The following is a 55,983-nucleotide window of genomic DNA, read 5'->3' as shown; positions in this document are numbered from 1 at the left end:
GCGTAATAGTCAATCAGATCGATACGGCCGGCGAGCAGGGCCATACGTTGCGCACGCTCGCGCAGCGCGTCGCGAAGGCGATAGCGGGACTGCGGGGTTTTGTCGGCATCGACGTGGTTTGGCATCCGTCGCGCGGGCCGGTCGTGATCGAAGTCAATCCGCGCCTGACGGTGGCTTATGCGGGTCTTTCGGCGGCGCCAGGCGTCAATCTCGCGCCCGCCTTGCTGGCGGCGCATGGCGTGCATAGTGAAGCCGGTGGACCCGATGAACCGGATGAACCGAGGGCCGCGGCGGCACGCGCTTTCGACGCGCGTCCCGCTTGCGGAGCGCGGCTATGAACGCGCCGCGTATCGGGCTGGGAAGCGCCGCGCCGGTATTCGGCTGGGACGTCGGCGGCGCGCATGTGAAAGTGTCGATGACCGATGCGGGCGGCGTCGTCCTCGATGTCGCGCAATGGGCGTGTCCTTTGTGGCAGGGGCTGGAACACCTGGAGCGAACCATCGACCTCGCGTTCGAACGCTGGCCGGTTGCGAAGACTTATGCGGCACGACACGCGGTGACGATGACCGGGGAGATGGTCGATCTTTTCGAAGACCGCGCGCAAGGCGTGCGGGCGATTGCCGCCGCGCTCGCGCAGCGGCTCGGAGCGCGCCTGCTTTTCTATGCAGGCGAGGCCGGCTGGCTGACGCCGCGGGCCTGCGCGGCCGGCTGGCGCAGCGTGGCCTCGGCGAACTGGCTTGCGACCGCGCGCTGGGTCGCGACGCGCGTTCCGGATGCGCTGCTGATCGACATCGGCAGCACGACGACCGACATCATTCCGATCGCGGGCGGGCGGGTCGTCGCGCGGGCATCGACAGATGCCGGGCGGCTCGCGACCGGCGAACTCGTCTACCAGGGCGTGGTGCGTACGCCGCTGTGCGGACTCGCGCAGCGTGTCGAATTCGGCGGCGCGGCCGTCAACGTGATGAACGAATGGTTCGCGACCACGGCGGACGTCTACCGGCTCACAGGCGAACTCGGGCCGCAGTACGACCTGTACCCGAGCGCAGACAATGGACCCAAAACCGAAGTGGCAAGCAGACGGCGGCTCGCGCGAATGATCGGCCGCGATGCGCATGAAACGAGTCCCGCCGAATGGCGCGCGTTCGCGATGCGCTGGCGCGAACTGCAGTTGCGCGAGATCGGCGCGAATCTGAGGCGCGTGACGGCGGCGCATCCTGGCCTTGCCGCCGCGCCGCTGGTGGGCGCCGGCTGCGGACGTTTTGTCGTGGCGGCGCTGGCGCGCGAGGAGGCGCGCGGTTACATCGACTTCGGCACGCTGGCGGCAGGCGCGGGCGATAAAGCGGATTGGGCCGCGACGTGCGCGCCGAGTGTGGCGGTGGGGCTGCTCGCGGCGACGCGCCATGCGGAGGCCGGTGAGGGCGGCGATAGTGTCGACACGGCTTCGCGGGCGGCGTGAGCCGGCATCAGAGAAAAAGGAAGCGAAACAGGCAAGCGAAACAGGCAAACACTACAACCGGGGAGGCGAACGCAGAGGCAACCAGGCAGGCAAGCGGACAAGCAAACGAGGTTAATCGCAAACGAGGACAACGATCATGTGGGTGGTCAAGATCGGGGGCAGCCTGAGTCATGAGCCGGCGCTGCGCCAGTGGCTCATGGAGCTATGCGAGGTGGGGGGCGGGCGCATCGTCATCGTGCCGGGTGGCGGCGATTTCGCGGACAAGGTGCGGGAATATCAGGGCGAATGGCGCTTCGACGATCTCGCCGCGCACAATATGTGTCTGCTTGCAATGACGCAATACGCGATTCTCATGCAAGGGATTCTGCCTGAACTCGTGCTTGCCTCGAGCGAGGCGAAGATTCGCCGCGCGCTGCGTGACGGGCATGTCACTGTATGGGTGCCGACCGCGCTGATGCGCGACACGCCCGACGCGATGAGCAACTGGGACACCACCTCCGACAGCCTCGCCGCGTGGCTCTCCACGATGCTCAACGCCGAGCGGCTGATCGTCGTGAAGTCATGTCCGATCTCGGGAAACGAGCGACTGGAGGCGCTTGCCGCCGCGGGCGTGGTCGACCGTCGTTTTGTCGATTACGTCAACGAAGCCAACTATGTCGTCGAGCTTTTCAACAAGGACAACGTGGAATTGATGCGCGACCGGCTGTTGAATATGCCGGTGATCTAGCCGCGCCGCGGCCAGATGCATTGCCTGCCGCCGCATGGATCGCAGCGACATCCCGGGCGATAAATGCGCTCGTTATACGCGGACCGCGCCGCCCGCGACAGCGTCCGCCGCGATACTGGCGGTACCCACATCGCCGGAGCGCCGGTGCAACGCATCCGCCCATTGCGCGACGCGTTGCGGATCCAGCCGCGAGCGCCTTCCATCGACGCATAACGCGGTGCGAAAGCCCGCCACATCCGGCGCAAGCGCGCGAATCTGTTCGAACTGCGCCCAGCCGAGCGAGCCGGCAACGCCGCACATCGCGCCTCGTTCGCGGGTGAGCCGCAGCCATCTTGCGAGCGAGTCGCTGTCCACATGATCGAATAGCGTGCTGCCGTCCTTGCCCGCAGTGTCGAACATCAGGCCGACAAAGCCGAGCGCCGCCGCGTGAGAGACCAGCTCGCTGTCCATGCCGCCGTCGCACAGCAGCACCGGCACCACGACCGCGGGCAGATTCGCGAGTTGTTCGACGCAGCGCCGTGCCGCCGGTCCGGGCGTCACGCCCACTTTCACATAATCGACGCCCGTGTCGCTCACTTCGATCACGCGCGCAGTGATTTCATCGAGCTCGTCCGCCGGCAGATCGCCGATCGTTGCGCTGATCGGCTTCACCGGATAGCGGGCGCGAAGCTCGCGAACGATCCGTGCGATATCGCCGGTCGACAAACCGCCCAACGCGCCTGCGTTCGGCTCCTTGAGATCGATAAGGTCCGCGCCGGCGCGGGCGGCGTCCAACGCTTCATCGTTCGAGCGGACGCTCGCGAGCAATGCGGTCATCGGTGTTCTCCGGAAAAGACGGAAAGACTGAGGGCTACGGACTACGCGGCCTGACCGCCAGGCGATGCGAGACGTTCGCGGTGCTGCGCGATTGCCGCGGTGATCCATCCCCACGCGGTGCGTTCGGCGTCCCCCGCGGTTTTGTCGATGGCGATCTGCAAGTAAGCCATTTCGCGATCCACCTTGTCGGCCGGCAGCATGAAGAGCCGGCTCACGAGAATCGCGCCTTCGACCACCGCCGCCTGCGCGCGATTAAATCCCGCGAACGGCGCATGCGTTTCGCGATGCACGCACTTCATGCGCAGCACGGGGCGCTCATTGTCGTCGCGCAATTCGTCGAGTTCGAGTTCGGCATGCGCAAGCGACTCAGCGAGCCTCACGCCCGCCACACGGGTTGCCGCGAGCGTCGGCCAATCGGTCGCGCAATGCGTGACGCAGCCCGCGAATACGCGGACGTCGGTAGTGAAATTAAGGACCGCCGCGCGCGAGGCGACGATATTGTCCAGGGTCACGGACGGACGAAAAGGCGAGAGGATGACAAACTCGCCTTCGTAACGGGCTCCCATCGGCGCGATATGAGGACGGCCATCGCACGCTGCCGTAGTGACGATCGTTTCGTGAATCATGGATGGGGAACGCGTGTCCTGGCAGCGCTCAAGGCCGCCCGTTCAGCTAACGATTAACAATTGATCCGCAGAGGGGCCGCATCGCGCGGCCCATGCGGGCTTTAACGCGTGGCGATATACATCGTGATTTCGAAACCAAAACGCATATCGGTGTAGCTCGGAGTCGTCCATTGCATAAGGTGCTTCCTCCATCGGTTGATACAGCGTTGCGCCGTCCGCCCGGCACACTGCCGGACTGCATTGGCGTGATCGACTACGCAAGCTCCGTGCCGGATGGGCAACGAGGGCTCCAGCAGCCTATGCCGCGCCGCAATACAGCGTTCGCCGAATAGCGGCGGCGGGCACTCCTGCGCTCGGCGCGACGGCCGCAGCACGATCGCCGCGGCATGACCGCATCGCGCGGTGCACTGTTCCGATAATGCAGCAAAGTGTTCCATGTTGCGCGAAAGACCCTGCTGCGCGTGTCACTTAGCGCTCAACGGTTTCTCCGCAAGCAATTTGTCGGCAAGCGACCCTGCGAGTTCAGCGCACTTCTTGAAACGGCGCTCCGCGATGTGCGATCGATAACGGATCGATTAAGTCTGCCAAATAAAATCGTGAATTCTCATTGATGACGTCCTTGCATACAGTGCACTCAAGCGCTTCGTTCTTCCGGCAGCGCGCCTGTCCACAATCGAGGATACGTCATGAACGATTTCAGTCAACCGGTGATCGAATCCATCCACAAGCCGCGCGATGCGGGCAATCCTCGCGAGCGCTATGCCGCGGGCGTGATGAAGTATCGCGAGATGGGCTACTGGCAACCGGACTACACGCCGAAAGACACGGACGTGATCGCGCTCTTTCGCATTACGCCGCAACCCGGCGTCGAGCCGGAAGAAGCGGCAGCGGCAGTGGCCGGCGAATCGTCGACTGCCACATGGACCGTGGTGTGGACCGACCGGCTGACCGCATGCGACATGTACCGCGCCAAGGCTTATCGCGTCGATCCGGTGCCTGCGTCCAACGCGGCCGAACCGCAGTACTTCGCGTACATCGCCTATGAACTCGATCTGTTCGAAGAGGGCTCGGTTGCTAACCTGACCGCGTCGATCATCGGCAACGTATTCGGCTTCAAACCGCTGAAAGCGCTGCGTCTCGAAGACATGCGCATACCTGTTGCTTATCTGAAGACCTTCCAGGGACCGCCGACCGGAATCGTCGTCGAACGCGAGCGGCTCGACAAGTATGGCCGCCCTTTGCTGGGCGCGACCGTCAAGCCAAAGCTCGGCCTGTCGGGCAAGAACTACGGCCGCGTCGTGTACGAAGGACTGCGCGGCGGCCTCGATTTTCTGAAGGACGACGAGAACATCAACTCGCAGGCTTTCATGCACTGGCGCGACCGTTTCCTGTTTTCGATGGAAGCGGTGAACCGCGCGCAAGCGGAAACGGGCGAGGTCAAAGGTCATTACCTGAACGTGACGGCCGGCACGATGGAGGACATGTATGAGCGCGCCGAATTCGCGAAGGAACTGGGTTCATGCATCGTGATGATCGACCTCGTGATCGGCTGGACCGCGATTCAGTCGATGGCGCGCTGGGCACGCAAGAACGACATGATTCTTCACCTGCATCGCGCCGGACACAGCACGTACACGCGTCAGCGCAATCACGGCATTTCGTTTCGCGTGATCGCGAAGTGGCTGCGCATGGCGGGCGTCGATCATGCGCATGCGGGCACGGCGGTGGGCAAGCTCGAAGGCGACCCGCTGACCGTGCAGGGCTTTTACAACGTGTGCCGCGAGGCTCACAACGAGGTCGATCTGTCGCGCGGCATTTTCTTCGAGCAGCCCTGGGCCGGTTTGCGCAAGGTGATGCCGGTGGCCTCGGGCGGCATTCATGCGGGGCAGATGCATCAACTGCTCGACCTGTTCGGCGACGACGCGATCCTGCAGTTCGGCGGCGGCACCATTGGCCATCCGGGAGGCATTCAGGCGGGCGCCGTGGCCAACCGCGTCGCACTCGAAGCCATGGTGAAGGCGCGCAACGAGGGCCGCGACATTCTTCACGAAGGGCCGGACATTCTGGAAGCCGCGGCGCGCTGGTGCGGGCCGCTCAAGCAGGCGCTCGACACCTGGCGCGACGTGAGCTTCAACTACGCGTCGACCGACTCGCCGGATTTCGCCGCCACACCGACCGCGGCCTGAACGGCGCATCGAGAGATTCCTGGTGCAGGTTTGCAGCAGTGCCGACGCACTGCGCGGGAGACCGTGTGCGCCGTCTGGACGTTGTAGTCAATCAATCACGAGGTACGTCATGCGTATTACACAAGGCACGTTTTCCTTCTTGCCCGAATTGACCGACGAGGAGATCAGTTTGCAGATCGACTATGCGCTGGGCCAGGGCTGGGCCTGCTCCGTCGAATTCACCGACGACCCGCATCCGCGCAACACCTATTGGGAAATGTGGGGTTTGCCGATGTTCGACCTGCACGATGCGGCCGGCGTGCTGCAGGAAGTGAAGGCGTGCCGCGCGGCACGGCCGCAGCACTACATCAAGGTCAACGCGTTCGACTCGGTGCGCGGCTTCGAGACGATGCGCCTGTCGTTCATCGTCAATTGGCCGGATGAAGAGCCGGGGTTCCGCCTCACGCGGGAGGATGGGCCGGGACGTGTGCAGCGCTATGGGCTGTCCGGTTATGCGAGCGACCGGCCTTCGGGCGAGCGCTACCGTTCCCCGCGCTGAAACGGCACCACGAAAGCGCCACTGAGGCGTAATGATTGGAGGGAGAAAGCATGACCGAAGCTGCCGCCATTGACGCCGATGCACCGTCGTCCGCAGTAAGGGACGATGCACGGAACGATCTACGGGACGACGCCGGCGCGAACCACGACAGCCGCGCACTGTCGCCGCACATCGATCTCGCCGCGCTCTATCGCGATTCCGGTATCGGCGACGTGCTTGGCGAACTCGACCGCGATCTCGTCGGCCTCGTGCCGGTGAAGACGCGCATTCGCGAGATCGCCGCGCATCTGCTCGTGGAGCGCGCGCGCGAATCGCTGGGGCTCGCGGGCGGCGCGCCGACGCTGCATATGTGTTTCTCGGGCAACCCCGGCACCGGCAAGACCACGGTCGCGTTGCGCATGGCCGAGGTGCTGCACCGCCTCGGCTACATTCGCCGCAATCATCTCGTCTCTGTGACGCGCGACGATCTGGTCGGCCAGTACATCGGCCATACCGCGCCGAAAACGCGCGATGTGCTGAAGCGCGCAATGGGCGGCGTGCTGTTCATCGATGAAGCGTATTACCTGTATCGCCCGGAAAACGAGCGCGACTACGGTCAGGAAGCCATAGAAATTCTGCTGCAGACGATGGAAAACCAGCGCGACGATCTGGTCGTGATCCTCGCTGGTTACGCGTCGCGGATGGAAGTGTTCTTTGAGAGCAATCCGGGTTTTCGCTCGCGCATTGCGCATCACATCACGTTTCCCGATTACGGCGACGCGGAACTGCTCGACATCGCCGAGCGCATGCTCGCGACGATGCACTACCGCTTCGACGCCGATTCGCGGCGCGCTTTCGCTGACTACCTCGCACTGCGCACCCGCCAGCCGAACTTTGCCAATGCGCGCTCGGTGCGCAACGCGCTCGACCGCTCGCGGCTGCGCCAGGCCAATCGTCTTTTCGCCGCGGCGATGCAGGGCGGCGCGGCCATCGACGCCACCGCACTAACGCTGATCGCCGCCGAGGACATTCGCGCAAGCCGCGTATTCGCCGAGCCGCTCGCAGCAGGCGCTGAGCCGCCCGCGTCCTCTGATGCGCCGGGCGCCGATATGCCGGACGCCGCCGCGCCGGGCGCCGCCGCGCCGCGCGCCGTGACGCCGCCAGGCTGAAACAGAACAACCTCAGGAGATCGCCATGCAAGACGGACGCACGACCCTTTCGAAGTTTCTGATCGACACCCTCGACCGCCAGCCCTGCGCGGCGGGAACGGCGCAGAACGCAGGCCTCTCGGCGCTGCTGATCGACGTCGCGGCCGCCATCAAGTCGATTTCGGCGATGCTCACCAAGGGCGCGCTCGGCGGCAATTACGGTTCGGCGCAGAGCATCAACACGCATGGCGAGGAACAGAAGAAGCTCGATGTCGCCACCAACGAAATCTTCGTGCAGCAATGCGAGTGGGACGGACTGCTGGCCGCGATGGCATCCGAGGAAATGGAGAACGTCTACACGATCCCGCCGGGCTACCCGCGCGGAGACTATCTGCTTGCGTTCGATCCGCTCGACGGCTCATCGAATATCGACATCAACGGCGTAGTCGGGTCGATCTTCTCGGTGATGCGCAATGTCGATGATCGTTCCGCTGACGCGCATGGACCGGTCGGCGAATCAGCGTTCTTGAGGCCGGGCCGCGAACAGGTCGCGGCCGGCTACGCGGTCTACGGTCCGTCGACAATGCTCGTGCTCTCGGTCGGCAACGGCACGCACGGCTTCACGCTGGAGCGTGACATCGGCAATTTCGTGCTCACGCATTCCAACATCCGGATTCCCGAAGATACGGCTGAGTTTGCGATCAACGCGTCGAACGAACGTTTCTGGGAGCCGCCCGTGCGCCGCTATGTGCAGGAATGCAAGGACGGACGCACGGGCTGCCGTGCCGAAGACTTCAACATGCGCTGGATCGCCTCGATGGTCGCCGAGGTGCATCGCATCCTGATGCGTGGCGGCGTGTTCATGTATCCACGCGATACAAAAACGCCGGTCATGGAAGGACGCCTGCGGCTTCTGTATGAAGCCAATCCGATGAGCTTTCTCATCGAACAGGCGGGCGGTCTGTCGATTACGGGTCGCGAACGCATTCTCGACGTCGTGCCGCGCGCGCTGCACGGTCGTGTACCGGTGATCCTCGGCTCGCGCAACGAAGTGGAGCGCATTGGTCGCTACCACGGCGAATACGACCGTGGCGAAGATCAACCCTTCACGTCGCCGCTCTTTGGCCGACGCTCGCTTTTTCTGCCGGGTTTCACCGCGTAACCGCGCGAAACCCAGGCTCGCGAAAAGCGGCCGAACACAACACTACTATCCGGAGACACGCATGTCAGTCAAACACCCGATCATCGCGGTGACCGGTTCGAGCGGCGCCGGCACCACGACCGTGATGAAGAGCTTCACCCATATTTTCCGGCGCGAGAAGATCAATGCACAGATCGTTGAAGGCGATGCTTTTCATCGTTACGACCGCAACGGCATGCGTGAAGCGATGAAGCAGCACGAGCGCGATGGCGTGCCGAACTTCAGTCACTTCGGACCGGAAGCGAATCTGCTCGAAGAACTGGAGACGCTGTTCGCCAGTTATGGCGAGAGCGGCACTGGCAAATTTCGTCACTATGTTCACGACGAAGGCGAAACGCGGCTCTACCAGCAGGATGCCGGAACCTTCACGCCGTGGGAGGAGGTGACGCCTGACACGGACCTGATGTTCTACGAAGGTCTGCACGGCGCGGCGGTGACCGAACGTATCGACATAGCGCGGCACGCGGATCTGCTGATCGGCGTCGTGCCGACCATCAACCTCGAATGGATTCAGAAACTGCATCGCGATCAGACCATGCGCGGTTATTCGCATGAAGCGGTGGTCGACACGATTCTGCGGCGCATGCCCGATTACGTGAACTACATCTGTCCGCAGTTTTCTCGCACGCATGTGAATTTCCAGCGCGTGCCGACCGTGGATACGTCGAACCCGTTTATCGCACGCGAGATTCCTCAGCCGGACGAGAGCTTCGTGGTGATCCGCTTCGCGCGGCCCAAAGGCATCGACTTCCAGTATCTGCTGACGATGCTGCACGACTCCTTCATGTCGCGCCCGAATGTGATCGTCGTGCCGGGCGGCAAGATGGGGCTCGCCATGCAACTGATCTTTACGCCGATGATTCTGCAACTGATCGACCGGCGCTCGCGAGCCTGAGTGTTTGACGCACAAGGTTGAAGCGAGACACCTGCTTCCAGTTTCGAAGGAGACATTCGATGAGTGCCGTCGCAGAATCGATTGCAATACCTGATACCCGTCTGATGGCCGACGCCCTGCGCATGCTTGCCATCGACGCAGTGGAAGCGGCGAAGTCGGGTCACCCCGGCATGCCGCTCGGCATGGCGGAGATCGCTGTGGCCCTGTGGGACCGGCATCTGAAACACAATCCGCGCAATCCGGCGTGGCCCGACCGCGACCGTTTCGTGCTGTCGAACGGACACGGCTCGATGCTGTTGTACGGGCTGCTGCATCTCACGGGCTATGACCTGCCAATCGACGAATTGAAACGTTTTCGTCAATTGCATAGCAAAACGCCGGGACATCCTGAAGTCGGCGTGACGCCCGGCGTCGAAACCACTACGGGCCCACTCGGCCAGGGGCTCGCCAACGCGGTCGGCATGGCGCTCGCCGAGGCGCTGCTCGCCCGCGAATTCAATCGCCCCGGTCATGTAATCGTCGATCACCGCACGTATGTGTTTGCCGGCGACGGCTGTCTGATGGAAGGCATCTCGCACGAGGCGGCGTCCCTCGCGGGCACGCTGAAGCTCGACAAGCTCACGGTGCTTTACGACGACAACGGCATCTCCATCGACGGCCATGTCGCGCAGTGGTTCAACGACGACACGCCCGCGCGTTTCGCCGCATACGGCTGGCATGTGGTGCGCGCCGTGGACGGCCATGACGCCGACGCGGTCGACAGCGCGCTGCAGGAAGCGCGCACAGCCGGCAGACCGACGCTGATCTGCTGCCGCACGGTGATCGGCAAAGGCTCGCCTGCAAAAGCCGGTACGCACGATGTGCACGGCGCGCCGCTCGGCGCCGACGAAATAGCGAACACGCGGCGCGCGCTCGGCTGGCCGCATCCGCCGTTTGCGATTCCCGCTGACGTCCGCGCGCTGTGGGATGCAAGGGAGCGTGGCGAGATGGCCGAAGCCGACTGGAGCCGCCGGTTCGCGGCCTATCGCAAGCACTATCCACATGAAGCCGCCGAATTCGAGCGCAGGACACAAGGCGTGCTGCCCGCGCATTGGCGCGATACGGTTCGCGCGATGCTGCGCGACGCGGACAGCGCGGCGCAATCCGTCGCGATACGCAAGGCCTCGCAGCAGACCATTGCCGTGCTGGCTCGCGCGTTGCCCGAACTGCTGGGCGGCTCGGCCGATCTGACCGGATCGAACCTCACCAACTGGCAAGCCGCCATCGATATTCACGCGGACGACGCCGGCCTGCAAGGCGGCAACTATCTGCACTACGGCGTGCGCGAGTTCGGCATGAGCGCGGTGATGAACGGCATCGCGCTGCATCGCGGGCATGTTGCGTTCGGCGGCACGTTCCTCACGTTCTCCGACTACTCGCGTAACGCGCTGCGCATGGCCGCGTTGATGAAGACGCGCTCGATCTTCGTGTTCACGCACGACTCGATCGGCCTGGGTGAAGACGGGCCGACGCATCAGTCGGTGGAACATGCGGCGAGCTTGCGGCTGATTCCCGGGCTCGACGTCTGGCGCCCGTGCGACACCGTCGAGACAGCGCGCGCGTGGGCGAGCGCAATTGAACGCGAGGGGCCGTCGTGCCTCCTGTTGAGTCGCCAGAACCTGCCGTTCGTCACGCGCGGCGGAGAGCAGATCGACGCAATCGAGCGGGGCGGTTATGTGCTGCGTGATTGGCCGGATGCTTCCCTGCCCACGCGAACGCAAACGCACTCGCGGGTCGTGCTGATTGCTACGGGTTCCGAAGTGTCTCTCGCGCTCGACGCCGTCGCGCCGCTCGCCGAAGCGGGCATCGCCGCGCGGGTCGTGTCGATGCCGTCCACGAGCGTGTTCGACCGGCAACCGGACGCATGGCGCGATGCGGTGCTGCCGCGAGGCGTGCCGCGCGTCGCCGTCGAAGCGGGTGTGCGCGCGTTGTGGCGTCAGTACGTGGGGCTGGAAGGCGGCGTGGTGGGCATCGACACCTTCGGCGAATCTGCTCCCGCCGGCGCGCTGTTCGAGCATTTCAAGCTGACCGCGCAGGCCGTGGTGGACGAAGCGCGACGCGTCACGCAGCGCGCGGCATGATCTCCTGCCAAAACGAAGCGGCACCGCGGGAGCCGCACTAAGGAAGCGGCACAACGGGAAACGGCACAACGAGATTCGAATTACCTTCGAGGAGTTTGCAATGGCCTTCATAGCACTGCGTCAACTATTGGACCATGCGGCCGAGCACGGTTACGGCGTGCCCGCGTTCAACGTCAACAACATGGAGCAGATCCACGCGATCATGCAAGCCGCGGAAGAGACCGCGAGTCCGGTGATCCTGCAGGCGTCGGCGGGCGCGCGCAAGTATGCGGGCGAACCGTACCTGCGCCATCTGGTGCTCGCGGCCCTCGAAGCGCATCCGGACATTCCGCTCGTGCTGCATCAGGATCACGGCGCGAGTCCGGCGGTCTGTCAGCAGGCTATCCGTTCGGGCTTCACATCGGTGATGATGGACGGCTCGTTGCTGCCCGATCAGAAAACGCCCGCGACCTATGACTACAACGTCGACGTGAGCCGAAGAGTGGTGGACGCGGCGCATGCGGTGGGTGTATCCGTCGAAGGCGAACTCGGTTGTCTCGGTTCGCTCGAAACCGGCACGGCCGGCGAGGAGGACGGCGTCGGCGCCCAGGGGCAACTGACGCGCGACGATCTCCTGACCGATCCGCACGAAGCGCAGATTTTCGTGGAGTCAACCGGCGTCGACGCGTTGGCGATTGCGATCGGCACGTCGCATGGCGCGTATAAATTCAGCCGCCAACCGACCGGCGATATTCTCGCGATCGACCGGATCGTCGAGATTCATGAGCGGATTCCGAACACGCACCTCGTGATGCATGGGTCGTCGTCGGTGCCGCAGGAATGGCTCGCGATAATCCGCGAATACGGCGGCGACATTCCCACCACGTATGGCGTGCCCGTCGCCGAAATTCAGCGCGGCATTGCGCACGGTGTGCGCAAGGTCAATATCGACACCGACATCCGGCTCGCGATGAGCGGCGCAATGCGCAAGTCGATGGCGAATGCGCGCGCCGAGTTCGATCCGCGCGCCGCGTTGAAGGCGGCGACGGCGGCCGCGCGCGCCGTCTGCGTCGAGCGCTTCGAGGCATTCGGCTGCGCGGGGCAGGCGCCGCGCATCAAGCCATTGCCGCTCGAGGCGATGGCACACCGCTATCACTGATTGCAAGGAGATGGCCATGCGTGATTTTCTGATTGCCCCGTCGTTGCTGTCGGCGGATTTTGCGCGCCTTGCCGACGAGATTCGCGACGTCACAGCAGCCGGCGCGGACTGGATTCATCTGGACGTGATGGACAACCATTACGTGCCGAATCTCACGGTCGGGCCGCTGATCTGCTCGGCAATCCGGCCGCATACGGCGGTGCCTATCGACGTGCATCTGATGACCATGCCCGTCGATCCGCTCGTCGTCAGCTTTGCCGAGGCGGGCGCGAATACGATCAGCTTTCATCCGGAGGCGTCGCTGCATGTGCACCGCACCATCGAACTCATCAAGACGCATGGCGCGCGCGCCGGACTCGCACTCAATCCGGCCACGCCGCTCGCGGTGCTCGATCATGTAATCGAGCGGCTCGACGTGGTGCTGGTGATGTCGGTGAATCCGGGTTTCGGCGGGCAGGCGTTCATTCCCGAGACGCTGGAGAAGTTGCGCGTGTTGCGCGAACGCGTCGATGCAACCATGCAGCGCACGGGACGGCAGTTGCTGATCGAAGTGGACGGCGGCGTGAAGGCGTCGAACATCGCGCGGATCGCGGCGGCGGGCGCGGATGTGTTCGTGGCGGGCTCGGCGGTGTTCGGCGCCGACGACTATGCGCAGGCCATCGGCGAGATGCGCGGCGAACTCACAGCGGTGAGCGAAACCGACGAAGCCAACGAAGAGAGCGAAGCGGCTCTCGCCGCGGCACGCTAAGCGAACCGAACTGCGTGCGCGCTCAACGTTTCTTCATCGTCTCACCGGGCGCGCACCACGCGGACAGATCCTGTTCGGGACGGTCGGTCGCGCAACCCCAGTCGAGCGGCTGGTCCTGGTCGAAGCGTTTGCCGAGCCGCCACGCGATTTCCGCGCGAGCGAGTTGCACGCCCATATAGAACGCGTGGCCGCCGTCGGCTTCGAGATGAAGCTGCGGATAAAGCTCGAATGGATCGCCGGCGCGCAGATGGCCGTCGCGGTTGTAGACATGAATGCCGTCGCTGCTGACCTGTACCCGAAAGTTGGGATCGCGCACGTCGTGGGCGAATTCGTCGATTTCAGCGGCACTATAGGGAAACGGGCGCTTGGCATGGACGGTCGCGAGATCGCCGTTGATGCCCTTGGGCAATACCTGCGCCTCGCGGGCGGCGTGCATCACGCGGCGCGCGACATCCGCTTCGCGCACGGCGCGCCGCGCGTGCAGGCTCACGGAGGTGGTGAGCACCGCGCTCACGCGAAGCTCCGCCGCCATGCCGAGCAACACCGCGTTGATGCCGCTCGTGTCCGCTTCGGTCAGTTCAGTGACGTTGCCGATGCCCATCATGATGGCCACGTCCGGATAGCGCTCGCGCAGCCTCACATAACGCGCGATGGACGTCGCGAGACCGAACGGAATCGGATCGAGAATCGGGTCGGCGAGAAACGCGCGGCCGCGCGCGGCGAACTGTTCGATGGCCGTGTCGAGCGAAGCGGGGTCGCGCGGGTCGCGTGCAACGAGGATCGGCGTGGACGGCACCTCGTCGGCGACCCATAGCGTATCGAGGTTCAGGCTCATCAGATAGTCCGCACCCGCCCGGCCGCCGCGCAGCAGTTCGTCGGTTTGCATCGAATCGACACTGACGCGATAACCTTCGGACTTGAGCCGCCGTACCGCATCCTCGAGATGCGGAAACGGCGTTTCCGGCAGACAGCCGATGTCGATCACATCCGCGCCCTGCGCTGCATATTCGCGCGCACGCGCGGCGATGCCGTCGAGATTGAGCCGCGGCGCATCGACGATCTCAGCGAAAATCTCCGTCTCGTAATGCGACAGATCGAACGGCTGCGCCTCGTGGCCAAAGAATTGCGGCAAGTCCTTCACCTCTTCCGGGCCGCGTTCGAACGGCACGCCGAAATGCTCAGTCAACGCCGCCAGATCGCCCCGGCAACGCCCCGGCACGATCACGCGCTGTGCCCCGAGCGGAGCGGGCACGCGGCGGCGGATCATGTCGGCGGTCATCAGCGCGGCGACCTGCAGGCCGATTTCGCGGATCTCCCAACTGAACGGCGCCGGCGCCATGCTCTCCAGCACACGGATCAGGCTCTTTTCGGCGAGCCGGCCAGTCAGGAAGATGATGTGGTCCATGTCAGTACGCGCCGGGCCGCCCCAAGCGTGCTGACGCCTCCTCGGGGGGCAGCGACCGCAGGGAGCGTGGGGGCTGTTTCATAAGTACGCGCCGGGCCGCCCCAAGCGTGCTCCTTGGGGGCAGCAACCGTAGCGAGCATAAGGGCCGTTCATGCAAGATCAAGAGTCGCCACGCGTCGATCGAGCGCCGTCTTCAGTTCATCCAGTGAGCGCACGACCGTCGTGTACTCGAAGCGCGACAGGCGCTCCACATTGTCGAGTTCGATCGCCCGCGGACGCAGTTCGACCCATTCGTTCGGGCTTTGCGTGACCACGGTCGGTTCCGTGTCGCATGCAAAGACAATGCCCGGAATGCACTGCTTGCCGGCCTGCGCGTACATGTTGGTCGGCAGCGTATCGGAGATGCCGAACGCGCATTTGGCCACCGTGTTGCTGGTGGCCGGCGCGATGACGACGGTGTGGTACATGCCGTGGTAGAGCATGCCTACCGGCACGCCGCTCGCGCTCTTGTCGCGAAAGACATTGAAGCGCTCGCGCAGCCTGGGCAACGCCCAGCCATAGAGCGGCAACACTTCCTCGGCAGCGGCGGAGAGAAAGAGGTCCGTGCGCGGCAACGCCAGCGCGAGCTCGATCGACTCTTCGAGCAGATGGCCCGAGCCGGTCACGCACCACGCGAAGCGCGCATCGGGCTTGAAGTCCGCGAGATTGCGAGCGGGCGCCTGGGTCATGCGCTATCGGCGTGCGGCGATTCTTCTGCCGCCGATTCATCCGGCGAGGATTCATCGACCACCGAGCCGTCATGCGACAGTCGGATATGCAGCCGGCGCATCTTCCGGTACAGCGTATTGCGGCTGATGCCGAGCGCCTTCGCCACATTGCTGACGTTCCAGCGGTTCTCGTCGAGCAGCCCGAGAACGGTCTCGCGTTCGTTCAACTGGATCGCGTTGAGCGCGGAAAGATCGGCGTCGTCGTCCGGATGCGGGGCCGGTTGCGTCGCCGATTGCGCCACTGCTTGCGACGCGGCCGGCATTGCGATTTCGGGCATGCGCTGAGTGATTTCGACAGGCAGGTCCTCGCAGCGGATCGGCTGTCCGTCGCATAGCGCAATGGCCATCTGCAATACGTGCCGCAATTGACGGATATTGCCCGGCCATGCATAGCTCAGCAACGCCTGCTGCGCTTCCTTTGTCAGCTCAGGCGGATCGTTATCGGTTTCGGCCTCGAGCAGATGATGAATCAGCGGAAGCTTGTCGACCCGATCGGCCAGCGACGGCAGATTCAGTTCGACGCCCTTGAGCCGGTAGTACAGATCCTCGCGGAACTGCCCGCTGTGCACGAGTTCGAGCAGGTTGCGGTGGCTCGCGCTGATCAACTGGAAATTGACCTTGACGGTCGTTTCCGCGCCGAGCGGCGTCACCTCGTGTTCCTCGATCACGCGCAAAAGCCGCGCCTGCAACGCGAGCGGCATGTCGCCGATTTCATCGAGAAACAGCGTGCCGCCGTTGGCCTGCACGATTTTGCCGCGCCGTCCTTCGCGCTGTGCGCCGGTGAACGCGCCGGCACGATAGCCGAACAGTTCGCTTTCGATCAGGTTCTCCGGCAGCGACGCGCAATTGACCGGCACGAACGGCCCCGACGAATGCGGGCTGATGCTGTGCAGCGCCTGCGCGAAGACTTCCTTGCCGGTTCCCGTTTGTCCTCGGAGGATGATCGGAATCTTGCGCTGAACCACCCGAGCGCCGAGCTGGATCTGCGAAGCCATGCGCGGGTCGCCGAACTCCAGGTGCGCGATCTCGTCGAGCCGTGCCGGCGGCGGCCGCTTTTCGGGCGTGCTGGCGCGAGGGACGGGCGCCGTCACCGCGACCCGCGTGCCGCGTCCCGCGCTGTTTTGCGCCGTCTGCGCGACGAGGAAGAAGCGGTTGGTCGCGTTCGCGCTGTACACGGTGACCGGATGAAACGAGCCGCGAATGCTGCGCGCGATCATGTCTTCGAGCGACGCGTTGAACGCTTCCTCGATGCGCCGCCCGCGCAACTCGCTCAGCGAGCGGAAGCCAAGCTGGAAGAGCGCACTGCGGTTCGCGGCGAGCACCGTGCTGTCGTCGCCCACCGCGAGCTTGCCGCCATGCAGCGTGCCGACGAATTCCGGGCGGCTGTGAAAGTGGATCATGTTCGCGTGCCGGTAGCGCGCATCGAGCAGACGGTTCTCGATCATCTGCCGCGACATGCCGACGAGCACCAGCGAGTGTTGTTGCAGCAGCTTCGAGCGGCTCGTCACATCGAGCACGCCGGCGATCTCGCCGCAGTCGTCGAAGATCGGCGCGGCGGAGCAGGTGAGCGATGTATAGCGCGGATAGAAATGCTCGTGCTGACACACGGCGATGCAGTCGCGCTCGGCCAGACAGGTGCCCATTCCGTTGGTGCCGGCTTCGCGCTCGCTCCACAGGGCGCCGACGCGGAAACCGTCGGAGGCGACCGCTTCCGCAAAAGGCACCGACGAAACCTGATGGACGATCACGCCGCCCGAGTCAACCAGCACCACCGCGAGTTCAGGGTCGGCCAACTGCTGATACAGCGTGGTCATTTCCAGCTTCGAACATGCGATCAGATCACCCATGGCCTCGCGCCGCGAGCTTAGTTCGTACTCCGTCAGGATAGGCGGCGTAACGAAGCGGGAAGGGTCGAGCTGGAATTCGTTCACGCAGCGCGCCCACGATTGAGCGACTGGCTCGCTCGTCGGACGCGTCGCCAATTGATGATTGACGACGTTCAGAATTTCACGGACGTGCATGGAGCTGTCAGCGAGCAACGACATGGGGTTTGTCTCCGTTGCGGCAATTCTCGCGCCGGGCGTTGCGTTGCGCTGTATTGCAATCGCTTTGCTTCGCCATGCGCGTCATGAGTGCCGCTTTATCGATAATGTCTTCCCCTGGCGCCCGGCTTCTGGGTCCGTATGCGCATTGAGTGATCCGCCTGCCTATTTCTGTCTACTGTCAGGCGTTGGCTTAAAACTCTACGCCCGATGTCGCTGCCGTTCAATAAGAAGTCGCATCAATAGTACAGGGTGTGCCCGTTTTTTGCTTTTCTTCTGCCGATGCGGTTTCAGGGTCGTTTGCCCGTCTGTACGCCTGTTTTTCATTGGCCGGCCATGCTGGGCGTGTTGCAGCCGCGGCGCACAGTGCTTCGCGCCCGAGTCATCCTGTACTGCTTTATGTTTACCCGAGTTGCGCCTGCTCACTATTTGCCGCTACGCGGCGGAGTACACCATGGACCGTATCGATACCATTCGCCTCGCCAGTTTCTCCGGTGCCTGCGCCGATGCAGAGGCGCCTCGCCCGAGCGCGCCTTGGGGTGCGCCCTCAGAAGCGCCATTGGCCGGGACGTTGCCCGGGCGCATGGACATCGTGTTCATCGAGAACTTTATAGGTCAGACGATTATAGGCATCGACAGCAGCGAATTGCATGTGCCGCAATCTGTGCGGATGAATCTCGCAATCGGAGTACCCGCGATTCGGGCATGCACGACCGATTGCATCGAGGACACGATCAACTATGCGGCGGTGCGTAGCGCACTGCACGCGCTGCTGGAGTCGCACGGCGTGCGTCTGCTCGAAGCGCTTGCCGAAGCGGTGGCACGCCTGCTGATTACGGACTTCGGCGCGCACTGGGTACGCGTCGCACTGGCAAAGCCGGCCAAATTCGACGACGTGGCGGCCGTCGGCGTACAGATCGAGCGGCAACGCAGCGATATGCGCAAGGCGGTCAACGGACTGGCGGGTTATGCGTCGCTCGGCGAGGGGCTGATTCCGAACTGAGACGGTGGCGGCCGGCACTGACAACGGTGCCCGCGCCGCTTCCCGGCGACGTCTGCTACTTCGACGCCGCCGTTCTATCGTTGCCGAGTCCGCAGCTCCGGTAGGCGTTCGTCTGCAACGCACGGAATTTCTTCGTCTGCGCTTTCGCGTGGTCGACGCGAAACTCCGAGCCGCCTTCGCCGCCCAGCGTCGCATACTTGGCGAAGGTCGACTGATTGACGAACTCGTCGTAAGGCAGCGCGGTCGCCATTTTGTCGATCACGCACGAGCATTTATAGACGTTCGCGAAATCGTGTCCGTTGTCGTCCATGCAGGAGAGCACGTATTCGACGCGTCCCTGGGTCGGGTAGTTGTAGCCTCCCGCCGGGGCCGGCGCCTTGGGCGCGTCGTCGTCCGCCCGGGCGAGCGGCACGGCGAGCGCGATGCAGGCACAGACCGCGAGCGTGCGACATCGTAGGGTCATCTGATGCCTCTATGAGAGCAATTGCACCATGCGAAGACCCGCGCCGGCAGCGCAAACGCTGCGCCGCCGCGCGGGCCGCGCGCCGTCAGTTCGGTGCGAACGGGTGCGCCACGGTGCTCTTCTTCGAAACGACCTCGGCGGCGGTCGGCTCACCCCTGACCGCGCGTTGAATCGCCTCGCGCGTCGCCTTGTAGTTGTACTCCTGGATCTTCTTGTCGTCCTCCGCCTGCCAGTGAATGAAGACGCCGACGCACAGGAACAGATCGTCCGCCTCGTCCTGCGGGATTGTGCCGTCCTCGACGCTGTCGGCGACAGCGAGCGCGACGGCATGCTGCGCAGGCCCGAACATCTGCACGGCCTGCTTTGCGCCCTTGATCGTCACCTTGTTGAAAAGGATCGTGTTGGGTTTGGTGAGCAGGTTCGGTGCGACGACCGCGAGCAGCGATGTGAAGCCGTCCTTATTGTTGGTGAGCGCATTGCAGAATGCGGTTTCCGCAGCGGAACCTCGCGGTCCGATCAGCAAGTCGATGTGTGCGACCTCGTTGCCGTCGCCGACGAGCGACTCTCCTATCAGGACGCGGTTGATCTTGGCCATGCTGTTCCTCCGATGAGTGGAATGGGACTTGCCGACTAACTGAACGCCGCCTGTGACGGTCCTCGTCCGTGATCGCCTGGCGGCGGGTTGATGCACGGTGGGACTAACTAACAGAATCCGTGCCAGTGGGCGGCGCGCCCGCCCCGCAGGGCGCGCGGATCGCGCTGGCTGGCTGTGCGAGGCAGCCCGCTACGAACAGCGTGGCGACCGTCAGGTCCGCGCTGGTGCCGGGATTGATGGCGCCGGCCTTCATTTCGGCGTCCCATGCATCGAGCGACTCGCGCGCAGCGCCGGGGTCCGCTTGCGTGAGCGCGCGGCGCCATTGCGCGTGCTGTTCGCGTGCCGCAAGCGTGACACTCTGCGCCACGGCCGCGCCGTGCTTACGCACAATGTGCGAGTCGGGCCAGGCGCCGAGGAAAGCGAGAAAAACGTTGAGCGTCGCGACGTGCGGCTGATCCGAGGGGACTTCGCGAAACGCTGCGAGCCCGGTCTCGAAGATGTCGCGGAAACCTTCGGCATATTGGCGGGCGATGCTGTCGCGCGCGGCGGCGAGCGTCATCGCGTCGCGCAGGCCGATTGTCGGCGCGTTGTGGACCGATTGCTCGGGCGCGTCGCCGAGGCCGCCTGGATTGGCGAGTGCGATCGCGCGGTAGGCGAGGCGCGCGTCGTCGAGATCGAGCCGCGCGAGCACGCGCCCGGTCGCGGCACACCAATCGGTGGCCGAAAGCGGGCACGCGGTTGCTTCGAGCGCCGCCGCGAGCGGCGCGACGAGCAGCAGGATGCCGAGGTTCGTATTGCAGCCGACCGCCGCGCGCGTGCGCGTGACGGCATCGAACACGCGCTGGCCTACCGGCGCACCGGGCGCGAGAAGCGCATCGGCGGCGACGTCGGCGCTGGCGATGAACTGCGCCGCGCTCATGCCGTGGCCTTCGCTATCGACGCTGACGTTGCCCGGCTTGGGCGTCTCTACATCGAGGCGGCAAGCAGTCAGGAAAGCCGCGCGAATCCGCGCGAGCGAGATCGCGGCTGGATCTTCGTCAGCGAGCCGACCAGGCGGATCGACGCAACCGCGCGGCGGCTCAGCCATGTCGTCCATGCAGCGCCAGGACCGCCGTCGCCGCTGCGTCGCCGCTCTGCGCGAGCGCCTGGCGTTGCGCGGGCAGTTTGCGAAGCAGCAAATCGTCGACGAGTGCCGCTGCGACGTCGATCGACGTCACCGATTGCAGGCCGCGCCATGCCGCCACGCCATTGACTTCGAGCACGAGCGGCGTGGCGGCATCGTGCGGATCGGGAATCAGGTCGACGCCCGCATAGTCGAGCCCGAGCGCCTCGGTGGCGCGCACGGCGGTTTGCGCGAGCGGGGCGTCGAGCTCGGCCGCTTCGCATACGGCGCCCTGCGCGAAGTTGTGAATCCAGTCCTTTCCGCCGACGCGCCGCATCGCCGCGACCGCGCGTCCGCCGATCACCAGCACGCGCCAGTCGAAGCCCGGATGGCCGCCATCGACATAACGCTGGAGATACGCCACTTGGCCGTACGGCTTCAGCGAGGGCAGCGGCGCAAGCGTGCGAGGGGGCGTCTTTCGTGCGCCGAGCCGTTTGAGTCCATGGCCTTGCGAGCCGAACAGCGGTTTGAGCACGACCTGGCGCCCTGCCGCGGCTTCGCGCATCAGCACACGCTGCGCGGACGCGGCCGATTCGCCGGCCCATGTCGCGGGCGTGGGCACGCCGTGGCGATGCAGCAAGAAGCTCGTCATCGATTTATCGACACTGCGTTCGATCGCGCGCGCGTCGTTGTAGACCGGCACGCCCGATTCGCGCAGCGCATGCAGGATGCCGAGGCGCAGCGTGACCTGCTCGAAGGTGCCGCCGGCGATGCCGCGCACGAACACCGCGTCGGGCAGCGTATGGCCGAAGCCAGGCAGCACCAGCCCATGCGGCTCCCACGTCGTATCGAACCGGCAGTCGGCCAGATCGATGCAGCGCGCTTCCGCGCCGCGCGCGCGGAAGGCCTTTTTCAGGCGTCCGGTGTGCCAGCCGGTTTCGTCGGCCATGATCGCGATGCGCAGCGGGCCTTGCGCACCCGACGCAGTGCCGTCTCTGCGGGAGGCGGGGTCGGCGGAAACCAGCGGTAAAGGCAGGCTCATGGCTTGCCGTTCCATTGATCGTGCAGCAAGGCCGCGTCGGTGGCGCCACCGTGATACGTTGCGCCGCTTTCGAGGCTGCTGACCCACACTTCGGCTGGAGCGAACAGCGCAGGATCGATCTGATAGAAGTCGTAGTTGAACGACGTGAAGATGTCCGCGAACGGACGGCCATGGTCGCGCGAGTTCGACGCGGGCAGTTCGGCGGCGAGCCGCCTTGCGACCGCATCGTGCTTCACCGTCAGATGCACGCGGCCGCCGTACAGGATCGCGTCGTTGGTGCGGCCCATCGCCTGAATGCCGTCCGGCGCGGGCGGCGGCAGGGGCGCCGAACCGCCGGCTTCCACGATTTCGTCTAGCGCGACGCCGAGCACGTGCGTCTTGTGCATCGCCACTTCGACCACTCGCGCCACCACCTGCACCGTTCCCGCCACAGACTGTGTCGGCGTCGTCACAAGTGTCAACCGTTCGGGCGCGAGGCCGCAGTCGTGCAGCACCTTGTCGATGACGACCTGCGGCGGCAGCCGGTCCACTTCGAGCACCAGCACGCCGCGCTCGTGATAATCGCGATAGCCGAGTTCTGCAAAAAGCGGCTCCTTGACGGCAAGCGCGCGCGCCGGGCCCGAGCCGAGCGAAAAGAACTTCTTGCCGCCCGTCTGTTCCTTCGTCGCGGCGAGGCTCCATCCCGCGTATTGGCTGGCGAGGCAGGCAAGTACCGGCCACGACGTGCGGACTTCGATTGTGCTCGGCCACAGCGGCTGTGCGTCCAGGCTCTCGCGCACCGTCACGTGGCCAAGGCCGCCCATGCAGATGCGCGCGATCAGCACGCCTGCCGCGACGCTGCCGGGCGCGGCCACGCCTGCATCGACGAGCGCCGTGCCGTTCTCCGTGCGGCTGACGGCGACGCCGAAGCGCGGCGCATCGTCCACGAGGCGCGCAACGAGGCGTTCGCTGAGGGCGTTGACGCTCAGCGCGGCGGCATCCGCGAGCGGCGGCGTGGATTCGTCAGGAGTGGCAGTGGATGAAGGCATAGTCGGGCTCATAACAGGGCTCATGGCCAGGCTCATGGCAGGTTTCGATTCGTTGCAGAACCAGCGCGTGCTGCGCGTCGAGCGCATAGCGCACCGCATCCACCGAAGCCGCGCGCACGAGCAGCGTGCAGACCGGCTGGCCTGCTTCGATCCATGTGCCGGGCATCGGCACGTCGCGGCAGCGCGGGTCGCGCATGCAGGCGTCGCTGAACGCTTGCGAGACCGTGAAGGGGTGCGGCGCGAACAGCACCCGTTGACCGGCGCGCCATGTCGCGCGCGCTGGCTCCGCAGGCAGACGGCCGTGACGGCAGGCGTCGATATGACACGCGAGCAGGCCGCGCGGCCATGCATCTGGCGACGCGCTCTCGTAGAGCGTCATCGTCGATGAAGGGCGCGTGTTGATTTCGAGCAGTTCGAACGAATCGCCGTCGAGCAGAAAATCGCAGCTATTGATGCCGGTAAGGCCGACGCGCGCGCAAAGCGCGGCGATCGCCGCGCGCACACGCACCTCGACATGAGACGGCAGATCGATCGGACCGATCGATCCCGCGTGCACGAAAGGCAGGTTGCCCATTCTGCACGTGAGCTGTTCCGCGAAGCCGATCACGCGCGCGCTGCCGCGAGCGGCGATGAACAGGGCCGACAGCGCGCGGCCGCGGCTTTGCCGCTGGAAATAGGCTTGCGCGGGAACGCGCATATCGGAGGCCGGGGCGAGCGTGGCGAGCGGTTCGACATGCGTCCCGCCGCAACCGTCGGCACGCTTGACCAGCCAGCCTTGCGCAAGCGCGGGCCGCGTGAAGGCGACCGGCGGATGCGGAATATCGAGTTCGCCCAGCAGCGCGAAAAAGCGCCGCGGATCGCGCACCGCGGCGCTTGCGTCGACGGAATTGCCAATGAAGCGCGGCAGGCCAGGCACGCTGCACACTTGTGCGACGAACGGCTCGAGGCCGCTGCCGTCGATCCAGCCGATCATGCCCGGCAGCCGCGCGCTGCGTTCTAGAGCGTCGGTGAGCCGCGCGGCGTCGATCGACAACGGCGCGCCGCCGATGTCGAACCACAGCTCCGATGCATCGAGGGTGTCGCGATCGCCGAACACATCGAGCGCAACGACGCGCAAGCCCGCACGCGCGGCGGATTGCGCGAGCATCCGTGCGGACTGTCCGGCCACCGCGACGAACGGCGTACGCGATGAAGATGGACGCGAATTCATGGTTGCTCCAGCAACGGCGCAATGCCGCCTATGTAATGGGTCATGCAAGGTGTCGGGCAAAATTCCGCACAACCCGCCGCTCAACCGAGACCGGCCGCGACGGCGCGGGCCTCGTCGAACGCTTGGGGAAAACTCAGATAAACGGGCTTCCCGCCCGTGCGCATCCGCGTGAAGAGCCGGTGTTCCACCTGATACTTGACGTTGCCGATCGCCAGCGCGCCGATACCGATTGCGCCGCCGGCAGTCGGCACGCCCTCGATCGGCTTGCCGTCGTTCATCACGTTCACGCCGGCAATGCCTTCGGGCGGCACGGCGTTGACATCGGCGGCGATCAGCAGATGGCGGGCATGTTCGAGATCCTCGCGGCTCACCACCTGCACGCCGGCGACGGCGGTCGCCAGCACGATCTCGGCTTCGCCCAGCACCGTGCGCAGCTCGGCGGGGGTGGCCGTGCTCACACCCTTGGTCACGATGCCGAAGCGCTGATTGAGGTCGTCGCTCACGCGCACCGCACGCGCCTGGTCGGAATGGCTCGCAATCGACACATCTGCGCCGAGCGAGGCCGCCATCGCCGCGGCCACGCGCCCGACAGCGCCCGTGCCGCCGAGAATCAGCACGCGCTTGCCGCCCAGTTCCATCCCGTACGCCTTCGTCAGATGCCGCTCGGCCAGCGCGACGAGCGCGGCCGCGGTCGTGTACGCGCCGCTTGGATCGGCGAACACCGACACTTCGAACGGCGGGACCATGGCCTTGCGCGCAGTGTCGAGCATGTCGGCGGCAAGCATCACATCGCGCCCGCCGATGAAGATGCCGGTGCGCGCCACGCCTTTCGGGCCGCGCGAGAAGATCGCGTCCTGAGTCAGATTGGCGACCATCCCGGCTTCGACGTCGCAATACGGCACGATGATCTGATAGCCGGCGTCGGCGGCCATGTTCACGTCGAACGGACTCATCTGCGGGGTGGCCGTGAACATGTGAAGAATGTAGGGCCTTTCAGCGGGTTTTTCAGTGATGTCGGACATGGCAGGGGGCTCGTTTCAGTGGCGATCTCGTGGTCTGCGCAGCGGAAGGGCTGATAGCTGCCGCGCGCGGGCGCATGGGCAACGTGTGACACATATGGCGCATATCGCGCCGATGCCGTGTATGCCGCATGGTGCTGTGTGCCGTTGCGTCGCCGGCGGGGCGCGCCGGGCGTGCCGCCTGTTCGTGGGCCGCCCAATCGTGGGCCGCCCATTCGTGGGGCGAGCGTTCGTGAACCGCCCGTTCATGGGCCGCCCGGTGCGCGGGCCTCGGCGAGGAGTAAAGGCACTTCATGCTGCGTCGATGCGCTGGTGCTGCCGCGCTTGCGCGGAGCGTACGGTCGCGCCGCGATTCCGTCCGGCGACGAGCGTGCATTCGATATGCGGCATGCCGCGCGTGGCCTCGCGGGCGGCGGCGAGCGCACACTCGGCGTCACGCGCGCTGCCGACGATCGCAAAACCCGTCGGCCCCCACGAGCTCTGGCCGATGCCCGCGGTTCTCTGCGCGGCCACGGCGCGCAGCGCGCGTTCGACGTCGGGACTCGCGAACACGCCGCCTTGCACGGGCGCGAAGTATTCGCCAATGGTCTGCTGCATTTCGGTCAGTCCGTGCGCGAAGGGCACAATGTTGCGCTCGGCGGCGCCCGGCAGAATCTTCATCAGCACGAGGTGGCACAGATGCGCGGCGAGTCTCTGCGGGAACGGCGCGAGCGCGGCGAGACCGCGCCGTTCGTCGGCGCCGTGCAGGCCTTCGCGGGCGTTGTCGCTGACGAGCAGCACCCGCCAGTTCTCGGGAAACGGCTGGCGCGCGAGCAGCGGCGGCACGCCCGGATGCAGATCGCCCGACGGTCCGCCATCCACCAGCAGGCCGCCCGAATCGAAGCCGAGCACACCGATGCCCGAGCGCGCGCCGCGTCCGAGCAGGTTCGCCAGTTCCGCGCTGGTAGCGACGTGGCCCAGCAGACGAACGAACGCCATGCCGACGGCGAGCGCGAGTTGCGTCCCCGATCCGAGGCCGGCGTGGGCGCGCGGCGTCTGGGCAATGTCGATGGCGACGGGCGTCGGGTCATAGGCGGCGTGAAGCCGTTCGAGGCAGACCGCGATGCGCTCGCGCTCCGCATCGCTCACCGCGCCGCCAATGCGATCCCGTTCGGCGAGCCGTGCTTCGACGCGCGTGCCGCCGCCGTCGATCACGAGTCCGAGACTGCCGAACGCGCGTCCAAGCGAAGCGTTCGGGTCGAGGAAGCCCAGATGCAGCCGCGCCGGTGCATCGACCGTCACGGTGGCATCAGGCGGAAGGCGGCGAACGTGAAGCTGCATTGCGAGTGTCCTTGTTCGTGCGTGGCTCGATGTTGCCTGAGCCGGGTGGACCGCAAGAGCCGCCGTGGCGACAGCGTATGCCGTGGCGCGGCGGGCCGGCGGACGACTTCAAGCGAAAGCCGTACCAGGCCCGCGGCGCGACGCCTGGTTCTAGCCGCCCGCGGCGGTTCCCTCGGCCGGTTTCGGCGCGTCGTATTTGATGTAGCGAAAGCGCTGGTCGTCGCTTGGCGTGCCCTCGAGCGGACCGCCTTCGGTGGCCGGCTGCCACTGGATGAACGACTCGATCTTGGTGGCGAGTGCGAAGTCCTTGTCCGTGATGCCTTTCGCCGTATGCGTCTTGAGTTTCACGATTACGAATGCATAGGAGACCGTGAGATCCGGGTGATGCCAGGCGGCTTCCGCGAGATGGCCCACTGCGTTCACCACCATCAAGGTTCCCTTCCAGCCTTCCGTGCGGTATTTGCGCCGCAGCCAGCCGTCTTCGATGTACCAGTGCTGTAGCGGACCGGCGAGACGTTGCCGGATCTCGTCGTCGGAATAGACCTTTTCCGTATTTGCCATGATCGTTGCTCCGCGGATGTTGGATCGGCCGGTAAGACCGATGTTGCACTGCAAATGACGGGCCAATCGCAGGCCGCGTCGGGCGAAGATGTTCGCTCGCTGGATGCCTCGCGACGGACACGCTTCGTATCGGGGAATGACACAGTATGTCCCACATGCCGCGCTTCAGTGGTGTCACCCAGTGACACCGCCGAAGCGCCTCGCACACGATTGCCGTTTCATGTGGACGTCATGCGAACGTCACACGGCTATCGGGCAACGGCGCCGGCGAGGCCCGAGGCGCGGCGCGCGGCTCGATGCGGTGTGCCCGCGCGGCGTTTGCGGACCGCCTTCTGGCGGCGAACGCGGTTCGGTCTCGATGCAATACCGGCATGGAATATGCGTTGGCCGTCATGCGCCGCAAAACCCGACAACGATTGGGGCATGGCGCTGATCGTTACCCTGCATCCGTGAAGGCGCGCCCGGTGCGACGAGGTAGCGTGGGTCATTCGTGAGTTGAACAGCAAGACCATTCTGGAGGAGACATGAACTTACGCACCACGGTTCTTGGGCTCGCGATCCTCGCGTCGGCAGCCATGAGCTCTATCGTTGCACAGGCCGATTCGCAGCTCGATGGGCTCATCAAAAGTCCGTCGAACTGGGCGGCGCAGGCAGGCGATTATGCGAATCACCGCTACAGCCCACTCAAGCAGATCAACGAAAACAACGTCGGAAAACTACAGGTCGCCTGGACCATGTCGACCGGCGTGCTGCGCGGCCATGAAGGCTCGCCGCTCGTGATCGGCGACACGATGTATATCCACTCGCCGTTCCCTAACAAGGTGATTGCGATCAACCTGAAGGATCAAACATTCCTCTGGCAGTATCAGCCGAAGCAGGATGAGTCGGTTGTGTCCGTGATGTGTTGCGATACGGTCAATCGCGGGCTCGCGTATGGCGACGGCAAGATCTTCCTGCAACAGGCCGACACCAAGCTCGTCGCATTGAACGCGAAAACGGGCGAAGTGGTCTGGACCGCGCAGAACGGCAACCCGAAAGCCGGCGAAACCAACACCAATGCGCCGCACGTATTCGGCGACAAGGTGCTGACCGGCATCTCGGGTGGCGAGTTCGGCGTGCGCGGACGTCTGATCGCGTATGACGTGAAAACCGGCAAGCCGGTCTGGACCGCGTACAGCACGGGCCCGGACAAGGACATGCTGATGGACCCCGACAAGACGATGACCTACGCCGACGGCAAGATGGTGCCGGTGGGCGCGGATTCGTCGCTGAAGTCCTGGAAGGGCGATCAGTGGAAGCTGGGCGGCGGCACCACGTGGGGCTGGTATGCGTGGGATCCGAAGCTCAACCTTGTCTACTACGGTACCGGCAATCCGGGCACATGGAACCCGACGCAACGTCCGGGTGACAACAAGTGGTCGATGTCGATCATGGCCCGCGACCTGAATACGGGCATGGCGAAGTGGGTCTATCAGATGACGCCGCACGACGAGTGGGACTACGACGGCGTGAATGAAATGATCCTGTCGGACCTGAACATCGACGGCAAGAAAGTGCCTTCCATCGTTCACTTCGACCGCAATGGTTTCGGCTACACGTTGAATCGCGAAACTGGACAACTGCTCGTCGCGCAGAAGTTCGATCCGGCGGTGAACTGGGCCGACCGTGTCGACATGAAGAGCGGCAAGCCGATTCGCAACGCGGCGTATTCCACGCAGGCAGCGGGCTCGGACCACAACGTGAAGGGCATCTGTCCGGCGGCGCTCGGCTCGAAGGACCAGCAGCCCGCGGCGTATGACCCGAACTCGAGCCTCTTCCTCGTGCCGACCAACCACGTCTGCATGGACTATGAGCCGTTCGATGTCGACTACGTGTCCGGTCAGCCATATGTAGGCGCAACGCTGTCGATGTATCCGGGCCCGAACGAGCAGAACGCGATGGGCAATTTCATTGCGTGGGATGCCTCGAAGGGCAAGATCGTCTGGTCCAAGCCGGAGAAGTTCTCGGTGTGGTCGGGCGCCCTCGCGACTGCGGGCGGCGTGGCCTTCTACGGCACGCTTGAAGGCTACCTGAAGGCAGTCCGCATCAAGGACGGCAAGGAACTGTGGCGCTTCAAGACCCCGTCGGGGATCATCGGCAACGTGTTTACGTACGAGTACCAGGGCAAGCAGTATGTAGGCGTCTACTCGGGCATTGGCGGCTGGGCCGGCATCGGCATGGCGGCGGGTCTCGAGAAGTCGACTGAAGGCCTGGGCGCGGTGGGCGGTTATCGTGAACTCGCGAAGTACACGGCGCTCGGCGGCACGCTCTTTGTCTTCGCCATTCCCGGCGGCAACAGTTAAACGCCGGGCCGTTTGAGTCGTGCGGCCGGTTTGCCCTTGTGAAGTATCGGGCAGCCGGCAGTGCGATTCAGTCCAATCAGTTAAATACAGTTTTGCATACGAGTTATCGGGTCCGCGCGGTTGCACGGATGCGCCGGTGAAACGCATCGAGGCGCGGCCCTAATCAATAAGGAGACGTTTGCATATGAAAGGCCGATCAATCTTGTTGCGGGCGGTGGTGCCCGTCCTTTTCGTCGTGCTGCCTGTCACGTACGCCCAGACCAATCCCGCGATTGCCCAGGTGGCGTACAAGGTGGTCGATGGCAGCAAGGTGGACAGCAACACGTTGCAAGGATGGAAGACCTGGCGCGCGCTTGCCTGTGAACGCTGCCACGGCGCGCAGCAGCAGGGCATGGTGGGACCGTCGCTGGTCGAAGCGTTCAAGACGCTCGACAAGAACGAATTTCACCGCACCGTATTCGGTGGGCGGGTCGAGAAGGGCATGCCCGACTTCAGTTCCAGCCAGATGATGCAGAAGAACTGGGAGAATCTTTACGCCTATCTGAAAGGGCGCTCGGACGGGCAGATCAAGCCCGGCGATCTGCAGGCCATCGACGCGAAATAACGCCGGCGGTTCCACTTCAGGAGGTGATCGATGCGTCATCGCAAACTAATGCACGCGCATGCCGCGCTGATGGCCGCCGCGCTTTGCTATGCAGCGTTGGCCAGTGGCGCGGTGCGCGCCCAGGGCGAGGCGGCGCTGCCGAACAACGACGGCGCCGACGGCGTGCTGCGAGTCTGCGCGGACCCGAACAACATGCCTTTGTCAAACAACAAGGGCGAGGGTTACGAGAATCGCATCGCGAGCCAGATGGCGAGCGATTTCGGCTACAAGCTCGAATACACCTATTTCCCGCAGCGCATGGGCTTCGTGCGCCACACGCTGCGCGAGAAGGTTGCAGACAGCGGGCGCTACAAATGCGATCTGATCATCGGCGTGCCGAAAGGCTACGACATGACCTCGACGACGCAGCCATATCTGCGCTCGACCTATGCGATGGTGTTCAGGAAGCGGCCCGAGCTGGCGGGCATCAATACGCCGGACGATCTGCTGAAACTGCCGCCGGACCAGTTGCACAAGCTGCGCTTCGGCATCTTCTCGCAGACGCCCGCGGTCGACTGGCTGCTCGGTCATAACCTGATCGATCAGGCGGTCTCATATCAGGTGCAAAGCGGCGATCCGCAGGAGTATCCCGGTCAGATGATCGAAAAGGATCTGCAGGCGGGCAATGTCGACGTCGTCTTTCTGTGGGGACCGATTGCGGGTTACTTCGCGAAGCGCTCCGGGGATTCGGTGAAGCTCGTGCCGTTCCCGGCGGCGCCCGGCATCCGCTTCGACTATACGATCTCGATGGGTGTGCGCTACGGCGAAAAAGCGTGGAAGGACAAGGTCGATCAATGGATCGGCGCGAACCACGAGAAGATCGACAGCATTCTGACGAGTTATGAAGTGCCGCTTCTGAAGCCCGTCGATGCGCCGGCCGGCAAGCCTGCGGATGCATCGCCATGAGAGCAGCGCGCGGCGATCTGCGCCGCGAACGGCGGCGCGTGCTCGCGGTGTGCGCCGCGAGCTGCATGACATTCCTTACGTGCGTGACGTGCTTCACGGGCGAGGTGCATGCGGCGGCGCCTGCGCCGGGCAGTGGCGATATTTCCAAGGCCGAACAGCTTATCTTCACGACCGATCATCTTCATGGCATTGCGCAGCAAACCGAGCTCGACTACGCGCTGCTCAGTTCTGACCCGCCCGCGCACGGCACCGACATCGTCAAGGTGCTAGTAGTGAGCCCGGACAACGCGAAGGGTGATGCCCAGGTGTCCGACCACAGCGGCGCGGTGCCGTTGCCAAACGGTGGCTTGCAGTGCAATCCGGTGATCATCTATTTCCTCGAACGCGATATCGCCGAGATGGAGCGGCTGACGGGCGGCCAGCGCCGCTATTTCCAGCAGCGCCTGCGGCTCGCGCTCGCCGCCAACCCGAAGATCGAAACGGTGACGAGCCAGATCGACGGCAAGCCGGTGAAGGCGCAACAGATTGTCGTGCAGCCGTATCTCGGCGATCCCAACGCCGAACGCTTCGCTCAATACATCGGGAAGCGCTACACGTTCCTGATCGCCGATACCGTACCGGGCGAAGTCGCGCTGATTCGTACCGACGTGCCCGGCGCGAACAACGATTTCGTGCATCCGTTGCACAGCCGGACGCTGAGTTTTCAGGCGGTGTTGCGAAAACTGCCGCTGCCGCCGAATGGACCAAATACGCCCAATACGCCCAATACGCCGAACGCACCGCATGCGCCGAATGGGCCGGTAAAACCGTCGAACGCGCCGCGTGCGAGCCGTTAGCAGGCGCGCGGCCGTGAATTTCATCCGCTCGCTGACCTTGCGTCAATTGCAGATTTTCGTCGTGGCGAGCCGCTATACGAGTTTCGCGCGAGCCGCCGAGGAACTGCATCTGACGCAGCCGGCGGTATCGATGCAGATTCATCAACTGGAGGAGGCTGTCGGTCTGCGTCTGTTCGAGCGCATTGCACGCAAGCTGACGTTGACGGAGGCGGGTGAAAAGTTCAGTCACCACGCGAGCCGGATTCTCGGCGAAATCAAGGATGCCGAAGATGCGATGACGTCGCTCAAGCAGGCCGATAGTGGCTCGATTGCGGTGGGCATCGTCAGTTCGGCGACGTATTTCGCGCCGAAGCTGCTCGCCATGTATTCGCATCTGTACCCGAAGGTGGACGTGCATTTCTCGGTCGGCAACCGCGACGCGCTGCTGCGCCTTTTGCAGGACAACGCGATCGACCTTGCGATCATGGGGCGTCCGCCGCCGGAACTCGACACGACGACGGAGCCGCTCGCGTGGCATCCGCAAGTGGTGATCGCGCCGGTGGACCATCCGCTTGTCGACGCGCGGCGCTTCGATTTGCAGGAACTGCGCGGCGACACATTCCTGTTGCGCGAGCCCGGTTCGGGGACCCGCATGGCCGCGGAGGAAATGTTCCGGCAGCATCTTTTCACGCCCGCGAAAGTGGTCACGCTCGGCAGCAACGAGACGATCAAACAGGCGGTGATCGCGGGCATGGGCGTAAGTCTGATTTCGTTGCACACGCTGTTGCTGGAGCTGCGTACGAAGGAGCTTGCGTTGCTCGACGTCAACGGTACGCCGATCGAACGAACGTGGCAGATCGTTCATTTGCGCGCCAAGCAGCTATCGCCGACGTGCATGGTTTTCCGGCAGTTTCTGCTCGAGGAGGCCGCCGCTTATCTGGAGCGCGAGTATGCAGTGTTCGTTCCGTCGCCCGCGAAGTCGAGAGGGCTGATACGCGCAGTGGGCGACGGATCCGCATGAGCCGTTTTTCCGGCGGCGGCGCAGTGTGTGTGCGTGCCTGCCATAGGAGATTGCATCGATGGGTTCCAGCGAACAGCTTCAGGACTGGCGTCTGCATGCGTTGCAAATCGAGGACGAAGTCTCGAGCGTCGTGATCGGCCAGCAGCAGGTGATCCGTCTGATTACGGTGGCCTTGTTCGCGCGCGGTCACGTGCTGCTCGAAGGCGGTGTCGGCGTCGGCAAGACAACGGTGCTGCGCGCGTTCGCGCGTGTCGTGGGCGGCGAGTTCGAGCGTGTCGAAGGCACGATCGATCTGATGCCGGGCGACCTCGTCTATCACACGTACGTCGACGCCGAGGGCCGGCCGCGCATCGATCCGGGTCCGCTTCTTCGGCACGGCGAGGGCCTCACTACGTTCTTCTTCAACGAAATCAATCGCGCGCGTCCGCAGGTTCAGTCGCTGCTGTTGCGTGCGATGGCCGAGCGCTCCGTGTGGGCGTTCGATCGCGAATACCGCTTCCCCCATATGACGGTGTTCGCCGATCGCAACAAGGTCGAGAAGGAAGAGACGTTCGAGCTGGCGTCGGCGGCGCGTGACCGCTTCCTGTTCGAGCTGGGCATGCCGACGCCGGACGACGCCGAGGTGCGCCGCGCACTCGTCTTCGATGACGACTATCACGATGTCGACCGGTTGCTCGCGCGGCTTTCGCCCGCGATCGTGCCGTGGGAGCAGTTGAACCAGGTCGGCGCGGCGATCCAGCATAGTGTGCAATCGAGCGAAACGATCGAGCGCTACGTGCTCGACATCTGGCAGGCAACGGAAACCCCGCAGCGCTTCGGCATCGCGCTCGACGGCGTGGACATGGAGCGGCTGATCCTGGCGGGCGCGAGTCCGCGCGGCATGAGCGCGCTGTTGCGGGCGGCGCGCGTGGTGGCGTGGCTCGCGGGCCGCTCGCATCTGATTCCGGAAGACATTCATGCGGTGCTGTTGCCCGCGCTCGGGCATCGCGTGTTCTTCACGCCGATCTACGAACTGCGCCGTCAGGAACTCTCGGAAGCACTGACCGCACAGATCGTCGACAGGCTCGCCGTGCCCTGAACCATGAACGGGATATCGGAATTTCACTACCGCTTGCCGATGCGCGCGTCCGGGTTTCGTCCCGGCTCGCATCGGGGATCGAGCTTTGGCGCGGGCCAGGAATTTGCAATGCACGGCCGCCTGTTCGATTATCCGGACCCGCGGCGCCTCGATCTGCGAGCGAGCGTGCGCGCGGCGCGCTCCGAGTGGCTGGTGCGGGTGCATTTGCAGCGCGCGGCGGTGCCGGTGCAGGTGCTTGTCGATGTATCCGCGTCGATGCACTTCGGCACGCGTGAGACGAAGTTGCAGGTCGCCGCGGACTTCGTCGAAGCGTTGGGATACAGCGCGTTTCGCGTTGGCGATCCGTTGGGCATGCTGGCCTTCGATACCCACGCACGCGACGATCTCTTCATGCCGGCGCGCTCGGGCCGGGGCATCGGCAACCTGCTCGCGACAATGCTGCGGGAAAGCACGAGCGTGGCCTCCGGCGGCGGCAATATCGAGGCGCTGCAACGCATTGCATCGACACTCGCGGGCCGCCAGGCGCTGGTCTTTCTCGTCTCCGATTTTCACTGGCCGCTCGGCGGCTTGCCGGCCGTGCTCGATCTGCTGGTGCATGCGTACGTGGTGCCCATCGTCGTGTGGGACGCCGCCGAGATTGCGCCGCCCGACGGTGGGCCGCTGCTTGCCGTCAGCGACGCCGAATCCGGCGCGCGGCGCACGCTGTGGCTGCGCGGCAGCGTGCGCGAACGTTGGCGTGAAGGCGTCGTGCGACGTCGTGCGGAACTATCGCGGATCTTCGGCAAGCGCGGAATCGAGCCGTTCTACATGGAGAGCGCTTTCGATCCGGAGGCCATGTCGCGCTACTTTCTGGAGGCGGTCGCATGAACGCTGTCGGTCGACTGCGCCGGATGCGTGCCGCGATGACGCTCATCGTTTTGCTACTGTTCGTCTCGGCGATGCTGACGCCGGCTACGAACATCGCAGCGGCGACCGGCGCGGTCTTTCAGCCGACGGTTCAGCAGCCGCGCGCATTCGGCTATCTGCTCGGCGACGTGCTCACGCAACGCATTCTGCTGCAAGACGGCGATCATGATGTGGACTCCGTCGCGCCGCCCTCGATAGGCCGCACCGATGCATGGCTCGAGCGTCGGCGTGTTCGCCTCGAAACCGATGCCGACGGTCGCAAATGGATGGCGATCGACTACCAGATCGTCAACGTGCCGCCGACGCTCACGCAAATCGCGTTGCCGGCGCTGACGTTGACCGCGTCGTCCGGTGCCACGCTGCAGGTCGCACAGTGGCCCCTCAGTATTGGGCCCGCGACGCCCGTCAACGCCTTCAACGCGGGCGGTCTGCAATCGATGCGGCCCGACCGGCTGGCGCCACCAGTGCCGACCGCACCGCTGCGCCGGCAGGCAGGTTTCGCGCTCGGCTTGCTGTTGCTGAGCTTGCTGTCGTGGGCGCTGTGGTGGCTGTGGCGCAATGCCCGCGAATCGGCGCGGCTGCCATTCGCGCGCGCCTGGCGGCAGTTGCGGCGCATGCAGTGGTCCGCCGAGCCGCGCGCCGATGCATCCGCGGATGCATGGCTTTGCCTGCATCGCGCGCTGAACGAAACGGCGGGCCATGTCGTGCACGCGGGTTCTTTACCTGGGCTTTTCGTTCGAGCGCCGTATCTGCAACCGCAGCGCGCGCAACTCGAACAGTTCTACCGGCAATCGGCCGAGCGCTTCTTCACGCCTGCGTCGACGGCCGACGTTTATCCGCTGCGAGCGTTGTGCGAGGCACTGTATCGCGCGGAACAGCGCCATCAGCGATGACCATGCCATTCGATTTTGCGCATCCATGGTTGCTCGCGCTGCTGCCGCTAGCCATGCTGCCGCTGTTGCCGCGGCGCGGCGATACGCTCGTGTTTCCGTGGATCGCCTGGCTGCCTGACGATCGCGCCGGTCGTTGGATCGGCGCCATCGCTCAGGGCAGCGCGGTGCTGGCGATGTTCGCGATCGTGGTCGGCCTGGCCGGTCCTGGGCGCCCGCATCGGGAGGTGTCGCGCACGGGCAGCGGCGCGCAGATTCTCATTCTGATGGATCGCAGTGCAAGCATGGACGAGCCGATGAACAGCAAAGGTGTCGAAGTGACCGCGGGTGAATCGAAGAACAAGGTGGCGCGCGCTTCGTTGACCGAGTTCGTGGCGCAACGGCCGAACGACCGGCTCGCGTTCATGATGTTCGGCACGAGCCCGCTGCTTGCCATGCCGTTCACCTACGACCATCGCACAATCGACGCGGCTATCGCGGGCACGGCCGTGGGCCGCGGCATGCCGGACACGCAACTCGACCTTGGGCTGCTGACGGCGATCGGCGAGTTCAAAGAGCAACATTCGTCGAGCCGCCGAGCGATTGTGCTCGTCTCCGACGGCGGCGCGAGGCTCGACGCGCGCGTGCGGCAGCTCATCGCAAACGGGTTGCTGCGCGATCAGATCGCGCTTTACTTCATCTACTTGCGCAGCAGCATCTACAGTCCCGATCTGAACGCCGCGGTTCCCGCGAGCGAGTCTTCGGCTGAAGCGGAATTGCATCGCTATTTTCTGTCGCTGAAGACGCCTTATCGTTTGTTCCAAACCGGCAATGCAAAAGCGATGAGAGACGCAATGGCCGAGATCAACCGGCAGCAAAATGCGTTGACTACGTTCGTCGAGCGTTTGCCGCGCGAGGACTTGAGTCCGTACTGCTTCGCGGCCGCGCTCGCGGCTTGCGTGCTGCTGATGGCGTTGCGGCTCTTTCAGGTCAGGGTGTGGTCATGAAGCGCGCCTCGGTGCATATCATCTTCGCGACCGTCGCGCTGTGCTGCGCGGCAGTGGCGGCTTATGACTGGCTTCGCTTGCAGCACGCCCAGCAGGTGAATCAGTCGGTGACGGCTACTCTTACTGCGAACAAAACAGCGGCGAAAGCGACACCGCGTAGCGTGGTGAGCACCGAGGACGACGCTCCCCAAGTCAGGCTCGCGCGCGCAATCGCGCTGTCGAAAGAGGGCGCTTACGATGCGGCGGGACCGCTGTTCGAGTCGCTGATTCGCGACCAGCCTCTCGACGAAACCGGACGCGCGGCGTTGTTCGACTTGGGCAATCTGTACTTGCGTCAGGGAATCGGCCATAGCCCTTCCGGCGCGATTGAGTCACTGGCGATGGTCGAAGAGGCGAAGGCGCGCTACCGGACCTTGCTGCGCATTGCACCGGACGACTGGGACGCGCGCTACAACCTTGAACGGGCCTTGTGGCTCGCGCCCGAAACGCGTTCAGCGTCCGGCTCGCCTGACGTGAAGGAACAGCACAACGTCAAGGTGCGCGACCCGGAAAGCAGGGATTTGCCGTGATCCTCGGCGCGCAAATGCGTGGCTTCTTAGCGGGACGTCACTGGATGACGGTGGCCGCACTCGTGCTGCTCCTCATGGCGCTCACATTGCCTCCCGTGACGTTGCCGCGCAATGCGTCGAGCTACATCGTCACGTTGGATATCACGCAGAGCATGGATGTCGAGGATCTCGTATTGAATGGCGCACCGGTGAGCCGCCTCGTGTTCGCGCGGGCCGCGATGCGCGAGGCGCTCGGGCAATTGCCGTGCGGCTCGAAAGTCGGCTGGAGCGCGTTCACGGGGCAGCGCAGCTTTCTGCTGCTGTCGCCCGTCGAAGTCTGCGGCAACTACGATGCGCTGCTGGCCTCGCTCGATCGGATCGACGGGCGCATGCGCTGGACCAACTACAGCCGCATCGCCGAGGGCGGGGTCTATTCGGCGGTTCGCGTCGCGCAGGCCCTGGGTGACGGCGCCTCTGTGGTGTTCGTCACGGATGGGCAGGAGGCGCCGCCGCTCTTGCCGTCGGATGCGCTCAAGCAGGATATTAATCCCGCGCACGTGAAGGGCTGGCTGATCGGCGTTGGCGGCGATCAGCCAGCGCCCATTCCGCGCACCGATGCGGCCGGCAACCGCACCGGCTACTGGCAGGCGGGTGAGGTGGTCCAGGTTCCGCAGATGCACGCTTCGGAGACTCATGCGCAAAGCCACGAGGAATTGTCCGCGTTGCAGGGACATTATCTGGCGCAGGTGGCCGAACAGGTCGGCTTCGGTTATCGACGCCTTACGGACGCCGCTTCGTTGCGCGACGCGATGCTCGACGCGCGGCTCGCTCACCGCGAAAAAGTGCCGACCGATTTACGCTGGTGTCCCGCGCTGTTGGCGTTGCTGCTGCTCGTCTGGCGCTTCCTGCCGGGTACTGCCGTTTCTTCCGCGTCGATGCGCTTTGGCGCGCGCGTTTGGCCAGGCGTTGATCGTTCTGCGGGAGGCGTATCCCGCCGATCCGCACCATCCGTTCCGCGCGGCCCGCCAACCTCCCTTGCAACCAGGACACTCACGCGGCCGCGCCGCGCAGATCCCTGATGTGCTGATAGACGGTGGCGCGCCCCATCCCCAGCACGTTCGCCACATAGTTCGCGGCGCTTTTGCCCTTGAATGCGCCTTCGGCCCACAACGCTTCCACTAATTCCCGGCGATGGTCGCGCGTCAGCGAGTTCAACGCCAACTGGCGCTCCTGAAGCCAGGTGTGAAGAAACGTGTTGATGCGCTCCTGCCAGTCGTCCTTGAACAGTTCTTCAGGCTGCTTCACCACGCCCGCGCCTGAAATTACGCGGTCGATAACGTGCTTGACGTCCTCGAACACGGCGATGTTGTAGTTCACGCACATTACGCCAGCAGCAACGCGGGCGTCGTCGAAGAGTACGGTGCTCACGCAGCGCATGCGCCTGCCGTCCCAGTTGACCTTTTCATACGGACCGATGGTGCCCGACTCGACCGTATGATCGATTTCCTCCAGCGCGGATTCGTCGCCCAGTTCGCGCTTGGACAGATTGTTCGCTATGTACGCGACGGTCTGGCTTTGCAGGTCGTGAATGACAATTTCGACGTAGGGGAAAAAGAGCAGCGCGATGCCGTCGGCGACACGGCTGTACCGATCCAGAAGAAGCCGGCGTGCGGCCGTTGTCTTGGTCTTTCGCATAGGGATGGGTAAGTTCCAGTTTCGCAATGTCTGAAACGCGTTGTGTCGAGTGCTGCCAGGTCCGCGTTTTATGCGTCATTCTGCCATGAGCGACATATGCGTCCGCTCGCGCAGCACGACCGTCAATGCGCTGTCAAATGCCTGAAAAGTTCGAACGCGATCGCCACGTCTTCGAGGCCAAGCCCAATCGACCGGAAAAACGCGTGCTTCTCATAAGACGGCTTACTGGCGACGCCGGACACGAGTTCAGCTAGATCGCCCGCCACGTTCCGGGGATGCCAGCCATGCTGCTGCGCAGCCAGTTTCATCTCGCCCGCGCTGGCGGGGGTCGTCTGCCGGTAATCGCAGTAGACGTTCATGTCGGGAATCCACGCGGGCGGAACTTCATGAGCGTTCGCGACGTTAGTGCTGATCGACGTGATGAGCGCCGGTTTGTCCAGCATTCCGTTCGTCAGCACGGGCGTGCCTGACGACGTGCACAAGGCCACGACATCGGCATTGGCCACGCAATCTTCGATCCGTGCGGAGACGGCCACTCGCTCGTCAAGCGCGGTGACTTGCGTCCGCTTTGCTTCGTCGTTCTTCAGATCGCGAGAGAACACCAGAATCGAAGTCCAAGGCCTTAGCGCCGCGAGGTGGCGGATATGCGCCTGGGCCACAGCACCCGCGCCGATGATCGCAAGCTTGCGCGCGTCGGGCGGCGCGAGTTGGTCGACGGCGAGCGCGGTCGTGCCGGCGGTGCGCTCGATGGTCAGCAAGCCCGCATCGCACCACATCAACGGGTGGCCACTTTGCATCGACATCAGCGCAGTCCACGCCGTAATGATGGGCTTCGATCCGGTCACGATATACGGCGACAACTTCGCGCCGAACACTTGAGCATGAGCCATCGCGCCGAGATACGTGATGAAGTCGCCCGCGCCGCCCGGAAAGAGGGCGAGCGTTTGCGGCGGCTGCACGGCGGTATCGGTCGCGAGTGAGCGGAACATCTGCGTCAACGCTCCGCGAACGTCGAGATAAGGTAACGCTTCGCGAACTGTGTCCTCGTCGACGATCAGAGGAAATGCCTTTTCTGCTTTGCCCATTTGCCTGCTCTCCACAACGTTGCCAAGTCCGGCGTCATGGTCATTCTAAATTCAAAAAGTCCAGACTGGACTTTTATTTTGAAAATCGCTTGCTTTTGCCTGAGTCCAGAATAGACTGTTGTTCCAGAGAGAACGTTAGGGCGGGTTTTTCCCCGGCTTTCTCCCGGGTTTCTCGCGGGTTTCCCCCCGATTTTTTCCTCACAACTCACGCGGCCTCTCAACGCACACAGGCGACGGTCATTCGTGCCACTGATTCGCGATCCCAACCAGACAGGGAACCATCATGCTTCGTAAGCTCAAACTCTCACTTTTCGTCGCCGCTGCATTGGTCGGTTCCGTCGGTACCGTCGGCTCGGTCAGCGCCGACACTCAGAACACTCTGCGCTTCGGCATCGAGGCGGCGTATCCGCCGTTCGAAAGCAAGTCTCCGACGGGCCAGTTGCAGGGCTTCGACGTCGATGTCGGCAATGCGGTCTGCGCAAAGATGGCCGTGAAATGCGAGTGGGTTGAAAACGCATTCGACGGTCTGATTCCCGCGTTGCAAGCCCGTAAGTTCGATGCCATCAATTCAGCCATGAACATCACCGGCAAGCGCAAGCAGACTATCGACTTCACGCGCCCCATCTACGTGGTGCCTATCGTGATGGTGGCTAGGCGCGGCTCCGGCTTGATGCCAGATGTGAAGAGCATGCAGGGCAAACGCGTGGGCGTGCTGCAAGGTTCGTCGCAGGAAGATTTCCTGAAAGGGCACTGGGCCAATGCCGGGGTCTCGGTGGTCTCTTACGCCGATCAGGATCAGGTGTATTCGGACCTCGTGGCGGGACGCCTCGATGCCGCTGTCCAGGAAGCACAAACGGTTGAGGACGGTTTCCTCAAGAAGCCTGTGGGTCACGACTATGCGATTGCGGGCCAGCCGCTCAGCGATCCCGCAACGCTCGGCGAAGGGACCGGCTTCGGCTTGCGCAAGGGCGACAAGGCGCTCGCCAGAAAGATCGATGCCGCGCTCGACGCTCTGAAGAAAGACGGCACGCTCAGCGCGCTTTCGCAGAAGTACTTCAATCGCGACATCATCGCGAAGTAAGGCATGGCAGAGCCGGTGCGGGCAGATTCGCGCCGGCACCGTGCGTGTTGTCGAACGGATGCTTCCGGTCCCAACAGGGTAAGCAGGGCGAGCTTATGGATTTCGATGTAATCGTGCTGGGCGCCGGGATTGTCGGCGTATCGGCTGCGCTGCACTTGCAGGATCGCGGACGTCGCGTGGCTCTCTTGGACCGGCGTGCTCCCGGCGAAGAAACCAGTTTCGGCAATGCCGGGCTGATCGAGTGTTCGTCGGTAGTGCCGTATGCGTTTCCGCGCAATGTCGGCACCTTGCTGCGCTATCTGCGCAATCAGTCGACCGATCTCTACTGGGACTATCGCGCGTTGCCGTCTTTCGCGGGCTGGCTCGCACGATTCTGGTGGGAATCGTCGCCCGAGCGTCTCATGAGCGCGGCGCGCGACATGCTGCCTTTGATTCGTCAAAGCGTCGCCGAGCATGATGTGTTGATCGACCGTGCGGGTCTCGTGAGCCTCGCGGTCAGCAAAGGCTGGATGGAGGCGTTCCGCACGCCGGCGGAATTCGCGCGCAATGCGACCGCCGCGGAATTGACGGCGAAGACATATGGGCTGCGAGTCGTGCCACTCGACGCCGCCGCGTTGGCCGCCCACGAGCCCGGTGTGGCGGATGGGTTCTGCGGGGCGTTGCATTGGCAGGACCCCAAAAGCATCGTGAATCCCGGCGCGTTGACGAAGGGTTACGCGCGTCTTTTCGAGCAGGACGGCGGCACGCTGCTGACGGGAGAGGCGACCACGTTGAAAGCCGAAGCCGGCGCATGGAGCGTGCAGACATCGTCGGGCAGGATCAGCGCAAAAGAAATCGTCGTGGCGCTGGGTCCGTGGTCGGATCAGGTATTCGCGCCGCTCGGCTATCGCATTCCGCTGCGCGCGAAGCGCGGCTATCACATGCATTACCAGCCCACGAAACCGATCCTGTCGATGCCGTTCGTCGACACGGAGCAGGGCTACGTAGTCGCGCCGATGGAAGGGCGTCTGCGGCTGACCACGGGCGTGGAGATCGCCCGGCGCGATGCGAAGCCCACGGGCATCCAACTGGAGCGGGCCGAGCGCACGGCGAGGTCAGCGTTTGGTCTCGGCGCGCGGCTCGACGCGAATCCATGGCTCGGCTTGCGCCCGTGCACGCCCGACATGCGGCCAGTCATTGGAGCCGCGCCGCGTCATAAAGGGCTCTGGTTTGCGTTTGGGCACAACCACCATGGGTTGACGCTCGGCCCCGTGACCGGTCGTCTGCTCGCGGAGATGATGACGGGCTCGCAGCCTTTCGTCGATGCAAAGCCGTTTCGGCCTGAGCGGTTCGGCTAGCGTGGCAATGCCGCCTGGTTGTTGGCTCGGCCGGCATCCACTGAAGCGGCCGAAGTGACCGAAGTGACCACAGGGTTGCGAAGCACCCCGATCCCTTCGATCTCGACCTCGATCGTGTCGCCTGGTCTGATCGGGCCAACTCCTGCGGGCGTCCCCGTCATGATGTGGTCGCCAGGAAGCAGCGTCATATACTTGCTGAGGTAGGCGATCAGCGCGGGCACGTCATATACGAGGTCGGCGGTGTTGCCGTTCTGGCGCAGTTCGCCGTTCACGCGAGTCAGGATGCGAAGATTCGACGGATCGAGTTCCGTCTCGACCACGGGACCAATCGGCGCAAACGTGTCATAGCCTTTACCCATCAGAAGACAGCCGTACTCGCTCTCGCGACGCTGCAATACCCTGTCGCTCACGTCGTTGCCGCACGTGTAGCCGAACACATAATTCAGTGCATCGATTTCGGAAACATGGCGCGCTTCCTTGCCGATGATCACCGTCAGTTCCCCTTCGAAATGGATGTTTTCTCCGTCGGGTGGATAGACGATGGCTTCATCCGAACCGATCACCGTGGTACTGGGCTTCATAAACAGCACTGGAAGTGTGGGCGTGTTTTTGCCGACTTCCTGAGAATGCGCGTGGTAGTTGTACCCGAGACCGAACACGCGAGGCCGGTGGAACGGGCTCAACACGCGAACAGAGCCGAGTGCATCGACGTGGCCGGAAGGATGCAGTCCTTCAAGCGGCGAGCCCTTCAGTCTCTGGATGTTTCCGTCGCTGCCGGAAATGCCGTATTGCTCGCTTCCGTCAACCGAATATCGCACGACCTTCATGATTTTTACCGGGTAAGAAGATGATCGGGAACGGCGCGAGCGCGAAAGCGCGACTGCCACGCAGTTGCGCTCGCGGCCACGCCTCGACGCTAGTTACGGAAGCACGACATAGTTGCTGAAGCCTCCATCGCGATCCTTGAGTCCGGAAATCGCTTCGTTGACGCGCTCCAGCGGAAATCTGCGGTGCTCGAGATAGGACATGTCGATGGCCCCCGTGCTCACCATGTCGGCCATTTCCTGACCCTGCGCCGTCGTGAACCAGTTCGATCCGATGATCTGCACCTGTTCATCCATCAGCCACTTCACGTCGATCGGCAGGTCTTCCGCAACGCCGCCCACATTCACTACTTTGCCGCCGCGTCGAACGCCCTTCATCGAGTCCAGCATGGTGGTGGCAGGCGCCTTCGCGCCAAGCGCGCTGATCACGAAGTCCGCGCCTTCACCGCCCGTCAGCGACTTTGCCCATTCGCCCGTCGAGCCTTTGCCGAGTTGCATCACTTCGATGCGGTCCGGCGCGAGTGCCTTCACACGTTTGAGCAGCGCTTCGTCGCGCCCCGTGCCAAGAATGCGCGACAGTCCCATTGCGAGACCGAGCACCGTGGCGGCCACGCCGAGCGTGCCCGTGATTCCGTCTATCAGCCCAACCTGGCCTGGTCCCGCGGCTGCATTTTTCAGCGCGCCGTACGACGTGCCCATGTACCCGAAGCGGCCGGCCTGTTCAAAGCTCATGTTGCCAGGAAGATTGACGATCGCGTACTCCGGAGCCGTCATGTATTCGCCGAAACCGCCATACGGATACAGGTCGAAGATGCGTTGACCGTCGCGGCTCGTACTGAAGTAACCGTTCAGCGTGTAGTAGCGGCATTCGCTGCGCCGGCCGGCACGGCAAGCCTTGCACGATCCGCATGAACGCAGCGGGCTCACATAGACGCGATCGCCCGGCTTGACATTGAGTACCGCTTCGCCGACCTCTTCGACCACCCCGGCAGGATCCAGTCCGAAGATGGCGGGGAATTGCGGCAGCGGCTGATGCGGAAACCAGGTCGGCCAATTGTTGATGACGTTGCCCATGTTCGGCACGATTCCGCATGCCTTGACCCGAACGAGCACATCGGTGGGTCTCGGTTTCGGCACCGGAATGGTATCGAGCGTCATCGGGGTGTGGAGAGCATGCAGCCGCGCTGCAACCATCGTTCGTTCCATACATTCCTCTTTCTGTGTTGAAAACTTCCGCATTGCACGCCATGTCTTTTTTGCGGAAGCACTACGCATTCCGTTCGACCGCGATCAGCGATAGTTCTCCTCGAGTTCGATTCCGAGTGCGCCCATGATGCGCACACCCGAGTTGTACCAGGCAATGTTCAATGCCAGTTCGACGCGTTGCTTGTCGTTCAGGAACGGCACGAGCCGGTTCCAGGCTTTGTCGCTCACATCGACCTTCAGCGTCGACTCTTTTGCGACTGCCATCACCGCACGTTCTTCTTCGTTGAAAAGCGGCGACGTTTCGAAGTCGGGAATCGCCTTCAGTTGCTCCGGACTGATGCCCGCCTTTAACCCATGCGACTGGTGATGCGCAATTTCGTATTGAGAGCCCGTGCAGTGTCCCACCGTGAGGATGGCGAGTTCACGCAGCTTCGGGCTGATCGACGACGCACGAATCGCGTTCGCATAGGATAGGAACTGGTCCAGAATATCCGGCGCATGCGCGAGCGCGCGGAAGATGTTCGCGGTGGGTACCTTGCGTTCGCGTTCGAGCCGGTCGAAAAGGGCGTCGTCGACGCCTGCGAGATCCGAACGCTGAAGATAGTTGACGCGTGCCATGTTGGTTAATCCTTGCTTTGTCAGCTCTTGGCGAGCCGGTTCTGAATATAGGTTTCGAGTGTCGTGGGACGTGGTTTGTTGGCTGTTTCGAGCAGTTCCGCGCCTTCGAAGCGCGACGCCTCGAAGTACCAGCGATGCTCCGCCGGCAGGCCCCAGCGCACACTCGTACTAAGCGAAGCGGCATCCCAGCGAACGGGTTCGATCTCGATGTCGATAGTCTGGTAATGGCCGTCGCACAGCTCGATGCGATGACCGTCCGGGTCGCGCAGATAAACGAACAGCATGCCGCCGGGACCATGGCGTCCCGGTCCGCGTTCTACTTCGTGTGCATAACCGTAAATGCCCGCGAGGTCGCATGCGGTGAAGATGTTGTGCGATTCGGGGACGATGTACGCAAAGTGATGCATGCACGGTCCGTCGTTTTCGACGATAGCCAGATCGAGGCAGGTGCCCTTGCGGTACATGAATGCGCCGAGCAGCCGCTCCCCATGCGCGAGATACTCGGAGTTGCGAAATCCAAGCCTGCTATAAAACGCACACGATTCGTAGGTATCCGGAGAGAAGATCTGAAAATGATCGATCCGCTGCGCGTGTGCGCCCTTGAATAGATTGCGGTCGAGATAGAGGCGCGGACGCGTTTCCATTTGCGCGCACAATTCGATTTTCGTGCCGAACGGATCTGAGACGTGCAGCGTTCTTCCCTGATGTGCGACATCGACCCATTCGGCGGAAAGCCCTTCGTCCCTGAAGAACTGGTAGGCGAGATCGAGATCTTCTTCGAGGAAAACGCGAAAGCCGATCCGCTTGCAGACGGCTGCGCCTTTATCGGCCTGCACGAGAACGAGACTGTGGTGACACGCTTCTGAAAGGCCGCGCAAATAGCACGTGTCCGCTGTTTCCGCGGTGACGACAAGACCGACGATGTCGACGTAGAACTCCCGGCTTTTCGCCAGGTCGGCGACGTTCAGTACGATATGGCTGGCGCGCGTGATATTGAACGGCGGCCGGTGATTGACTGCAGGCAGCATGATTGACCTCTCGATTGTTGATGGCGGGCTTGCGGCGGGCACAATGACGATTCAGACGGGGCGCTCGATGAAAGGCAGCGCGGACCATCCGCTGAATTGCGCTTGCCGTCCTAGCGCTTCTTCGATTCGCAATACCTCGTTCCACTTGGCCATGCGCTCAGAACGTGAGAACGAACCGACCTTGAATTGGCCTGCGTCCCAGCCAACCGACAAGTGCGCGATGGTGACGTCTTCCGTTTCGCCGGATCGTGCCGAGACGATCGTGCCGAATCCAGCTGCCTTGCCTGCTTGCAAAGCTGCATAGGCTTCCGTGATGGTGCCTGCCTGATTCGGCTTGATGAGAACTGCGTTCAGCGTGCCTTCCGATGCCGCGGTTCTAACCCGGTCCGCGTTCGTGACAAGGAAGTCGTCGCCGATGATCTGGCAACGCGAACCGTATGCTTTCGCAAAGAGTCGGAAGCCTTCCACGTCGTCTTCCGCGAGTGGATCTTCAATCGAGAGGATCGGGTAGGTGTCGATCCAGCGCCCCAGCATGTCGATCATCTGCTCGGTGTCGAGCGTGCGGCCATCGAGCGCGAGCGTGTAGTGCCCGTTGCGGCCGAACTCGGATGCTGCGATGTCGAGCGAAATGCCGACCTGCTTGCCCGGTTGCAAACCTGTTTCGGCAATGGCCCGCACCAGCGTGTCGAGCGCGTCTTCGTTGCAGTCGAAGGCCGGCCAGTAGCCGCCTTCATCCGCGACGCCTTGAAGCTTGCCCGCGTGCTTCATCAATGAACCGGCGGCGCGGTACACCTCCGCCGTCCACTCGAGGGCTTCTGTGAAGCTCTTCGCGGCAGGGCACATGATCATGAAGTCCTGCACGTCGACGCGCCGCGCCGCGTGTGCGCCGCCGCCGAAAATCTGAATCTCCGGCAGCGGCAGACGCACGGTGCGCTCTCCGGCAAGGTAGCGCCATAACGGCTGCCTGCTTGCCGCAGCCGCGGCGTGCAGGACGGCCATCGACGTCGCGACGATCGCATTGCCGCCCAGGCGGCTGCGGTTCGGTGTGCCGTCGAGAGCGACTAGGCGGGCGTCGATAGCGGCTTGATCGCGGACATCGGCGCCTTCGAGCGCACTCGCAATCTCGCCGTTGACTTTCGATAACGCGTTGGATACGTCGAGGCCGCCGAACGCAGCGCCGCCGTCGCGCAGGTCGAGTGCTTCGCCGCTGCCGGTCGAAGCGCCCGCGGGGGCAATGGCGCGACCGCTCACGCCGCCGTGCAGCGTGACCTCGACTTCCACTGTCGGGCGCCCGCGCGAGTCCCAGACGCGTCTGCCGCGTAGCTGGGCGATCGTTGAATCAGTCATAACGATTGTCTACCTGTTGAAGTTGTTGATGTGCGTTGCCGCGTGGAGTATTCGAATGAGCGGGCCTCGCCGTCATTCGCTCCTGCGCGCTCCGATCAGCACGAAGGCCAGCGTGGCGGGACGGTCGCTTTTGTTGCGCCACGCGTGGCGGGTGCCGTTCTGCACGACGACCTCATGCTGGCGCAGCAGTTCTGAGCGCCCCTCGTCGAGTTCGAGCCAGATTTCACCGTCGAGAACGATGCAGTAATCGACGGTTGGCGTGGCGTGCATGCCGTCTTCCTCGAAGAGTTCGGCGAGCCCCGGACTGATCGCGACGTTTTCAGCGACGGCTGCCTGCGGATCGAAGTCCGGCGCAAAGAACACGCTGTCTGGAGGAAACGTCACGATGAGAAAGCGCGTGCCTGAAACCGCGGGGACGAAGCTCGTAACCGCCGGAGTCGGATCGGTCTTGTCGAAGGGGATGGTGTGCGCCGGCTCTGTGGCCCACACGAGACGCGACACCATGCCGGGAATATGCCGGTACGCGTCGGAGCGCGGAGGGGGCGAATCCAGTGCGACGGTCGAAGCGCCGTTTGCGTCGTGACCGGTGACGACGCGGCGAAGCGCTACCGGCACATCGCCCGTGGTCGTGCTCTCAGACTGAAGTGGAGCGGCGTTGGCATGCTTCACGATGTCTCCTGTTTTTGCTAACGTTCGCATAGATTGTGGCAAGCAGCCGGATGCTTTGTCAATAGAGGAATTAGCGGGGACTTTTTGCCGTTTACGCCGATGTTATGGCGGTACCGCGAGCCTAGGGATATACCTGGAACGAGCAAACGTTAGCAGGCCCGGCACCTGTGTTTTGCTCCTGCGTCCGGGCTAGAGGTTGCTTGGTGCGCCGCTCTCAAGACTGCCGCGACTCGATCTCTTCTCGCCATGTTTGCGCCACCTGATACAGGTAATCGACAGGCTCCAGCAACAGTCGGGCGGCGACCGCGCGGACGTGGTCGCGTTGTGCATCATCGGTGAGGTACTCGACCGGTGACTTGCCGTCAACGCGCGCGAGAAGCAACGCAGGCAACAACTCGGCCGTGCGTGCTTCGAGCGCCGCGCGCAATTCCCAGTCTGCTTCGTCGAAATAGGCTTCCGTTAGGGCCTTGAACGAAGCGATGAGCGCTTCCTGCCTATCCGGACGAGCGAGGCACTTGAGCAGTAAATGATTCAGACAGAAAGCGAGATCGAAGGCGGGGTCGCCAAACCACGCGCACTCGGCGTCGAGCAATACAGGCCCCTTGGGGCCCACAAGAATGTTCTTCGGACTCACGTCGCCATGTACGAGCGCAGTCCGTATGCTCGCTGTGCGCTGCGCCAGATAGCGCAGTCTCGATTCGAGTTCCGGATGACGTTTCGACGTCGCGATCAGGTATGGATCGAGACGCAGCGCCTGGAAGTTTTCGAGCGTGTCGAACCGGTCGCGCAACTCGCTATCGTCGGCGCTGACCGCGTGCAGGTGGCCGACGAGCCGTCCGACGGCGCGGGCCGTGTCGGCACAGACATCGCCTTCGAGTAGTTGCTGCTTCCATACCGGATGCGCCGCCGGCGTAAGAAACGACATCGCGAACACGCCGAGCTTCGCGTCGTGAGCGAGGGGAATGGGCACGTTGTCAGGACAGTGCCGCGCGGCGAATTGAATCCAGGCCCATTCGTCGGCGTTGCGCGACACGGGCGCTTCCCAGGTTGCCGAGACCTTCAGCGTGGAGAGGGCGCGCTTCACACAGAGCGAGCCTTTCGCGAGATCGACACGCCATATGTCGGACGAGACTCCGCCAGTAAGCGGGCGCCAGGTGAGTGCTTCATCCTTGCACGCGAGCTGGTGCTCGACGAGAAACGCATCGAGTTGTGGGTCGGGGCTGTTGGGTTGCGTCATCGCGAACTTGTTGAAGTGGAACGGTTAAAGCGGTTACACCGCCGACAGATTGCACGGATTGCGTGGCGCCTCGCCGCGCAGCACCCGCACAACTTCTTCGGCCGCACGTCTGCGCAATTCCAGCAACGAAGCGTCCGACGAAAACGCAACGTGAGGCGTCAACATCGCGCCGGGCTGGCGCAGCAATTCGTCCGGCACCAGTGGCTCGGATTCGAGCACGTCCAACGCGGCCGCGGACAATTGCCCGCTTTGCAGCGCTTCGATAACGGCACCCGTATCGACAATGCCGCCACGGCTCACGTTGATCAACAGGCTGCCGCGCCGCATTGTCGCGATCCGCTCACGGTTGATCAGGCGACGCGTCCCCTCGGTGAGCGGCGCATGCACGATCACGATGTCGCTCTGCATCAGCAGTTCGTCGAGCTCGACGGCTTGCACGCCAGCGACCGGCTCGCGCAGGAAAGGATCGTGCGTCAGGAGCCGGCAGCCGAATGCGCCGAGCTTGCGGGCAGTGGCGCGCGCGATGCGGCCGAAGCCGATGAGTCCGCAGGTGAGTTCACCAAGGCGGCGAAGCCGGGCGTCTGCTGGCGCCCAGCGTCCGGCGCGCACTTCGCGGTCGAAGAACACCAGCCCGCGTGTCCATGCGAGCGCGAATCCGACCGCATGATCGGAGACCTCTTCAACGCAATAGTCCGGCACGTTCGTCACCCGCACGCCGCGGGCAGTGGCCGCCTGCACGGCGATATTGTCGAGGCCGACGCCGAGCCTCGCAACGATCTTCAATCGCGATGACGCCGCAATCGCCTCGGCCGACACCGGCGCCCAACATGTAAGGATCGCGGAAGGAAGATGTTCCCGGACCATGGCTTCAATGCCGGACGCGGGCAATGGCGCGGCCGGTCCGTTTATGAGCCGCATGCCGGCGGATTCGACGATCTCCCGCTCGACGCTGTCGTCGGGCCACGCATAGTCGGTGAGGAAAACTGTGTCGGTCATGAGATTGAACCTTAGGTTGAATGGAATGCCCGCGGCGGTCGCGCTGCATCGCGTCCGCTGTGCTCTGTTGCACTAACGTTAGCACGGAAATGGAGGCTGCGCCAAGCGGGTGATCACCTGACGGGCCTCGTCGAATATGCATGAATTACGTATAAACCCTTGATTCGTGCAGTCAAATTCCGGATTGACATGCATAAAAGCCGCAACTAGACTCAGTTCGTCAATGCTAACGTTCGCGCTTTAATGATGTAAGGCACCGCCGTTCAATTGACTGGTCGCGTGAGCGCCGAGACAAAGACCTGATCTGAAATCAGGCGGGGCCCTCAGGGGCACTCGGCGTCGCTCGCCGAAAACGCAGCACAAGCAGAAAAACCTAAATATCACGACTGGCAGGAGACAACGAATGAAGAGGCTTCTTGTACCCGCAATTTGCGGCTGCATAGGTGTAGCAGCCCATGCACAGAGTTCGGTCACGCTCTATGGGCTGATCGACAATGGCGTGTCGTACGTCAGCAATCAGCGCACGGCGAGCGGTGCAGGTCACAGCAACGTTTTTGCATCGCAGGGAAACATTGTCGGCAACCGTTGGGGGCTGACCGGTAGCGAGGACCTGGGCGGCGGTCTGCAAGCGATCTTCAAACTCGAGAACGGTTTTACCGGAACCACCGGCGGGCTCCAGCAAGGAGGGCGTCTGTTTGGCCGCCAGGCATGGGTCGGCCTGTCGAGCTCGTATGGTGCGCTCACGCTCGGCCGTCAGTATGACTCGGTGGTGGAGTTTCTCGCTCCACGAAGTCTCGCGCAGAGCTTCGTGGGCGGACTCGAGTTCATGCACCCGATGGACAACGACAACTTCGGCGACTTTTTCCGACTCGACAATGCAGTCAAATACGCAAGCCCCGACATTAACGGATTGAAGTTCGGCAGCTTGTACGCGTTCTCGAACAAGGCGGGCGATTTCGCGGACAATCGCGCGTTCAGTGCCGGCGCCACCTACAACCATGGTCCGTTCACGGTAAGCGCTGCGTATATGCGCATAGACAATCCGGGCGATGGCGCGGCAGGAGCGCTCGACGGTTCATTCACTTCGGGCGACGCCACCTTCCATGCGGGGCGCCAGCAGGTGTGGGGCCTGGGTGGCGCTTATGTCGTTGGCCCCGCAACGCTGGGCCTGGTGTGGAGTCATTCGCATTACGACAATACGACGGCGGTGTATCGCGGCAGCACGCTTGCGCCCGCCGCCACCGGCTCGCCCACCGATCTCCGCTTCGACAATTTCGAAGCGAACATCCGCTATCTGCTCAATCCGGCATGGGCGGTCGCGGCGTCATACACCTTCACCAACGGTTCGTATTCCAACGCGTCCGCGCATGCGAAGCCGCGCTGGAATCAGTTCAATCTGATGACTTCGTATTCGCTTTCAAAGCGCACCGACATCTATCTGATGGCTGAATATCAGCATGTGACGGGAGCAGCAGGGACCATCTTCAGCGGTGCGTTCATTGGTGGCAGCGGCGGGCCTTCGTCGACGAACAGGCAGTTTCTCACCAGTGCGGGGCTGCGCGTGAAGTTCTGATCACGCTTGCGGACGGATGGCTGTGCTCGCTCGCGTGACGCATCCGTCCCGCAGATGCAGAGGTTGAATTGCCGAAGCAAAGAGGCCGTTATTCCAGCCCCATGGTTTGCCGATATTGTCCGGCCTGATCGGCGATCCATTCCCGAAACACCATCAAGGCCGAATTGTCGGCTTTGCGCTCTGGATAGATCAGGTGGTATGAGCGGCCGCTCGAATACTCGTGCTTCGCCACCTGAATCAGCACGCCTCGCGCGAGCTCGTCTTCGATGAGCAGGCGCGGGATCAGCGCAATGCCGATGCCATGAACCGCCGCTTCGGCGAGCATCGAAAATAATTCGAATCTCGGCCCCGACATATCTCCTTCCACTTGCATGTCGCGCGATGCAAACCACTCGCGCCATGCATACGGACGCGTGCTTTGCTGCAGAAGCGGATAACGCCGCCAGTCTGCCGAGTTCAGCCGTGTGCGCGGCGCGATCACCGTTGGGCTGCATACAGCGATCAGACTTTCACGCATCAAAAACAGTCCCTCTGTTCCGGGCCAAATCGCGAGCCCCGCATGAATTGCCGCGTCGAACCCGGTGTCGTCGAATAGAAACGGACGCGTACGTGTCGTGAGATTGACGGTGATGTCCGAACCCGCCGCAATGAAATGCGGCAATCGCGGTAGCAGCCACCTGGTTGCGAATGTTGGCACCACGGCGAGTTCGAGCGTGCCGCCATGGCCACCCTTGGCCATGAGTTCGAGCGTGTCCTGCTCGACTTCATTCAGACGCGACGCCACTTTCCTGCTGTAGATAAGCCCGGCCTCCGTCAGGCTGACGCCCCGGCGGTCGCGGCGAAACAGCTTCACACCCAGGAAGTCTTCGAGAGAACCGATTTGCCGGCAAATGGCACTTTGCGTGACGGCAAGTTCGTCCGCGGCCTTGGTGAAGCTCTGATGACGAGCGGCCGTTTCGAATGCGGACAGCGCCGCTGTGGACGGAATTTTTCTGCGCATGCTCGTGACTCGCCGGGTTGTCGCTGACCTGTGCGATTTTCGCACAGGTCAGTGCGAACAAATCGTTTGTCGCGCGACGGACCTATCGATAAATTTGCGGCATCACAGTTTTTAAAAGCGAGTATGAAATGAGCTTACAGCACAAGTCGCCGTCCTTCCAATGGGACGATCCATTGCTGCTCGACCAGCAGTTGACGCAAGAGGAGCGCCTTGTGCGCGAATCGGCGTATGCGTATTGCCAGGAACGTCTTGCACCGCGCGTACTGAAAGCTTTTCGTCACGAATCCACTGACCCGGCCATTTTTCGCGAAATGGGCGAACTCGGCTTGCTCGGCGCGACGATCCCCGAAACGTACGGCGGCGCCGGCCTCAACTACGTTTGCTATGGAGTGGTCGCGCGCGAGGTGGAGCGCGTCGATTCCGGTTACCGCTCGATGATGAGCGTGCAATCGTCGCTCGTCATGGTGCCGATCAACGAATTCGGTAATGAGGCGACCCGGCAGAAATATCTGCCGAAGCTTGCAAGAGGCGAATGGATAGGTTGCTTCGGTTTGACGGAGCCGAACCACGGTTCCGATCCGGGCAGCATGATCACTCGTGCAAAACAGGTCGACGGCGGATATCTTCTGACGGGCAGCAAAATGTGGATCACGAACAGCCCGATCGCCGACGTCTTCGTCGTCTGGGCGAAAGACGATGAAGGCGCGATCCGCGGCTTTGTACTTGAAAAAGGCTGGAAGGGACTCTCGGCGCCCGCTATTCACGGCAAAGTTGGTCTGCGCGCGTCGGTCACGGGCGAGATCGTGATGGATGATGTGTTCTGCCCGGAGGAGAATGCATTCCCCGAAGTGCGCGGTCTCAAAGGGCCGTTCACATGCCTTAACAGCGCTCGCTACGGTATCGCCTGGGGCGCACTGGGCGCGGCGGAAGACTGCTGGCATCGCGCGCGTCAGTATGTTCTCGATCGCAAGCAATTCGGCAGGCCGCTCGCGGCGAACCAGCTGGTGCAGAAGAAGCTCGCCGATATGCAGACGGAAATCACGCTAGGTTTGCAGGGCTGTTTGCGCCTCGGCCGCATGAAGGACGAAGGCACTGCGGCTGTCGAGATAACGTCAATCATGAAGCGCAACGCTTGCGGCAAGGCACTCGATATCGCCCGTGTCGCGCGCGACATGCTCGGCGGCAATGGCATCAGCGACGAATTCGGCGTTGCGCGTCATCTCGTGAATCTGGAAGTGGTCAACACGTATGAGGGCACGCATGATATTCACGCGCTGATCCTCGGTCGCGCTATTACCGGCATTGCCGCGTTCTGACCCGCCATGAACGAGACTTTTCAACAAGGAGCGCTCGATGGCCTGCGGGTGCTCGATCTGTCGCGCGTGCTAGCCGGTCCATGGGCGAGCCAATTGCTGGCCGACCTCGGCGCCGATGTCGTCAAGGTCGAGCGGCCCGGAACCGGCGACGATACGCGCGTCTGGGGGCCGCCGTGGCTGAACGATGCCCATGACGAGTCGACGGGCGAGTCCGCATACTACCTGTGCGCGAATCGCAACAAGCGGTCCTTGACCATTGACCTGAGCGAACCGGATGGACAGCGTCTCGTGAAGCAACTGGCCAGCAAGGCAGACGTGCTGATCGAGAACTTCAAGGTCGGCGGGCTCAGCCAGTATGGCCTCGATTATGCGAGCCTGAAGCAACTGAATCCTCGTTTGATCTACTGCTCGATAACGGGATTTGGCCAGACTGGGCCGTATGCGGCGCGTGCCGGCTATGACTTCCTGATTCAGGGCATGGGCGGACTCATGAGCGTCACGGGTCGTGCCGATGGCACGGAAGGCGAAGGTCCTCTGAAGGTAGGCGTCGCGCTGACGGATGTGATGACGGGGCTGTACGCAAGCGTGGCGATCCTCGCTGCGCTGGCACGTCGCGAACGGTCCGGTGAAGGACAGCATATCGACCTTGCGTTGCTGGATGTGCAGATCGCCGCGCTCGCGAATCAGGCGACGAGTTACCTCGTCGGTGGTGCGATCCCTCGACGTATCGGCAACGCGCATCCGAGCATCGTCCCGTACCAGGATTTTCCGACGGCTGACGGCTACATGATCGTAGCGGTCGGCAATGACGGCCAGTTCGCCAGTCTGTGCGCGGCGTTAGGCAAACCGGAATGGAGCGCGGACCCTCGCTTCTCCACGAATCCGCAGCGCGTGAAGAACAGGAACGAACTGGTCGCATTGATCGGAGCCGCCACGGTGTGCCGTCCGACAAAGGAATGGATCGCCGTGATGGAAGCGGCAGGCGTGCCATGCGGCCCGATCAACGACCTCGAAGACGTGTTCGCCGACCCGCATGTTCAGGCGCGCAACGTGCGCATTGAAATGGCGCATCCGTTGGCGAAGCAGGTCGCGCTGGTCGCCAATCCGATACGTATGTCGGAGTCGCCCGTGCAATACCGACACGCTCCGCCGACGTTGGGACAGCATACCGGTGAAGTGCTGCGCGACTGGCTCGGGATGGGCGAAGCGGACGTTGACGAGTTGCGTCGGACGAAACTTCTATAGTGCGGTGGACGGTGGGCGGTGCGTTGGCGAATTGGAACCTGGATAAATGAATATCAGCGAAATCAGCGGCCCGCGCGAGTCGATGGAATACGACGTCGTGATCGTCGGCGGCGGCCCGGCTGGCCTGTCCGCGGCGATCCGCCTGAAGCAGCTGGCTGCGGACAAGGGCGTCGAGCTTGGCGTCTGCGTGCTGGAAAAAGGCTCGGAGATCGGGGCGCATATTCTCTCGGGCGCCGTGATGGACCCACGTGCGTTGAATGAGCTGATTCCGGACTGGAAGGAAAAAGGCGCGCCTCTGGATGTTGAAGTGACCGAGGACCGCTTCCTCTTTCTCACCGAAACCGGCTCGAAGAGCGTGCCGAACTGGGCGCTGCCGGATAACTTCAGGAACCACGGCAACTATGTGATCAGCCTCGCAAACGTCACGCGCTGGCTCGGCCAGCAGGCCGAAGC

The 55,983-nt window shown here is 63.5% G+C and carries 55 protein-coding genes (1 of these 55 only partly in view); 29 read left to right on the top strand and 26 right to left on the bottom strand.

From position 1 onward, the window contains the following. From C0Z16_RS13375 to C0Z16_RS13365, 3 genes are all read left to right on the top strand, one after another. Positions 1-338: the final stretch of an ATP-grasp domain-containing protein gene (locus C0Z16_RS13375; protein ID WP_102632637.1), read on the top strand. The gene continues 742 nt to the left of window position 1, outside the view; only the last 338 of its 1,080 coding nucleotides appear in the window; its start codon lies off the left edge, out of view; it ends in the stop codon at positions 336-338. Further along, positions 335-1,459, top strand: coding sequence for a hydantoinase/oxoprolinase family protein (locus tag C0Z16_RS13370; protein WP_102632636.1), 1,125 nt, complete (start codon positions 335-337; stop codon positions 1,457-1,459). Before C0Z16_RS13375 ends, C0Z16_RS13370 begins: the two co-directional genes overlap by 4 nt. A gap of 136 nt (positions 1,460-1,595) precedes the next feature. Next, positions 1,596-2,186: an amino acid kinase family protein gene (locus C0Z16_RS13365; protein WP_102632635.1), complete on the top strand. Its 591-nt coding sequence runs from the start codon at positions 1,596-1,598 to the stop codon at positions 2,184-2,186. Positions 2,187-2,258: 72 nt separating this feature from the next. Here C0Z16_RS13365 and C0Z16_RS13360 read toward each other — a convergent pair whose 3' ends face one another. From C0Z16_RS13360 to pqqA, 3 genes are all read right to left on the bottom strand, one after another. After that, positions 2,259-3,002, bottom strand: coding sequence for a (5-formylfuran-3-yl)methyl phosphate synthase (locus C0Z16_RS13360; RefSeq protein ID WP_102632634.1), 744 nt, complete (start codon positions 3,000-3,002; stop codon positions 2,259-2,261). Positions 3,003-3,043: 41 nt separating this feature from the next. Further along, complete coding sequence (locus tag C0Z16_RS13355; RefSeq protein WP_102632633.1) at positions 3,044-3,628, bottom strand: DUF447 domain-containing protein; 585 nt, start codon at positions 3,626-3,628, stop codon at positions 3,044-3,046. 101 nt (positions 3,629-3,729) lie between these two features. Beyond that, complete coding sequence (pqqA, locus tag C0Z16_RS13350; protein WP_013342881.1) at positions 3,730-3,804, bottom strand: pyrroloquinoline quinone precursor peptide PqqA; 75 nt, start codon at positions 3,802-3,804, stop codon at positions 3,730-3,732. A 510-nt stretch (positions 3,805-4,314) separates the two neighbouring features. Here pqqA and C0Z16_RS13345 point away from each other — a divergent pair. From C0Z16_RS13345 to rpe, 8 genes are all read left to right on the top strand, one after another. Further along, positions 4,315-5,814, top strand: a complete 1,500-nt coding sequence (locus C0Z16_RS13345) for a ribulose-bisphosphate carboxylase large subunit (RefSeq protein ID WP_102632632.1) — start codon at positions 4,315-4,317, stop codon at positions 5,812-5,814. A gap of 109 nt (positions 5,815-5,923) precedes the next feature. Beyond that, positions 5,924-6,352: a ribulose bisphosphate carboxylase small subunit gene (locus C0Z16_RS13340; protein WP_102632631.1), complete on the top strand. Its 429-nt coding sequence runs from the start codon at positions 5,924-5,926 to the stop codon at positions 6,350-6,352. 50 nt (positions 6,353-6,402) lie between these two features. Next, the gene (cbbX, locus tag C0Z16_RS13335) at positions 6,403-7,500 is read left to right on the top strand and encodes a CbbX protein (protein WP_102632630.1); all 1,098 of its coding nucleotides are present in this window, start codon (positions 6,403-6,405) and stop codon (positions 7,498-7,500) included. A 25-nt stretch (positions 7,501-7,525) separates the two neighbouring features. After that, positions 7,526-8,641: a class 1 fructose-bisphosphatase gene (locus C0Z16_RS13330; RefSeq protein ID WP_102632629.1), complete on the top strand. Its 1,116-nt coding sequence runs from the start codon at positions 7,526-7,528 to the stop codon at positions 8,639-8,641. Positions 8,642-8,702: 61 nt separating this feature from the next. Continuing rightward, positions 8,703-9,575, top strand: coding sequence for a phosphoribulokinase (locus tag C0Z16_RS13325; protein ID WP_102632628.1), 873 nt, complete (start codon positions 8,703-8,705; stop codon positions 9,573-9,575). A 59-nt stretch (positions 9,576-9,634) separates the two neighbouring features. Continuing rightward, a complete protein-coding gene (tkt, locus tag C0Z16_RS13320; protein WP_102632627.1) occupies positions 9,635-11,695 on the top strand; it encodes a transketolase in 2,061 nt (686 codons plus the stop codon). Positions 11,696-11,795: 100 nt separating this feature from the next. Continuing rightward, the gene (gene fba, locus C0Z16_RS13315; protein WP_102632626.1) at positions 11,796-12,833 is read left to right on the top strand and encodes a class II fructose-bisphosphate aldolase; all 1,038 of its coding nucleotides are present in this window, start codon (positions 11,796-11,798) and stop codon (positions 12,831-12,833) included. A gap of 16 nt (positions 12,834-12,849) precedes the next feature. Continuing rightward, positions 12,850-13,581, top strand: a complete 732-nt coding sequence (gene rpe, locus C0Z16_RS13310) for a ribulose-phosphate 3-epimerase (protein ID WP_102632625.1) — start codon at positions 12,850-12,852, stop codon at positions 13,579-13,581. 22 nt (positions 13,582-13,603) lie between these two features. Here rpe and C0Z16_RS13305 read toward each other — a convergent pair whose 3' ends face one another. The 3 genes from C0Z16_RS13305 to C0Z16_RS13295 all read right to left on the bottom strand — a co-directional run bounded on the left by C0Z16_RS13305 (position 13,604) and on the right by C0Z16_RS13295 (position 17,798). Further along, positions 13,604-14,986 carry a DUF6513 domain-containing protein gene (locus C0Z16_RS13305; RefSeq protein ID WP_102632624.1) on the bottom strand — a complete coding sequence of 461 codons (1,383 nt, stop codon included), beginning with the start codon at positions 14,984-14,986 and terminating at the stop codon, positions 13,604-13,606. Between the two features lie 149 nt (positions 14,987-15,135). After that, positions 15,136-15,714, bottom strand: a complete 579-nt coding sequence (locus C0Z16_RS13300) for a flavoprotein (RefSeq protein ID WP_102632623.1) — start codon at positions 15,712-15,714, stop codon at positions 15,136-15,138. Further along, complete coding sequence (locus tag C0Z16_RS13295) at positions 15,711-17,798, bottom strand: sigma-54-dependent Fis family transcriptional regulator (protein WP_102632622.1); 2,088 nt, start codon at positions 17,796-17,798, stop codon at positions 15,711-15,713. The genes C0Z16_RS13300 and C0Z16_RS13295 overlap by 4 nt, the downstream gene beginning before the upstream one ends. A 451-nt stretch (positions 17,799-18,249) precedes the next feature. Here C0Z16_RS13295 and C0Z16_RS13290 point away from each other — a divergent pair, with 451 nt between their 5' ends. Next, positions 18,250-18,798, top strand: a complete 549-nt coding sequence (locus C0Z16_RS13290) for a dihydroneopterin aldolase (RefSeq protein WP_102632621.1) — start codon at positions 18,250-18,252, stop codon at positions 18,796-18,798. Between the two features lie 55 nt (positions 18,799-18,853). Here C0Z16_RS13290 and C0Z16_RS13285 read toward each other — a convergent pair whose 3' ends face one another. The 9 genes from C0Z16_RS13285 to C0Z16_RS13245 all read right to left on the bottom strand — a co-directional run bounded on the left by C0Z16_RS13285 (position 18,854) and on the right by C0Z16_RS13245 (position 27,138). Continuing rightward, positions 18,854-19,261 (bottom strand): hypothetical protein, encoded by a 408-nt coding sequence (locus C0Z16_RS13285; RefSeq protein ID WP_102632620.1) that lies wholly within the window; start codon positions 19,259-19,261, stop codon positions 18,854-18,856. 85 nt (positions 19,262-19,346) lie between these two features. Beyond that, positions 19,347-19,856 (bottom strand): formaldehyde-activating enzyme, encoded by a 510-nt coding sequence (gene fae / locus C0Z16_RS13280; RefSeq protein ID WP_102632619.1) that lies wholly within the window; start codon positions 19,854-19,856, stop codon positions 19,347-19,349. Between the two features lie 103 nt (positions 19,857-19,959). Continuing rightward, positions 19,960-20,943, bottom strand: a complete 984-nt coding sequence (locus tag C0Z16_RS13275) for a triphosphoribosyl-dephospho-CoA synthase (RefSeq protein WP_102632825.1) — start codon at positions 20,941-20,943, stop codon at positions 19,960-19,962. Further along, positions 20,936-22,000, bottom strand: coding sequence for an ATP-grasp domain-containing protein (locus tag C0Z16_RS13270; protein WP_102632618.1), 1,065 nt, complete (start codon positions 21,998-22,000; stop codon positions 20,936-20,938). Before C0Z16_RS13270 ends, C0Z16_RS13275 begins: the two co-directional genes overlap by 8 nt. Next, positions 21,997-23,028 carry a methenyltetrahydromethanopterin cyclohydrolase gene (gene mch, locus C0Z16_RS13265; protein ID WP_102632617.1) on the bottom strand — a complete coding sequence of 344 codons (1,032 nt, stop codon included), beginning with the start codon at positions 23,026-23,028 and terminating at the stop codon, positions 21,997-21,999. The genes C0Z16_RS13270 and mch overlap by 4 nt, the downstream gene beginning before the upstream one ends. Next, entirely contained in the window at positions 23,003-24,238 is a 1,236-nt protein-coding gene (locus tag C0Z16_RS13260) for an ATP-grasp domain-containing protein (RefSeq protein ID WP_102632616.1), read from the bottom strand. The genes mch and C0Z16_RS13260 overlap by 26 nt, the downstream gene beginning before the upstream one ends. 80 nt (positions 24,239-24,318) lie before the next feature. Further along, a complete protein-coding gene (locus C0Z16_RS13255; RefSeq protein WP_102632615.1) occupies positions 24,319-25,260 on the bottom strand; it encodes an NAD(P)-dependent methylenetetrahydromethanopterin dehydrogenase in 942 nt (313 codons plus the stop codon). A gap of 288 nt (positions 25,261-25,548) precedes the next feature. After that, entirely contained in the window at positions 25,549-26,577 is a 1,029-nt protein-coding gene (locus C0Z16_RS13250; protein WP_102632614.1) for a beta-ribofuranosylaminobenzene 5'-phosphate synthase family protein, read from the bottom strand. 150 nt (positions 26,578-26,727) lie between these two features. Next, positions 26,728-27,138, bottom strand: coding sequence for a 4a-hydroxytetrahydrobiopterin dehydratase (locus C0Z16_RS13245; protein ID WP_102632613.1), 411 nt, complete (start codon positions 27,136-27,138; stop codon positions 26,728-26,730). 575 nt (positions 27,139-27,713) lie between these two features. On the opposite strand from C0Z16_RS13245, the gene C0Z16_RS13240 reads away from it, so the two are divergent. The 11 genes from C0Z16_RS13240 (at position 27,714) to C0Z16_RS13190 (ending at position 38,352) form a co-directional block, all read left to right on the top strand. Next, positions 27,714-29,480, top strand: a complete 1,767-nt coding sequence (locus C0Z16_RS13240; RefSeq protein WP_407070672.1) for a methanol/ethanol family PQQ-dependent dehydrogenase — start codon at positions 27,714-27,716, stop codon at positions 29,478-29,480. A gap of 184 nt (positions 29,481-29,664) precedes the next feature. Next, the gene (locus tag C0Z16_RS13235; protein WP_102632611.1) at positions 29,665-30,084 is read left to right on the top strand and encodes a c-type cytochrome; all 420 of its coding nucleotides are present in this window, start codon (positions 29,665-29,667) and stop codon (positions 30,082-30,084) included. Positions 30,085-30,114: 30 nt separating this feature from the next. Further along, complete coding sequence (locus tag C0Z16_RS13230) at positions 30,115-31,029, top strand: substrate-binding domain-containing protein (RefSeq protein ID WP_102632610.1); 915 nt, start codon at positions 30,115-30,117, stop codon at positions 31,027-31,029. Further along, on the top strand, positions 31,026-31,865 hold the full coding sequence (locus C0Z16_RS13225) for a hypothetical protein (protein WP_102632609.1): 840 nt from the start codon (positions 31,026-31,028) through the stop codon (positions 31,863-31,865). The genes C0Z16_RS13230 and C0Z16_RS13225 overlap by 4 nt, the downstream gene beginning before the upstream one ends. 13 nt (positions 31,866-31,878) lie before the next feature. Beyond that, positions 31,879-32,865: a LysR family transcriptional regulator gene (locus C0Z16_RS13220; protein ID WP_102632608.1), complete on the top strand. Its 987-nt coding sequence runs from the start codon at positions 31,879-31,881 to the stop codon at positions 32,863-32,865. A 58-nt stretch (positions 32,866-32,923) separates the two neighbouring features. Beyond that, positions 32,924-33,943: an AAA family ATPase gene (locus C0Z16_RS13215; RefSeq protein ID WP_102632607.1), complete on the top strand. Its 1,020-nt coding sequence runs from the start codon at positions 32,924-32,926 to the stop codon at positions 33,941-33,943. A 3-nt stretch (positions 33,944-33,946) separates the two neighbouring features. Continuing rightward, a complete protein-coding gene (locus C0Z16_RS13210; RefSeq protein ID WP_102632606.1) occupies positions 33,947-34,810 on the top strand; it encodes a DUF58 domain-containing protein in 864 nt (287 codons plus the stop codon). Next, the gene (locus C0Z16_RS13205; RefSeq protein ID WP_102632605.1) at positions 34,807-35,742 is read left to right on the top strand and encodes a calcium incorporation protein MxaA; all 936 of its coding nucleotides are present in this window, start codon (positions 34,807-34,809) and stop codon (positions 35,740-35,742) included. Before C0Z16_RS13210 ends, C0Z16_RS13205 begins: the two co-directional genes overlap by 4 nt. After that, entirely contained in the window at positions 35,739-36,725 is a 987-nt protein-coding gene (locus tag C0Z16_RS13200; protein ID WP_102632604.1) for a vWA domain-containing protein, read from the top strand. The genes C0Z16_RS13205 and C0Z16_RS13200 overlap by 4 nt, the downstream gene beginning before the upstream one ends. Further along, positions 36,722-37,294 (top strand): MxaK protein, encoded by a 573-nt coding sequence (locus tag C0Z16_RS13195; RefSeq protein WP_102632603.1) that lies wholly within the window; start codon positions 36,722-36,724, stop codon positions 37,292-37,294. The genes C0Z16_RS13200 and C0Z16_RS13195 overlap by 4 nt, the downstream gene beginning before the upstream one ends. Positions 37,295-37,338: 44 nt before the next feature. After that, the gene (locus C0Z16_RS13190) at positions 37,339-38,352 is read left to right on the top strand and encodes a vWA domain-containing protein (protein WP_244201238.1); all 1,014 of its coding nucleotides are present in this window, start codon (positions 37,339-37,341) and stop codon (positions 38,350-38,352) included. Here C0Z16_RS13190 and C0Z16_RS13185 read toward each other — a convergent pair. Together C0Z16_RS13185 and C0Z16_RS13180 are read right to left on the bottom strand one after the other, a co-directional pair. After that, positions 38,324-38,968: a helix-turn-helix transcriptional regulator gene (locus C0Z16_RS13185; RefSeq protein WP_102632602.1), complete on the bottom strand. Its 645-nt coding sequence runs from the start codon at positions 38,966-38,968 to the stop codon at positions 38,324-38,326. The two genes, C0Z16_RS13190 and C0Z16_RS13185, sit on opposite strands and share 29 nt — an antisense overlap. 122 nt (positions 38,969-39,090) lie before the next feature. Beyond that, positions 39,091-40,053, bottom strand: coding sequence for an ornithine cyclodeaminase family protein (locus C0Z16_RS13180; protein ID WP_102632601.1), 963 nt, complete (start codon positions 40,051-40,053; stop codon positions 39,091-39,093). 283 nt (positions 40,054-40,336) lie between these two features. Here C0Z16_RS13180 and C0Z16_RS13175 point away from each other — a divergent pair, with 283 nt between their 5' ends. Both C0Z16_RS13175 and C0Z16_RS13170 read left to right on the top strand, forming a co-directional pair. Next, positions 40,337-41,134, top strand: coding sequence for an ABC transporter substrate-binding protein (locus C0Z16_RS13175; RefSeq protein WP_102632600.1), 798 nt, complete (start codon positions 40,337-40,339; stop codon positions 41,132-41,134). 95 nt (positions 41,135-41,229) lie between these two features. After that, positions 41,230-42,471: an NAD(P)/FAD-dependent oxidoreductase gene (locus C0Z16_RS13170; protein ID WP_102632599.1), complete on the top strand. Its 1,242-nt coding sequence runs from the start codon at positions 41,230-41,232 to the stop codon at positions 42,469-42,471. On the opposite strand, the gene C0Z16_RS13165 is transcribed toward C0Z16_RS13170, so the two are convergent. The 8 genes from C0Z16_RS13165 to C0Z16_RS13130 all read right to left on the bottom strand — a co-directional run bounded on the left by C0Z16_RS13165 (position 42,468) and on the right by C0Z16_RS13130 (position 50,396). Continuing rightward, positions 42,468-43,298 (bottom strand): fumarylacetoacetate hydrolase family protein, encoded by an 831-nt coding sequence (locus C0Z16_RS13165; RefSeq protein ID WP_102632598.1) that lies wholly within the window; start codon positions 43,296-43,298, stop codon positions 42,468-42,470. The genes C0Z16_RS13170 and C0Z16_RS13165 overlap by 4 nt on opposite strands. A 93-nt stretch (positions 43,299-43,391) precedes the next feature. Continuing rightward, positions 43,392-44,501, bottom strand: a complete 1,110-nt coding sequence (locus C0Z16_RS13160) for an alcohol dehydrogenase catalytic domain-containing protein (protein ID WP_102632597.1) — start codon at positions 44,499-44,501, stop codon at positions 43,392-43,394. 84 nt (positions 44,502-44,585) lie between these two features. Continuing rightward, positions 44,586-45,119 carry a carboxymuconolactone decarboxylase family protein gene (locus tag C0Z16_RS13155; RefSeq protein ID WP_102632596.1) on the bottom strand — a complete coding sequence of 178 codons (534 nt, stop codon included), beginning with the start codon at positions 45,117-45,119 and terminating at the stop codon, positions 44,586-44,588. Between the two features lie 20 nt (positions 45,120-45,139). Then, positions 45,140-46,147 (bottom strand): VOC family protein, encoded by a 1,008-nt coding sequence (locus C0Z16_RS13150; protein WP_102632595.1) that lies wholly within the window; start codon positions 46,145-46,147, stop codon positions 45,140-45,142. Between the two features lie 51 nt (positions 46,148-46,198). Beyond that, positions 46,199-47,494, bottom strand: a complete 1,296-nt coding sequence (gene eno / locus C0Z16_RS13145; RefSeq protein ID WP_102632594.1) for a phosphopyruvate hydratase — start codon at positions 47,492-47,494, stop codon at positions 46,199-46,201. A 72-nt stretch (positions 47,495-47,566) separates the two neighbouring features. Continuing rightward, on the bottom strand, positions 47,567-48,163 hold the full coding sequence (locus C0Z16_RS13140) for a cupin domain-containing protein (RefSeq protein WP_244201231.1): 597 nt from the start codon (positions 48,161-48,163) through the stop codon (positions 47,567-47,569). A gap of 214 nt (positions 48,164-48,377) precedes the next feature. After that, positions 48,378-49,400, bottom strand: a complete 1,023-nt coding sequence (locus C0Z16_RS13135) for a phosphotransferase family protein (protein ID WP_102632592.1) — start codon at positions 49,398-49,400, stop codon at positions 48,378-48,380. A 33-nt stretch (positions 49,401-49,433) separates the two neighbouring features. Next, positions 49,434-50,396, bottom strand: a complete 963-nt coding sequence (locus tag C0Z16_RS13130; RefSeq protein WP_102632591.1) for a C-terminal binding protein — start codon at positions 50,394-50,396, stop codon at positions 49,434-49,436. A 403-nt stretch (positions 50,397-50,799) separates the two neighbouring features. On the opposite strand from C0Z16_RS13130, the gene C0Z16_RS13125 reads away from it, so the two are divergent. After that, positions 50,800-51,969 carry a porin gene (locus C0Z16_RS13125; RefSeq protein ID WP_102632590.1) on the top strand — a complete coding sequence of 390 codons (1,170 nt, stop codon included), beginning with the start codon at positions 50,800-50,802 and terminating at the stop codon, positions 51,967-51,969. Between the two features lie 88 nt (positions 51,970-52,057). On the opposite strand, the gene C0Z16_RS13120 is transcribed toward C0Z16_RS13125, so the two are convergent. Next, positions 52,058-52,969 carry a LysR family transcriptional regulator gene (locus C0Z16_RS13120; protein ID WP_102632589.1) on the bottom strand — a complete coding sequence of 304 codons (912 nt, stop codon included), beginning with the start codon at positions 52,967-52,969 and terminating at the stop codon, positions 52,058-52,060. A 128-nt stretch (positions 52,970-53,097) separates the two neighbouring features. On the opposite strand from C0Z16_RS13120, the gene C0Z16_RS13115 reads away from it, so the two are divergent. The 3 genes from C0Z16_RS13115 to C0Z16_RS13105 all read left to right on the top strand — a co-directional run. Then, positions 53,098-54,285: an acyl-CoA dehydrogenase gene (locus C0Z16_RS13115; RefSeq protein ID WP_102632588.1), complete on the top strand. Its 1,188-nt coding sequence runs from the start codon at positions 53,098-53,100 to the stop codon at positions 54,283-54,285. 6 nt (positions 54,286-54,291) lie between these two features. Beyond that, on the top strand, positions 54,292-55,530 hold the full coding sequence (locus C0Z16_RS13110) for a CaiB/BaiF CoA transferase family protein (protein ID WP_102632587.1): 1,239 nt from the start codon (positions 54,292-54,294) through the stop codon (positions 55,528-55,530). Positions 55,531-55,576: 46 nt separating this feature from the next. Further along, a partial coding sequence (locus C0Z16_RS13105) for an NAD(P)/FAD-dependent oxidoreductase (protein ID WP_146014308.1) occupies positions 55,577-55,983 on the top strand: 407 nt, incomplete at its 3' end.

Source organism: Paraburkholderia rhynchosiae, from assembly GCF_002879865.1.
GTDB lineage: Bacteria > Pseudomonadota > Gammaproteobacteria > Burkholderiales > Burkholderiaceae > Paraburkholderia > Paraburkholderia rhynchosiae.
The sequence above is the reverse complement of the archived record's forward strand: the minus strand, read 5'-3'. Positions and strand labels throughout refer to the sequence as shown.

Excerpts from the sequence above, each read along its gene's own strand:
- C0Z16_RS13370 (WP_102632636.1), top strand. The coding sequence starts at position 335 with ATGAACGCGCCGCGTATCGGGCTGGGAAGCGCCGCGCCGGTATTCGGC.
- C0Z16_RS13365 (WP_102632635.1), top strand. The coding sequence starts at position 1,596 with ATGTGGGTGGTCAAGATCGGGGGCAGCCTGAGTCATGAGCCGGCGCTG.
- C0Z16_RS13360 (WP_102632634.1), bottom strand. The coding sequence starts at position 3,002 with ATGACCGCATTGCTCGCGAGCGTCCGCTCGAACGATGAAGCGTTGGAC.
- C0Z16_RS13355 (WP_102632633.1), bottom strand. The coding sequence starts at position 3,628 with ATGATTCACGAAACGATCGTCACTACGGCAGCGTGCGATGGCCGTCCT.
- C0Z16_RS13345 (WP_102632632.1), top strand. The coding sequence starts at position 4,315 with ATGAACGATTTCAGTCAACCGGTGATCGAATCCATCCACAAGCCGCGC.
- C0Z16_RS13340 (WP_102632631.1), top strand. The coding sequence starts at position 5,924 with ATGCGTATTACACAAGGCACGTTTTCCTTCTTGCCCGAATTGACCGAC.
- cbbX (WP_102632630.1), top strand. The coding sequence starts at position 6,403 with ATGACCGAAGCTGCCGCCATTGACGCCGATGCACCGTCGTCCGCAGTA.
- C0Z16_RS13330 (WP_102632629.1), top strand. The coding sequence starts at position 7,526 with ATGCAAGACGGACGCACGACCCTTTCGAAGTTTCTGATCGACACCCTC.
- C0Z16_RS13325 (WP_102632628.1), top strand. The coding sequence starts at position 8,703 with ATGTCAGTCAAACACCCGATCATCGCGGTGACCGGTTCGAGCGGCGCC.
- tkt (WP_102632627.1), top strand. The coding sequence starts at position 9,635 with ATGAGTGCCGTCGCAGAATCGATTGCAATACCTGATACCCGTCTGATG.
- fba (WP_102632626.1), top strand. The coding sequence starts at position 11,796 with ATGGCCTTCATAGCACTGCGTCAACTATTGGACCATGCGGCCGAGCAC.
- rpe (WP_102632625.1), top strand. The coding sequence starts at position 12,850 with ATGCGTGATTTTCTGATTGCCCCGTCGTTGCTGTCGGCGGATTTTGCG.
- C0Z16_RS13305 (WP_102632624.1), bottom strand. The coding sequence starts at position 14,986 with ATGGACCACATCATCTTCCTGACTGGCCGGCTCGCCGAAAAGAGCCTG.
- C0Z16_RS13300 (WP_102632623.1), bottom strand. The coding sequence starts at position 15,714 with ATGACCCAGGCGCCCGCTCGCAATCTCGCGGACTTCAAGCCCGATGCG.
- C0Z16_RS13295 (WP_102632622.1), bottom strand. The coding sequence starts at position 17,798 with ATGTCGTTGCTCGCTGACAGCTCCATGCACGTCCGTGAAATTCTGAAC.
- C0Z16_RS13290 (WP_102632621.1), top strand. The coding sequence starts at position 18,250 with ATGGACCGTATCGATACCATTCGCCTCGCCAGTTTCTCCGGTGCCTGC.
- C0Z16_RS13285 (WP_102632620.1), bottom strand. The coding sequence starts at position 19,261 with ATGACCCTACGATGTCGCACGCTCGCGGTCTGTGCCTGCATCGCGCTC.
- fae (WP_102632619.1), bottom strand. The coding sequence starts at position 19,856 with ATGGCCAAGATCAACCGCGTCCTGATAGGAGAGTCGCTCGTCGGCGAC.
- C0Z16_RS13275 (WP_102632825.1), bottom strand. The coding sequence starts at position 20,943 with ATGGCTGAGCCGCCGCGCGGTTGCGTCGATCCGCCTGGTCGGCTCGCT.
- C0Z16_RS13270 (WP_102632618.1), bottom strand. The coding sequence starts at position 22,000 with ATGAGCCTGCCTTTACCGCTGGTTTCCGCCGACCCCGCCTCCCGCAGA.
- mch (WP_102632617.1), bottom strand. The coding sequence starts at position 23,028 with ATGCCTTCATCCACTGCCACTCCTGACGAATCCACGCCGCCGCTCGCG.
- C0Z16_RS13260 (WP_102632616.1), bottom strand. The coding sequence starts at position 24,238 with ATGAATTCGCGTCCATCTTCATCGCGTACGCCGTTCGTCGCGGTGGCC.
- C0Z16_RS13255 (WP_102632615.1), bottom strand. The coding sequence starts at position 25,260 with ATGTCCGACATCACTGAAAAACCCGCTGAAAGGCCCTACATTCTTCAC.
- C0Z16_RS13250 (WP_102632614.1), bottom strand. The coding sequence starts at position 26,577 with ATGCAGCTTCACGTTCGCCGCCTTCCGCCTGATGCCACCGTGACGGTC.
- C0Z16_RS13245 (WP_102632613.1), bottom strand. The coding sequence starts at position 27,138 with ATGGCAAATACGGAAAAGGTCTATTCCGACGACGAGATCCGGCAACGT.
- C0Z16_RS13240 (WP_407070672.1), top strand. The coding sequence starts at position 27,714 with ATGAGCTCTATCGTTGCACAGGCCGATTCGCAGCTCGATGGGCTCATC.
- C0Z16_RS13235 (WP_102632611.1), top strand. The coding sequence starts at position 29,665 with ATGAAAGGCCGATCAATCTTGTTGCGGGCGGTGGTGCCCGTCCTTTTC.
- C0Z16_RS13230 (WP_102632610.1), top strand. The coding sequence starts at position 30,115 with ATGCGTCATCGCAAACTAATGCACGCGCATGCCGCGCTGATGGCCGCC.
- C0Z16_RS13225 (WP_102632609.1), top strand. The coding sequence starts at position 31,026 with ATGAGAGCAGCGCGCGGCGATCTGCGCCGCGAACGGCGGCGCGTGCTC.
- C0Z16_RS13215 (WP_102632607.1), top strand. The coding sequence starts at position 32,924 with ATGGGTTCCAGCGAACAGCTTCAGGACTGGCGTCTGCATGCGTTGCAA.
- C0Z16_RS13210 (WP_102632606.1), top strand. The coding sequence starts at position 33,947 with ATGAACGGGATATCGGAATTTCACTACCGCTTGCCGATGCGCGCGTCC.
- C0Z16_RS13205 (WP_102632605.1), top strand. The coding sequence starts at position 34,807 with ATGAACGCTGTCGGTCGACTGCGCCGGATGCGTGCCGCGATGACGCTC.
- C0Z16_RS13200 (WP_102632604.1), top strand. The coding sequence starts at position 35,739 with ATGACCATGCCATTCGATTTTGCGCATCCATGGTTGCTCGCGCTGCTG.
- C0Z16_RS13195 (WP_102632603.1), top strand. The coding sequence starts at position 36,722 with ATGAAGCGCGCCTCGGTGCATATCATCTTCGCGACCGTCGCGCTGTGC.
- C0Z16_RS13190 (WP_244201238.1), top strand. The coding sequence starts at position 37,339 with ATGACGGTGGCCGCACTCGTGCTGCTCCTCATGGCGCTCACATTGCCT.
- C0Z16_RS13185 (WP_102632602.1), bottom strand. The coding sequence starts at position 38,968 with ATGCGAAAGACCAAGACAACGGCCGCACGCCGGCTTCTTCTGGATCGG.
- C0Z16_RS13180 (WP_102632601.1), bottom strand. The coding sequence starts at position 40,053 with ATGGGCAAAGCAGAAAAGGCATTTCCTCTGATCGTCGACGAGGACACA.
- C0Z16_RS13175 (WP_102632600.1), top strand. The coding sequence starts at position 40,337 with ATGCTTCGTAAGCTCAAACTCTCACTTTTCGTCGCCGCTGCATTGGTC.
- C0Z16_RS13170 (WP_102632599.1), top strand. The coding sequence starts at position 41,230 with ATGGATTTCGATGTAATCGTGCTGGGCGCCGGGATTGTCGGCGTATCG.
- C0Z16_RS13165 (WP_102632598.1), bottom strand. The coding sequence starts at position 43,298 with ATGAAGGTCGTGCGATATTCGGTTGACGGAAGCGAGCAATACGGCATT.
- C0Z16_RS13160 (WP_102632597.1), bottom strand. The coding sequence starts at position 44,501 with ATGGAACGAACGATGGTTGCAGCGCGGCTGCATGCTCTCCACACCCCG.
- C0Z16_RS13155 (WP_102632596.1), bottom strand. The coding sequence starts at position 45,119 with ATGGCACGCGTCAACTATCTTCAGCGTTCGGATCTCGCAGGCGTCGAC.
- C0Z16_RS13150 (WP_102632595.1), bottom strand. The coding sequence starts at position 46,147 with ATGCTGCCTGCAGTCAATCACCGGCCGCCGTTCAATATCACGCGCGCC.
- eno (WP_102632594.1), bottom strand. The coding sequence starts at position 47,494 with ATGACTGATTCAACGATCGCCCAGCTACGCGGCAGACGCGTCTGGGAC.
- C0Z16_RS13135 (WP_102632592.1), bottom strand. The coding sequence starts at position 49,400 with ATGACGCAACCCAACAGCCCCGACCCACAACTCGATGCGTTTCTCGTC.
- C0Z16_RS13130 (WP_102632591.1), bottom strand. The coding sequence starts at position 50,396 with ATGACCGACACAGTTTTCCTCACCGACTATGCGTGGCCCGACGACAGC.
- C0Z16_RS13125 (WP_102632590.1), top strand. The coding sequence starts at position 50,800 with ATGAAGAGGCTTCTTGTACCCGCAATTTGCGGCTGCATAGGTGTAGCA.
- C0Z16_RS13120 (WP_102632589.1), bottom strand. The coding sequence starts at position 52,969 with ATGCGCAGAAAAATTCCGTCCACAGCGGCGCTGTCCGCATTCGAAACG.
- C0Z16_RS13115 (WP_102632588.1), top strand. The coding sequence starts at position 53,098 with ATGAGCTTACAGCACAAGTCGCCGTCCTTCCAATGGGACGATCCATTG.
- C0Z16_RS13110 (WP_102632587.1), top strand. The coding sequence starts at position 54,292 with ATGAACGAGACTTTTCAACAAGGAGCGCTCGATGGCCTGCGGGTGCTC.